This is a genomic window from Actinomadura sp. NBRC 104412 (assembly GCF_030269515.1).
Lineage (GTDB): Bacteria > Actinomycetota > Actinomycetes > Streptosporangiales > Streptosporangiaceae > Spirillospora.
Map to the genome: position 1 here is coordinate 56,593 of NZ_BSTM01000001.1, position 55,975 is coordinate 112,567.

A 55,975-nucleotide genomic window follows, 5' to 3' on the forward strand; every position below is an offset into this window, starting at 1 on the left:
CGGATACCGTGCCTGCTCGCCACCCCTACGGCCGGTAACGGCGACATAGACCCCGCCGTGCTCGTTCAGCGGCTCGACGCATACGCCAAGTCCTCCGCCGCGCCGCTTCCGTGGGACCTTGAGCAGGCATTGATCCGGGTGCCCATCGGAACGGCACGTGAGATCGTCGAAACCCATCCGGTCATCACGGGTCACCCCGGCACTACGTTCGTCGCCGGCCTCAGGCTCGGCAGCCTCAGATTTCCAACCTTCGACGGCTTCGTCGTTCGGGGCGACGGCGGCGCCGAAAAGTTCGGGGAGCATCCCAAGGCGAGCATGCCGACGCAGTGGATCCTGCCGAGTTTCACCCCCGCGTCCGAGCACGTAGGGGCGTTGCCGTACAAGGTGCTCACCGAGACACCCGACCCGTTCCAGAAGCAACCGTACGCGTGGGACTGGACAGGGCCCGGCGCGCCTTCGGCCTACTGGCCGTCACTCTTGCCGCATCACCCCGAGATCGTCGCCGCGCACGCGATTCCCGATCTCTATGAGCAAGCCACCGACACACTGCGAAACATCAATCCGGTCCTGCCCCTGCTGGCGGAGACGGCGGGCCGTCCCGGACCGGTCGTCCACCTCGCCGTGGCTTACGGGCTTGCCGCGGGGCGTCCGGAGAACCGCGTCGCCGCGGTAGACGCGATCTACACCCTGGCCGCGCGCACGCTGCTGGACACCAAGCGACTCGGCGTCCTCCTGGGAGCCCTGGGCATGGGTAACGTGATCAAGATGAACCGGCTGGTCGCCTCGCTCACCGAGGCCGCACGGGGACTGCCACGTGAGGTCCTCGGGGTGGTGGCGTCGATGCTGCCGGCTCTGGCCGACCAGCCCAGCATGAGGGGGCTGCCCGACCTGCTCGCGCTCGGATCGGAGTGCGCGGCGGCGACGGGAGGCACCCTCAGGATCCCTGAACTCGACGGGCTCGCCGCACTCCGTAGGCCCGCTCGCGTGGCCAGAGAGGCGGAGCGGCTGCGACACATCCTCAGCGGAACCGCCCAGGGCGAATAGGCACCGCACTTGGCGGACGGCGGATCGGATCGCGGATGGAGCCGGGTGGCCGGTCATCGGTGTGACGGCGTGTTAGGAGATGTGCGCTACGTGCTGCTTTGTTCATGGGACGCCGGCGGGTGGCGCTCGTTTCTCTGGGCGCGCACTTTTGGCCTGCGTACGTGTTCTACGTCCACTCCAAGCACGACCGCGCCGTTTCCGCGCTGAGGGGGAGCGAGGGGCGGTGGCGCGCGCCGGAGGGCAGGCAGGGCGAGGGACGCGTCCGTAACCTCCGCGGCGAGGGCACGAAGATCACCGTGCGGCTCACCCCGCATGGCGCGCTGTGGCCGGTCAAGAGCGACGGCCACCGGGCGCTCTGGTACTCCCTCGTTCCCGCCGGGCCGGTCGCCGTGGTCATCCTGGTGCCGTTGGTGGGCATGGTGGCGGGACGGAAGGCGAGATGGATCGCCAAGGAGATCGTGCGCTCCGCGCCGCCCGGTGCCCTCGGGTGTCCTGGACGCGTCCCTGCCGAGCCTGCCGGGGAAGAAGAGGGATCGCGCGGTCGTCCACGACGCGTCGGGCGCGCCGCCGGTGGTCATCGCACGGTGTGGCGGCACGTCGCGGGACGAGAGCGTGGTGCCGTTCCGCCCGGACGGTACGAGGCCGGGCACGCTGCGCGGGCCGGCCCCCACCCCACACCCGGATCGAGCTGGTGGACGCCGCCGGGCAGCCGATGGGCGTCCTCGACACCGACAAGCGCGTCCCGTCCCTGGCGTTCGTCCTGCTGGACGGGCGGGACGCCGAGGTGGGGGCGCTGGCCCGGTACGGCATTCGGCACTGGGTGATGCGTCTGGACAGATTCGCGGGGCGCCGGTTCGGGTGGACGCGGGTCAGGAACGGGTGCCGGTTAGGGTCTTGCCGGTTGCCGGTGCGAGTTGTTTGAGGGCTTCGAGGATGTCGGTGACCCTCTCCTTGGCGTCGCCGAAGAGCATGCGGGTGTTGTCGCGGAAGAACAGCGGGTTCTGGACGCCCGCGTAGCCGGTGGCCATGGAGCGTTTGAACACGATGACCCGTTCGCTGTTCCAGACCTCCAGGACGGGCATGCCCGCGATCGGGCTGGTGGGGTCCTCCGCCGCGGCCGGGTTGACGATGTCGTTCGCGCCGATCACCAGCACCACGTCGGTGGTGGCGAAGTCGTCGTTGATCTCGTCCATCTCCAGCACCAGGTCGTAGGGCACCTTGGCCTCGGCGAGCAGCACGTTCATGTGGCCGGGCAGGCGCCCGGCGACCGGGTGGATGCCGAACCTGACCTGGACGCCGCGTTCCCGCAGCCGCGCGGTGAGCTCGGCGACGGGGTACTGCGCCTGGGCGACGGCCATGCCGTAGCCGGGAGTGATGATCACCGAGGAGGCGGCGGCGAGCGCCTCGGCCGCCTCGACGGCGGTGATCTCCTGGTGCTCGCCCTGCCCGTCGCCCGACCCGGTGGGCGCCTCCAGCCCGAAGCCGCCCGCGATCACCGAGAGGAACGAGCGGTTCATCGCCTTGCACATGATGGCCGACAGGTAGGCACCCGAGGACCCCACCAGGGCGCCGACGATGATCAGCAGGTCGTTGCCGAGCAGGAACCCGGACGCGGCGGCCGCCCACCCGGAGTAGCTGTTCAGCATGGAGACCACGACGGGCATGTCGCCGCCGCCGATGGACGCCACCAGGTGCCAGCCCAACGCCAGCGCCAGCGCCGTGACCGCGACGAGCAGCCACGACCGCGGCTCGACGACGAAGGCGACGGTGAGCGCGGCGAACCCGGCGAGGCCCGCGAGGTTGAGGACGTTCTTGCCCGGCAGCATCAGCGGCGCGGACTTCAGCCTGCCCGACAGCTTCCCGTACGCGACGACCGAGCCGGTGAAGGTGACGGCGCCGATGAAGACGCCGATGAACACCTCGGCGCTGTGGATGCCGAGCATCCCTTCGCGGGCGAGCGCCGTGGCCTCCGTCCCCTCGGGGTGGTGCTCGACGTGCAGGTAGCCGCTCCAGCCGACCAGGACGGCCGCCAGCCCGACGAAGCTGTGCAGCAGCGCGATCAGCTCGGGCATGGCCGTCATCTCGACCGCCCGCGCCCGGTTCAGGCCGATCAGCGCGCCGACCGCGACGGCGGCGACGAGCATCGCGAACGCGGGCGGGTCGATGCCGTCGTCGAGGGTGAGCGCGACGGTCGCGACGAGCGCGACCGCCATGCCGAGCATGCCGTAGGCGTTGCCGAGGCGCGCCGACTCGTGCCGCGAGAGGCCGGCCAGCGCGCGGATGAAGAACAGCGCCGCGAGGACGTAGGCCGCGGTCGCCGCGGTTGTGATGGTCATGATGGCGGGCTCCGGTGCCTAGCTTCTGATGAACATGGCGAGCATGCGGCGGGTGACCGCGAACCCGCCGAAGACGTTGATGCTCGCGAGCAGGATGGCCACGAGCGACAGCACGGTGATCGCCGCGTTGCCCGCGCCGATCTGCAGCAGCGCGCCGACCACGATGATCCCGGAGATCGCGTTGGTGACCGACATCAGCGGGGTGTGCAGCGCGTGGTGCACGTTCCCGATGACGTAGTAGCCGATCACGATGGCCAGCGCGAACACGGTCAGGTGCACCTGTAGCGCGGCGGGCGAGGCGGCGATCAGGCCGAACGTCGCGGCGGCGGCAGCGGCGACGCCGAGCCGGCGCGGCAGCGGGCTCGCCTTCCTCTCCGGCTCCCGTTCCCGGACGGGCTCCCGCTCGGGCGGCGCGGCGGGTGCCGCCGACACGGCCACCGGGGGCGGCGGCCAGGTCAGCTCGCCGTCGCGGACGACGGTCATGGAACGTTGCACCACGTCGTCGAAGTCCAGGACGAGCGTTCCGTCCCGCTTCGGCGTCAGCAGCTTCATCAGGTTGACCAGGTTGGTCCCGTACAACTGGGACGCCTGGGCGGGGAGCCGTCCGGCGAGGTCGGTGTAGCCGAGGATGATGACGCCGTTGTCGGTGACGACCCGTTCGCCGGGCACCGACCCCTCGACGTTGCCGCCGTTGCCCGCCGCCATGTCGACGATCACCGAGCCCGGCCGCATGCTGGCCACCATCTCGGCGGTGATCAGCCTGGGCGCGGGCTTGCCGGGGATGAGCGCGGTCGTGACGATGATGTCGACCTCGCGGCACTGGGCGGCGTAGAGGGCGGCGGCGCGGGCGTTGTAGTCGTCCGACATCTCCTTGGCGTAGCCGGTGCCCGGTGAGGCGTCCGCCTCGGGCTCGGCGACGGCCAGGTACTCGCCGCCGAGCGAGCGCACCTGGTCGGCGACCTCGGGCCGCGGGTCGGTGGCGCGTACCACCGCGCCCAGGCTGCCCGCCGCGCCGATCGCCGCGAGCCCGGCCACGCCGACACCCGCGACCAGCACCTTCGCCGGCGGCACCGTGCCGGCCGCGGTCACCTGGCCGGTGAAGAACCGGCCGAACTCGTGCGCCGCCTCGATCACCGCGCGGTACCCGGCGATGTTGGCCATCGAGGACAGCACGTCGAACGACTGTGCCCGGGAGACGCGCGGCACCGCGTCCAGCGACAGCGCCGTGATCGGGCGCCCGGCGAGGTCGTCCACCAGGTCCTGCCGGAGCCGCGGGTTCAGCATGCTGATGAGCGTGGCGCCCGGACGCAGCGCGTCGAGCCGTTCCGGCGTGGGCGGGTTGATGCCGAACACCACGTCCGCCGCGTCCGCGTCGCCGATGGACGCGCCCGCGTCCTCGTACCGCTCGTCGGGGAACCCCGACGCGGCCCCGGCTCCGGGCGCGACGACCACCTCGTACCCGAGCTTCTGCAGTTGAGTGACCGTGTCCGGCGTCGCCGCCACCCGCCGTTCCCCGGGCGCGTCCTCCTTGACCACCCCGATGATCACGATTGCCACCTCACATCCGGCGCTGATCAATATCTCGGTATCAAGGTTCTCGATATCAAGTTAATTCTGCCGCGCGGATCAGCGCATCCGCTTTGTGCGGACTGCCAGCTTTCGGTGCGAGTGTTTGGGTGGTTCGGATAGTCGCCCCCACGACGCCCTCACGGACCGGAGCGAGCCTCGTGAACGATGCGGGGCGGTCGGCGCGAGGGCCGGAAGCCCATGGATGCCCAGGTCAGGCGACACGAGCAGCCCTGGCCATCGACATGGCCAGGGCTGCTCGGGGGCGGCCGGCGTCACTCCAGCGGCCTCGCCCTCGTGCCGCATCAGCCGGGTGAAGCACGTCGAGGTGATGCCGAACGGAAGCGCCGAACGTCTCGGGAGCACCTCGCGGCCGGTGTCCACCTCCGCGTCCGCCGGGTCCGCGGGACGGACCTCACCATCACATCAGCACGGCGGCGTCACATCAGCACGACGGGGCGGAGCACCTGGCCCGACAGCAGCCGCTCGTACCCGGTCTGCGCTTCGTCGAGCCTGTACGTCTCCTGGACGTACTCCCCGAGCGGAAGGTCTCCCGACAGGTACAGGTCGGCCAGCCGGGGGAGGTCTCGGGACGCGCGGCAGTCGCCCCAGATCGAGACCTGGATGGAGCCGCCGGTGAGGAACAGCGGGCGGAGCGGGACCTGCGCCACGTCCGTCGTGGCGGGAGCGCCCACGACCACCATCCGGCCGCCGGGGGCACGCAGCGTGAGCGCCTGCTGGAACGTCCTGGTGCCGCCCACGGCGTCGATGACCACGTCGGCGCCGGTCCCGTCGGTGAGTTCGCGGACCGCCTCGGTGACGTCGCCGACCGCGGTCACGTCGAGGAGGTCGGTGGCGCCGAAGCGCCGGGCCATGGGCAGCTTGCCCGCGTTGGCGTCCAGCGCGACGATGCGGCGCGCCCCGGCGAACCGGGCGCCCGCGATGGCGGCGAGGCCGACACCGCCGCATCCCACCACGACCACGTCGTCCGCCGGTCCCGTCGCCGCGGTGTTGACCGCCGCGCCGAACCCGCTGGGGACGGCGCAGCCGAGCAGGGCCGCCACCTCGGGCGGGACCTTCGGGTCGATCTTGACCACCTGGCGCTCGGGCACGACCACCTGCTCCGCGAGCCCGCCCACGCCCAGCACCCGGTTGGCGGGACCACCGTTGACGAGCTCGACCGGCGGGTTCTGGGCGAGCTTGCGCGGGCACGCCTGCGCGCGGCCGGCGAGGCACTGCTTGCATTCGCCGCACGGGACCATGGGGGCCACGACGACGGTGTCTCCCGGGACGACGCCCGACACGTCGGCGCCGATCTCGCGGACCACCCCCGTCACCTCGTGGCCGAGCAGGTAGGGGAACGCGGTTCCCGAGGTGCCCTCCATGAAGTGCACGTCGCTGTGGCACAGCCCGCAGGCGGTGACGTCGAGCAGCACCTCGTTGTTCTCGGGCGCGCGCCCGGCCACGCGTTCGAGGGAGACGTGGTGGCCGGCCTCCAGCGCCACCGCCCCGAGGTAGCCGGAGGTCATCGGCCCGCTCCGTCCGCCGGGAGCCACGCTGGGCCGCGTTCCGGTGAGCTTTCCAGGATCACGGTCTTGAGTTCGGTGTACTCCTCGTGGCCGACCCGTCCGAGCTCGCGTCCGAACCCGGAGGACTTGACGCCGCCGACGGGCGCGTCGAGCGCCAGCGCGCCGTAGGAGTTGATCCAGAAGTACCCGGTCCGGATGGCCCGCGCGGTCCCCACGGCGCGGGCGATGTCGCGAGTCCAGCAGCCGCCCGCGAGCCCGTAGTCGGAGTCGTTCGCGAGCCGTACGGCCTCTTCGTCGTCGGAGAACCGTTGCACCGCCAGGACCGGGCCGAACACCTCCTCCCGCACCAGGTCGACGCTCTCGGCCGCCTCGGGCGGCACCTCGACGATCGTCGGCCGCAGGAACGCCCCGCCGGGGTGGGCGCCGGGCGGGCGGTCACCACCCACCACGACACGGGCGCCCGCGCGCACCGCCTGGTCGATCATGCCCCGGACCCGTGTCACCTCCCGCTGCGAGATCAGCGCGCCGACGCGGTTGCGCTGGTCGAAGGGGTCGCCGACCGGGATCCGGGCGGCTCGGGCCGCCAGTTCCGCGAGGAACTCGTCGGCCACCGCGTCCTGTACGAGGAGGCGCGAGCCGGAGAAGCAGCGCTGCCCGGCGTTGCGGAAGATCCCGGCCAGCGAGCCGTCCAGGGCGGCCTCGAGGTCGGCGTCGGCGAAGACGACGTTCGCGGACTTGCCGCCGAGTTCCAGCAGCAGGCGGGTGGGGCCCGCCGCGGCGGCCGCCATCACCCGCCGTCCCACTCCCGAGCTGCCGGTGAACGAGATGAGGTCGACGCGCGGGTCCTGGAGCAGGGCCTGCCCGGCCGGGGCCTCGCCCTGCACCACTTGCAGCGCGCCCGCCGGTACGCCCGCCTCCGCCATCAGCTCGGCGAACGCGGGCGCTGCCAGGGGGCTCTGCTCGGGGGCCTTCAGCACCATCGTGTTGCCCGCCGCCAGGGCGGGTCCGGCCTTCTGCGCGGAGAACATGAGCGGCGCGTTGAACGGGATGATGGCCGCCACCACCCCGACCGGCTCGCGGAACGTCATCTTCCAGGCGGTGCCGTCCAGGGGCAGGGTCATCCCTTCCAGATTGCTCGCCCACGACGCCGAGTTGCGGAGCAGGGCGGCGGCCACCATGACGTCCGCGCGGCCCTCCATCCAGGTCTTGCCGTTGTCGAGCACGACCAGGTGCGCCAGCCGGTCGACGGACTCTTCGAGCAGGCCGGCCGCGCGCAGCAGGACGGCGGCGCGCTGAAGGGGCGGGGTGGCGGCCCAGTCGGGCTGGGCGCGGACCGCTCCGCCGACCGCCTCGTCGATCAGCGACGACGAGGTGGCGGAGACCCGCGCCAGTGCCGAACCGTCGCCCGGATACAGGGTCGTCATCGGCTCGCCGGCGCCGTCCACCAGACGCCCGTCCAGGAAGGTGTGCTCCGAAGGAAGCCGGGCCTTGGAGATCCGGGCGGCCAGGTCGGTGGAGAGGGTTGTCGCGGTCACGGCGCCTCCGGTTCATACGGCTCGCGCGGCCCGGGATCCGTCGAGGGTGGCGGAAGGCCACTGCGCGGGAGTAGCGTACCGCTCTAACGAATATAGGATCAACTGTCCGATAAACGGAAGGGCAGGATGGACTACACCCACCTCGGCCGGAGCGGCCTGCGCGTCAGCCGGATCTGTCTGGGCACCGACAACTTCGGGACGCAGACCACCGAGGACGACGCCCACCTCATCCTGGACGCCGCGCTCGACCACGGGATCAACATGGTCGACACCTCCGACGCCTACGGCTGGCGGTTCGGTGAGGGCTACACCGAGCAGATCATCGGCCGCTGGCTGAGCAAGGGCGGCGGCCGGAGGGAACGGACCGTCCTGGCCACCAAGCTGTACGGCGAGATGGCCGACTGGCCCAACAACGGGCGCCTTTCCGCGTTGCACATCAGGAGGGCCTGCGACGCGTCGTTGCGGCGGCTCCAGACCGACTACATCGACATCTACCAGATGCACCACGTCGACCGGGACACCCCAGTCGAGGAGATCTGGTCGGCCATGGATGTGCTGCGCGCACAGGGCAAGATCGTCTATGTCGGCTCGTCCAACCACGCGGGGTGGCACGTCGCGAGGCTCCAGGAGGAGGCGCGCCGCCGCCATCACCCGGGGCTGGTCAGCGAGCAGTCGATCTACAGCCTCCTCGACCGGACGATCGAGCTGGAGGTGCTTCCCGCCTGTGCCGAGTACGGCGTCGGTGTCCTGGCCTGGGCGCCGCTGAGCGCCGGGCTGCTGGGCGGCGTCCTGGAGAAGGAGCGCCGCAACCAGCTCGGGACCCCGCTCAAGGGGGAGCGCATCGCCCCCCACCGTCAGGCGCGGCTCGCCAAGCTCGAACGGCACCGGCCCGCGATCGAGGAGTACGAGAAGCTGTGCCGCGACCTGGGGGCGGACCCGGCGCACGTCGCCCTGAGCTGGGTGCTCGGCAGGCCGGGCGTGGACGGCGCGATCGTGGGCCCGCGCACCCTCGACCAGCTCACCGGCGCGCTGGGCGGGCTGTCGCTCCACCTGGACGCCGACACGCTCACCAGGCTCGACGAGATCTTCCCCGGCCCCGGTCCGGCCCCCGAAGCCTACGCCTGGTGACGCAGGTTCCCGGACCGCGGCCGCGGGGGCCGCAGGCCCCCGCTCACCACATGAACGCTCACCACATGAACGCTCACCACATGGACTGCTTGAGGTCGAGCAGCCGGCGCAGGCCGACCTTTTCCAGGTAGCCGAGCTGCCCGTCGACCTGGCGGACGTGGCTGTCGAGCCACGAGCCGGTCTGCTCCCGCGCCGCCAGGTCGCGGTACGCCACGAGCGCCTCCCGGTCGTAGTCGTAGTGCCCCGGCGAGGAGGTCGGGTGCGCGCCGTACGGAGCGTGCGCGACCGCCTCGACGATGGCGCCCGGGATGGACACGTGGCGCGGGTCCGGTGACGGCGCCGAGGGATCGAGGATCTCGTCCACGCTGACGATCACATGGTCGGACGCCTTGGCCATGAGGTCCTCGAACCGCCGCTGGCCGAAGATCTGCACGTTGCCGCGCTGGTCGGCCACCTGCCCGTGCACCAGGCACGCGTCGGCGCGCAGGGCCGGGATCGTCGTCACGGTCCCGCCGGTGTAGGGGTCGGTCGTGGACCTGATGAGCGGGTTCACCTTGGGAAGGTCGGTTCCCTCGTAGAGCGGCGGCAGCGCCACGAACGGCAGCCGCGCCGCGCCGCCGCGCAGGCCGAAGACGATCCACGCCTCGTCGGCCTCGATGATCTCGATCTCCTTGCGCTCCCCCGCCCTGCGGAAGTTGGGCGCGAAGCCGAGGAACTCCAGGCCCACATAGCTCACGTGCAGCCTGGACACGCATCCTGCCGCGACGAGGACATCGACGGCCAGCCCGGCGCTCGGCGTCGGGATCACCGTCAGGTCGCGGACGCCCTTGCGCACGAGGGCGTACACGAGCGCCATCGGGTTGTTGTGGGAGTGCGCGCCGCCCACCGCGACGGTGGCGCCGTCCTCGATGACGGCGACCGCCTCGTCGGGCGTCATCACCTTGCTCTTGATCGGCGAGGCTGGCGAAGGCACGGACATCACTGAGGCTCCTGTCGGGTGGCGCCGGGCGAAACCGGCTCGGCCTCGCTCAGCTTCTTGAGTTCCGCGCGACGGACCTTGCCGCCGTCGTCGACGGGAATGGCGGGGACGAACTCCACGAGGCGGGGGCGCTTGTAGTTGGCCAGCCGCGCGGCACAGAAGTCGATCAGCTCCTCGGCGGTCACCTCCGCGCCGTCGGCCCTCTCCACCAGGGCCTTGACCACCTCGCCGAACCGGGGATCGGGCACGCCCACGACGCCCGCCCGGTTGACGCCGGGGCAGGACTGCACGACGGCCTCCACCTCGGCGGCGTACACGTTCTGCGACCCGGACCGGATGACCCCCTGCTTGCGGTCGACGAGGTAGACGTAGCCGCGCTCGTCCTGCCAGGCGAGGTCGCCCAGGGACAGCCAGCCGTCGCGGATGGCGGCCCTGGTCTCCTCCGGCTGGCTCCAGTAGCCGGAGAAGGTGCTGGCGCTGGCCAGTTGCAGCTCGCCCGTCTCGCCGCGCGGGACCTCGTCGCCGTGCTCGTCGACGATGCGCGCCCGCGCGTACGCCGCCGGACGGCCCACCGAGACGATCGGCGACGGGTTGTCGCGGGCCAGCAGGTAGTCGTGGTCCTCGGGGGTCAGCAGGGTGGCGTAGCCTCCGGCCTCGGTGGCGCCCAGCCCCTGGTACATCCCGCAGCCGACCCCGTCGCGGACGGTCCGCACCACGTCCCATGAGATCGTGGCGCCGCCGTACCCGATGAGCGAAAGCGTCGAGGCGTCCCAGGGGCCGTGCTCCTCGATCCGCTTGGCCAGGTCGACGAGCATGGTGGGCACGAGGAACGCGTGCGTCACCCCGTACGCCTCGACGTCGGCGCGGAAGGCGGCGGCGTCGAACCTGCTGCGGATCAGCAGCGGCACGCCCAGGTAGGTGGCGGCGGTGAGGTAGAAGGCGCCGACGCCGAGCGTCATGGGAACCGACAGGAACGTCGGGCCGGTGCGCGGCACCTCCACCTCGATCAGGAAGTTGCTCACGCTGGCGAGCTGCTGCCGGTGCGTGGCCATGCAGCCCTTGGGCAGACCCGTGGTCCCGCTGGTGTAGCGCAATGAGCGCAGGTCGTCACCCGTCCCGAGCACCGGCGGGTCCGCCGTGCTGCTGTCCTCGGTCAGCTCGCGCAGCGGCCGGGCGCCCGGCAGCCCGTCCACGACGCTGAACACGTCGCGCACGGTGGGCGCGTCCGCAGCGGCCTCCACCGCGGGGCCGCTTTCGCAGATGACGGCGCTCGCGCCCGAGTGCTGGAGGATCCTGCGGATCTCGGGGGCGGTGAGCCGGGGGTTGATGGCGACGCTGACGAGGTTGCACTTCCAGAGCGCGAAGTAGGCGATCGGGATGTCGCAGCTGTTCGTCAGCACGACCGCCACCCGCTCCTGCTCGCGGTAGCCGCGTGCGCGCAGCACGTTGGCGAGCCTGTTCGCCTCCGCGTCCAGTTCCGCCCAGGTGAGCCTGCGGTGGTCCTCGATCAGCGCCGGCCGGTCGGCGAACTGGACGGCGTTGCGGCGCAGCAAGGACTCGATGCGCATCGTGCTACCTCCTCGCCCGGGCGTCCGGACCGGGCGCGCCGGGCACGTGTCGTGCCAGGACCCCCAGGATCAGCCCCGCCACGAGGTCCGGATGGGTCAGGTGTGCGTTGTGGCCGGCGCCCTTGAGCTCCTCGACCTCGCCGAGGTAGCCCATGGAGGCGGGCGTCGACATGCGGTCCTGGTCACCGCAGGCCAGGACCACGGGGGCGGCGGCGTGCGCGACCTGGTCGGCGATCCGTTCCCGCGCCAGTGGCGGGACGAGCGCCGCCGCCCGGTCGTGGGCCAGCGCGTACCCGTCGGGCACCCGGCGGATACCGGGGGCCAGCCGGTCCGGCGGGATCGGGTCGGCCGCCTCGGCGAGCCCGGACACCCGGGCGAACCGGGCCAGGGCCTCGTCGCGGTCCGCCCACGTCCGGGCCGGGCGGGAGGCCGACGCGGAGCGCCGCGCCAGCTCCTCCTCGGTCCAGTCGACCTTGATGGAGAAGCCCAGCACCGCGCGCACGTCGAGGCCGAAGATCGGGTTCGCGAGCGTGAGGGCGACCAGGCCGCCCAGCGAGTGGCCCACGAGGACGACGGGCTCGCCGGGGCCGATACGCGCGGCGACCGCCGCCGCGACGACGCCCGTTGCGTAGCTCGGCAGCCGTCCCGAGCGCCCGTGCCCCGGCAGGTCCAGGACGGTCCAGCCGATGGTCGCGGGGAGGCGCGCGAGCACGCCGTCCCAGACGGTCGCGCAGGCCCCGGACCCGTGCAGGAACACCAGGCGGGAGTCCGGCCCGCCGCCGCTTTCCGCCCAGACCACCGGCCAGTCGAGCTCAGGCATCGATCCGGTCCCCCTCATCGTCGAGCAGGAAGTCGAGCAGGACGTCGGTGAACTCCTTTGCGCGCTCGATCTGCGGGTAGTGGCCCGCGCCCTCGATCACCCGGCTCCGCGCGCCGGGGACCGTGCAAACCAGCCGTTCCCAGGACTCGCGCGGCACCAGCCGGTCCTCCGATCCCAGCAGGAACAACGAGGGCACCCGGACACGGTCGTACGAGGGTGCCCGGCGCCCGGTCCGATGGGGTGTCGCCTCGTCGCCGCCGGGCCGTGGCAGCCGGAGGCCGGCGGCGGCGCCGAACTCCCAGGCGCCGGGGAGGACACAGAACTCGTGGCGCCTGCGAAGGTACGCCTCGTCGTCCCGGAACGCCGGGTCGGCGAACAGCACGGACATGATCGGGCGCAGCCCGTCCAGCGAACCGTCGTAGCGGGTCAGCAGGTCGTGCCCCGGACCGCCGGGGGGATCCATGCCGATGCCGACCACCGCCATCGCCTCCACCGGCCACGCCATCGGCGCCGAGGCCGCGGCCGTGAGCAACAGCCGCCCGCTCAGCGAGGTGCCGACGAACCGGGCGGAGCCGATGCCGAGGCTTTCCAGCAGCACTCGCACCTGCGTCATGAGGCGGCGACGCTGCCCCCGGAAGTCCCGCACCTTGTCGCTGGCCCCGTACCCATAGAAGTCGGGGGCGATGACGCGGAAGTGCGCCGCGAGGTCGTCGATGCAGTGCTCCCACGTCAGCTCGGCGGCGGCGCCGTACTCCCCGCCGTGCAGGAGCACCAGGGGCGGGCCGTCTCCGGCGTCGAGGTAGTGCGTCCGGAAACCGCCGACCTCCAGGATCCGATGGGTGAAGCTCATCGAGAGGGCACCGGTCCGTAGCGCCGGAGGACACCGTCACGGTCCACGTGCTCGCGCAGGATGCGCAGCTCCTCCTCCGTCGGCGCGGGGGTCTCGGTGACGTCGTCGGAGACCAGCAGCTCGAAGCCGGTGGCCTCGCGGACCGCGTCGACGCTGGATCCAGGGTGGACGCTCATCAGGCGCATGTGCTTGGTCTCGGGCTCGAAGTCGAAGACCCCCAGCGGCGTGAAGAGGAACTCGGGGCCCTCCGTCCCCTTCCGGTACACCTTGCTCCGCGAGTCTCCCCCGTCGAGCCAGCCACCGCCCGAGCGGAAGTCCACCTTGTCCACGAGAACCCGTGGCGAGTGATGCTCGGTGTAGAGGAAGCTGCGGCGGAAGGCGCCAAGGAAGATGAGGCCGACCGTCCCCGGCCCGCGGACCTTGGGCGCGTCCCACGGGCCGATCACCGACATGTTGACGTTGCCGAACTTGTCGATCTGCATGCCGCCGACGAAGGCGAAGTCGAACCGCATGGCCAGTTCCAGGTCGACGACGTCCTCAAGGCTGTACCGGAAGTCGCTGTTCACCAGGTTCCGGAAGTCGCTGGAGGACTCGGTCAGCCGCTCGAAGCCGGGGTTCAGCCCGCCGCTGCCTCCGCACATGAAGGACAGGTTCGGTGCGTGCGTGAGCTGGGCCAGGCGGAGCCCCGCCATGGGGATGTGGGCGGCGGCGCCGACCGCGCCGAAGTACCCGTCCCGCATCAGCCGGGACATCGACACCGCCATCAGCTCGGCCCAGCTCCAACGCTCGTCCATCCCTGCTCCTGTTCGTCTCGATCTCTACCGGCCGTGCGGCGCGGACCACCGTCCGCGCCCGCTAGCCGAGGGCCCAGCGGCCCGTTCTCGGCGGCAGCCGGTGCCGGCGCACGTTGCTGATCATCGAGGCGTCCAGCATCCACTGCCGGGCGCGCTCGGGCTCCGCGGCCGTCTCCGCCATCATCCGCTGGTAGGACTCGGCCTTCACCGGGTTCTTCTGCGCGAGCGCCTGTGTCGTCTCCCGCGTCAGGCGCTGGATCTCCTCAAGGGCCACCGCCCGCCGCCGTTCCGCCCACGCGTCGAGACAGCTCGCGTCCTGCTCGCCGCGGATGACGCCGAGAAGCTGGACGGCGGCGTCGTACGCGTCGTGGATGCCGCTGTTCAGCCCCATGCCCCCCATCGGGCTGTTGATGTGGGCGGCGTCGCCGGCGAGCAGGATCCGTCCGACGCGAAGCCGCTCCGCCACGCGCTCGTGGACGGCGTAGATCTTCGCCTCCTTGACCGGCAGCTCCAGGGACGTGCCCACGATGAGGGTGAGGCGTTTCCGGATGAAAGGGGCCGACGTCGCCTCCTCGTCGCTGACCCCCGGCGGGATCGAGATCACCACGCGCCAGAGGTCCGGGATCCGGAGCAGGAGGAGATGCTCCTTCGGGTCCGAGATGTAGTTGACCTCGCAGATGTCCGGGAGCAGTTCCTCAAGGGGGTACTCCAGGCTCAGCACGAGGTAGCGGTGCTCGTACGTCGAACCGTCGAAGGACAGGCCGAGACACTTGCGGACGGTGCTGCGGGCGCCGTCCGCGGCGATCACCCACGACGCCTTCTGGATCAGGCCGTCCGCCCCGTGCACCTCCGCGTGCGTGTCGAAGGTGTCGACCCGTTCGACCTCGACGCCGTACCGCACCTCGGCGGTCGGCGTCCTGGCCAGGCGCTCGTTGAGGATGTCGACGTACTTGTACTGCTCGAGCTGGAGGCGGAACGGGTACGGCGTCTCCGACGACAGCCCCGAGAGGTCGAACTCGGCGATCAGGCCGTCGGTCCGGCTGCGGTACTGGGCCTTGGGGGCGATGAGACCCTGCCGGAGCATCTCGCCGGCGATGCCGAGCTCAAGCGCGATCTCCAGGGTGGGCGAGTGGAACGTGGACGCCCGCCACTCGACGCTGGGCTGCATCAAGCGCTCGAACACCCGCACGGTGACGCCGCGGCGCGCCAGGGCGAGCGCCGCGGTCAGCCCGACCGGCCCGCCCCCGACGATCGCCACATCGACCGGTGGACGGGGCGGCTGCTGGGCGGCGTTCACCGGGCGGCCCATTCGACGAGGTGGTCGCACATCCGCTCGGCCAGGTCGGGGCGGCCCTGGAAGTAGTGGTCGGCCCCGGCGATCTCCACCCATTCCCGCCGGTCGTGCGCGACCGCGTCGTACATCGACCGGGCATGGCTGGGGAACGCCGCGACGTCGGCGCTCCCGGAGATCACCATCACCGGGACGGAGACCCGCGGCAGGTGCTTGGGCGCGTTCGCGCGGCTGAGGTCATGGCTCCACTGGCTCAGCCACGAGCGGAGGCTGGTGTGGTGGCCCAGGCTCGCCGGGCGGAAGTTCGCCACCCACGGATCGCCCCAGAGCGTGCCGCTCCGGCGGTCGGACGGGTCGAGCGAGAGGTCGAGGAAGCGCAGGTCGGCGGCGGTGCCGTGCACGACGAAGGGCAGGTCGTCGGGCGTGGGGCCGTCGCCGCGGCACATCGGGTGGGAGCCGTCCGCCAGCGCCGTGAGCTGCTCCTGGACCCACCGGGTGATGCGCCGGTTCCGGTCGAGCTGGCCCTGGCGGTAGGCGCGGACGAAGTCGTCCGGGTAGGGGACGGTCCGGCCGGGCGCGAACATGTCGAGCTCCGGGTCGCGCCGGTCCGGCCGGGCCTCGTCGGTGATCGCCGGGTCGAGCCCTTCGGTGTACACGATGGCCCGTCCCGGGTGCGCCATGGCCATCACGAGCAGGTCGGCGGGGGGCAGGTCCGCGTCGGTGAGGTCCGGCGGGTCGCCCGCCGGAGTCGCCTTGATGTCGGGCGCCTCGGCCTGGGACTGGTACAGCGCCGCGAGACCGCCGCCGCCCGAGTTCCCGACGAGCACCACCTTCCCGAAGCCCATGGAGCGCAGGTGCGCGATCGCGGCGGCGATGTCCAGCACGCAGTTCTCCATGATCAGGGTCGAGTCGTTGCCGACGTACCGGGTCGCGAGGCCGGCGGCGGCGACTCCCCGGCGCGCCAAGGGTTCCAGCGCGTAGTGGCCCAGGAAGTTCGAGGCCGGGTGGACGAACAGGAAGACGGTGTCGGTGGGCGCGGCGTCGTCTCGCCACAGAACGCCCCAGATCGTCTTGCTGAGGCGGGCCACCCCCGAGTTGATGTCGATCCGTCCGTCCGCGGACATCGGGATGGCGAGCAGTTCACGTGTGAGCAAACGGGCCCCCAAAAAGGAGAAGCGCACGAGGTTCGGGTCGGGAGGTCAGCCGCGGCGGCGGGCGTTCCATGCCTCCAGGGTCTTCAGCCCCTCGGCGGCGTCCTGGTCGTCGAGGTCGCGGCTCTGCATGGTCAGCTCGATACGCACTCCGTTGGGGTCGAACAGGTACAGCGACTCCCAGGTGCCGTCGTGGTCCACGAGGCCGGTCGTCTCGACGCCCATCTCGTTGAGGTGCCGCTGCCAGGCGAGCAGGTCCTCGCGGGTGCCGACGTTCACCGCGATGTGCCGGATCCACGAGGGGATCGGGTCGGACTCGGGCCGTTCGAGGCCCTCGACCTCGAAGAACGCGATCGCCTCACCGGAGGTCATTCCGTAGAAGGTGTGCAGGAAAGGAGTGGGCTCGCCCACCGACGGCACCCTGTCGAGCTGGATGGCGGCGAGGAACTCGCAGCGCATCACCCGTGTGTAGAAGTCGTAGGTCGCCTGGGAGTCCCAGGTCGGATAGGCGATGTGGTTGAGGCTGATCGGTGCCGACGGGATCGTCATGGTCCCTTCCTCGTCCGTTTATCGGACAGTACGTCCGTAATATGCATTAGTGTTGCTCTTGGCCGAGCGGCTGTCAACCACGGCGGCCGGGCCGTACGGAGTGCCCGGGGGCCGGTGGGATCCGGCACTCAACCGCTCCGAGTCGTGTCACCATCCATATGAACTCGACTTCACAGAGAGAGGCCACATGTCCACTGACAGGCAGTCCGGTGCCGGCGGCGCGGCGAACGGCGGGGCGCTGACCCTGGATCGCGGTCTGCGGGTCCTGGAACTCCTCGCCGCCGAGGACCGCGATTTCGCGGTCGCCGAGATCGCCTCGGAGCTGTCCATGCACCGGCAGGCGGTGTACCGGCTCCTGAACACCCTCACCGCGCACCACCTCGCCGCCCGGACCGATTCGGGGCGCTACTGCCTGGGGCTCGGCGTGCTGCGCCTTTCCCATCTGGCCAACTCGCAGTTGCGCCGGCTGGTGCTCCCGCAGTTGCGCCGGCTCGCCGAGTCGCTGGAGTCCACCGCCCAGTGCGTGGTCGCCGAGGGGAACGAGGCCGTCGCCCTCAGCGTCGTCGAGCCCGAGAACGCCGCGTTCCACCTCTCCCAGCACCCGGGCGCGCGGCACCCGCTGGAGCAGGGCGCGAGCGGCATCGCGATCCTGTCGAGCAGGCCGCCCACGCCGGGCGAGCCACAGGAGGTCACCAAGGCGCGGGAGCTCGGATACGTCGTCACCAGCGGGCAGCTCACCGCCGGGGCCGTCGGCATCGCCACGCCGTTGCGCGACCGCACGGGGCAGCCCCTGAACGCGAGCATCGGCATCGTCTCGCTGCGCGAGCTGGACATCGAGGAGGCGGCGGCCGCCGTCATGGCCGCCGCCGCGAACATCTCCGAGTTCGGCGCCTGAGCCCCGGCCGGCCGCCGGAGGCGATGGGCGGCCGATGTGACCCTTGACACCGGCGAGCGCGATGCCGACCATGAGATGGCCAATATCTGAGCGTTTCTTTTCAAATATAGGACATCCATGACGTCATCGTTCGCCCGGAACCAGTGGTACGTCGCCGCCTACGGCTCCGAGATCAGCAATGAGCTGCTGGCTCGCACCATCTGCGGCGAGCCGATCGTCTTCTACCGGACCTCGGCGGGGGAGGTCATCGGGCTCTCGGACAACTGCGTGCACCGGCGCTTCCCGCTGTCCGAGGGAAGGCTCGTCGACGACAAGATCGTCTGCGGGTATCACGGCTTCACCTACGACCAGCGCGGCACCTGCGTGTACGTGCCCGGCCAGCAGCGGATACCGCGCACGGCCCGGGTGCCCCGCTACCCCGTCGTCGAGCAGGACGGCTTCATCTGGGTCTGGATCGGCGACCCGGACCGGGCCGACGCCGGCGCGATCCCGCGGACGCCGTGGTTCGAGGCCGAGGGCTGGTCGACCGTGCGCGGCATGGAACGGCTGGAGGCGCGCTACGGGCTGCTCGTCGACAACCTGATGGACCTCTCGCACGAGACGTACCTGCACAGCACCTCCATCGGATCGCCCGAGGTGGCCGAGGCGCCCATCACGACCGAGGTGGACGACGTCAACCAGGTCGTCTACGTCAGCCGGCGGATGGACGACGCCGAGTGCCCGCCGTTCTACGCGCGGGCCACCGGGATCACCGGCCGCATCACGCGGTGGCAGGACATCGAGTACCACCCGCCGTGCCTGTACCAACTGCACACGCGGATCGCGCCCCAGGGCGTCTACCCGCCCGACGACGGCCCCGACGACCAGGCGTTCCATGTGGAGATCGCCAACCCGATCACTCCGGAGACCGAGACCACCACGCTCGACTTCTGGGTGGTCGCCCGCGACTTCGCGATCGACGACCCGGAGATCTCCGGATCGCTGACCGAGATCACCCGCTCGATCATCCTTGAGGACGTCGCCGCGCTGACCCGGCTGGAGCGGCACCTGGCCGCCGATCCCGGCGGCTACCAGGAGCTCAGCATCAACATCGACACCGGGGGCCTGGCCGCCCGGCGCATGCTGCGCCGGCAGATCGAGGAAGCCGACCTCGCACAGGCGCGCTCGTGACCGGTGCTGCGCACGAGGGACCTCCCGCCCGCCGGGCGGGGGGCTTCCGGATCACCTGGGTGCCCGGGAGCGACCGGCTCCACGGCATCTGCCACTGCGGCGCCGACCGCGTGAGCGAGGACCCCGCCGAACTCTGGACCTGGCTCTACGACCATCCCGTCGACCACCGGCCGACGCCGGAACCGGCGGGTGACGCCTCACCGGAGCGCTCGCGCGCGCTGGTGCCCACCCCGGTGGGGATCGCGCCGTGACCTCCCCGGCCGCCCGGACCGTGGCCGAGTGGGAGGACGATCTCCTGGTCGCGCGCAAGGAGGCCGTCGCCGCCGGTGTCGTCGCGCTGCACCTGGTCAGCCCCTCCGGCGCGGACCTGCCCGCATGGCGGCCCGGCGCCCACATCGACCTGCTGCTGCCCTCCGGCCTGGTGCGGCAGTACTCCCTGTGCGGCCGCCCCGGCGACCTCTCCACGTGGCGGGTCGCGGTGCTGCGGGAACCGGACGGCGCGGGCGGCTCCGCCTACGTGCACGACCGGCTGGCCGCGGGACAGCGGCTGCGGGTGCGCGGGCCGCGCAACCACTTCGAGCTCGAACCGGCCGACCGCTACCTGTTCATCGCGGGCGGCATCGGCATCACGCCGCTGCTGCCGATGGTCGAGTCCGTGCAGCGGTCCGGTGCGCCGTGGCGGCTCGTGTACGGCGGCCGGAGCCGCGCGTCCATGGCGTTCACCGACGAGCTCGCCCGCTACGGCACGAAGGTCGAGCTGCGGCCGCAGGACGAGACCGGGCTGCTCGACCTCGACACGCTCCTCGGGGAGCCGCGGCCCGGCACCAAGGTCTACTGCTGCGGCCCGGAGGCCCTGCTCACCGCCGTCGAGGAGCGCTGCTCGCGGTGGCCCGGGGACGCGCTGCGGGTGGAGCGGTTCCGCCCCCGCCGGCCCGGCCCCTCCGCCGCGGAGGACTCGGCGTTCCTCGTCGAGCTGGCCTCCAGCGGACGCGTCATCGAGGTGCCGCCGCACGTCTCCATCCTCGCCGCCCTTGAAGAGGCCGGTGTCCCGGTGCTCAACTCCTGCCGCGAAGGCACGTGCGGGACGTGCGAGACGACGGTCCTGGACGGGGAGCCGGACCATCGGGACTCGGTGCTCACCCCGGAGGAACGGGCCTCGGGCGAGTTCATGATGATCTGTGTCTCCCGTGCCCGCGGGGACCGGCTGGTGCTCGACCTCTGACCCGGATCCGCGGGCGGGTGCGGCCCGCCCGCGGTGCACCGGCTCTCCTTCGGTCCCTACGGTCCTGGCGCGGGTCAGCCCTGTTCCGGCTGGGGCTCCGCCACGTCCGGCCGGCGCGGGCCGGAACCGGCGGCGACCCGCCGGGCCTGCGTGAACAGGCGCTTGGCGATGTCGATGAGCCCTCCCCGGCCGAGCAGCACGAGAAGCACGATGATCGCGCCATAGGCGATGTCCGGCTTCCCCTGGTAGATCTCACCGGAGACGAGCGGCAGGTAGACGATGATGATTCCGCCGATGAGGGGGGTGGCCGGCGACCGTACCCCCGTCACGCCCAGCCCGATGAACAGCGTCAGGGACAGGGTGAAGGCGAAGGGGTCCGGGCTCACATAGGCCGAGAACAGCGCGAGCAGGGCGCCCGCCAGCCCGGCCAGCAGCGAGCTGACGAAGAACGCGGCGATCTTGACCCGGCTGACGTTGATACCGCAGACCGTCGCGGCGAGCTCGCTGTCCCGGACCGAACCGAGTGCCCGGCCGACCCTGCCGCCCAGGAAGAGCCGGGTGAGGCCGAAGGCGAGCGTCGCGGCCACCAGGATCACGTAGTAGGTCCAGACACCGGTGTCCATGCTGCTGGAGGGCGCGGACCAGCCGGAGACGGTCATGCCCTGGGTGCCCCCGGTCAGGTCCTCGAAGTGCTTGGCGAACTGGGGGACGGTGAGCGCGAGCGCGAACGTGGCCAGGGCCAGGTACATGCCGCTCAGCCGCAGCGCCGACACCGCGAACACCAGGCCGAGCACGGCGGCGGCCAGCGGCGCCAGGAGGATGGCGAGGTACGGGTTGACTCCCGCGTTCGTGACGAGCAGGGCGGTCGAGTAGGCGCCGACGCCCATCAGCCCGCCGTGCCCCAGCGAGATCTGGCCCGCGTAGCCGGTCACCACGTCCAGGCTCAGGATCGCCAGCCCGTAGATGAGCACCATGCTGAAGTTGGAGATCGTGAAGTCGCCGCTGAACTGGGGCAGCAGCGCGAGCGCGACGAGCACCAGCACGGTCGCCACCCGGCTCGGCGTCACCAGCGTGGTGACCGGCCGCGGTGCGTCGGGGTGCCCGCTGGCAGGACGTGCAGCGGCTCCGGTGAGGGTCGTCATGGTGGTTCTCCGCTCAGGCCCGGTGCGCGACCGGTCGGCCGAACAGGCCGTTGGGCTTCACGTACAGGACGGCGACGATCACACCGAAGGCGATGACGGCGTTGAGCGTCTGCAGGTCCGGCATGAGGTAGTTCGAGAAGTTGACGATCAGGCCCACGATCAGACCGCCGATGACGCTGCCCACCATGCTGTCGGTGCCGCCGAGCACGACCGCCGCGAAGGCGAACAGCAGCGGTGGCTGCAACATGTTCGGTTCGAGGGTCTGGACCGGGGCGACGAGGATCCCGGCCACCGCGCCGACCGAGGCCGCGATCCCCCACCCGACGGTCTGGACCCTGAGCACGGAGATGCCGAGAAGCTCGCTCTCGGTGGGCTGGAGGGCGGCGGCGCGCATGGCGAGCCCGAAGGTGGTGAGCCGGAAGAACGCGGCGCACATCACCACCAAAGCGACGGCGATCACGAGGATGGCGATCTGCCGCTGGGGCAGGTAGACGCCGAGCACGCTCACCGGGCGGTTGTCGAACGGCGAGGGGAAGCTCTTCGTTGAGTATCCCCAGATCATCCCGGTCACCCCGTTGACCAGGTAGAACAGCCCGATCGTGAGCAGGATGAGCCCGAAGCCGCCGCGCTTGGCCACCGGGCGCACCAGGCCGGCCTGCAACCCGGAGCCCAGCACGAACGAGACGACGAGCGCGAAGGCGAAGGCGAGCGCGTAGGGCCAGCCGAACTTGGCCGACATCGTCCACGCCACGAACGCGCTCAGGGTGGCCATCTCGCCCTGGGCGAAGTTGATCGTGCCGGTCACGCGGTTCACGACCACGAGCGCGAGGCCGAGGACCGCGAAGATCGTCCCGTCGCTGAGGCCGATGACTAGCTGCTGGATGAACTGCGTCATGGTGCTGGCCGGATCCTTAGGCGAGGTACTGGTTCACGAGGCTGACCTGGAGGTCCTCGGTGGGACCGACGTCCTGGACGTAGCCGGCCTGGAGCACGTAGGCACGGTCGGCGACCTCCATCGCGTAGCCCACGTCCTGCTCGGCGAGGACGACGGTCATGTCGCGTTCCCGGATCGTCCGCTGGATCAGCTCGTAGACGTCCGAGGTGGTGCGTGGCGAGAGGCCGAGCGAGGGCTCGTCCAGGAGCAGCAGCCGCGGCTCGGACATCAGGGCCCGGCCGATCGCGAGCATCTGCTGCTCACCGCCGCTGAGCGTGCCGGCCCGCTGGTCCTGCCGCTCGGCGAGGCGGGGCAGGGTGTCGAAGACCTCGCTCATCCGGCGCCGGATCTCCTTGCGGCGCGCGCCGTAGCCGCCCAGCACCAGGTTCTCCTTCACGGTCAGCTCGACCAGGGTGCCGCGGCCCTCGGGCACGTGCGCGACACCGGCCCGCGCCACGTCGGAGGTGCTCAGCCTGGACAGGTCCCGGCCGTCGAGGACGATGCGCCCGGAGGTCCTGACCATCCGCGAGATCGACCGGAGCGTCGTCGTCTTGCCGGCGCCGTTGGCCCCGAGCAGCGCGATGGTCTCGCCCCGTTCGACGGACAGGCTCGCGTCGAAGAGGGCCGGGATGTTGCCGTAGCGGGCCGACACGTGGTCCATCACCAGGAAGCTCATCCGCGCACCTTCCCCAGGAACGCCTCGCGCACGATCGGGATCTCGCGGACCTCCGCGAGGGTTCCCTCGGCGACCACATGGCCGTCGACGAGCACCGTCACCGTGTCCGCCAGCCGGCCGACGAACGTGAGGTTGTGCTCGATGACGAGGATCGTGATCCCCTGCTCCCGGTTGAGGCGCAGCAGGGTGTCGCCGAACCTCTCGACGTCCTCGGTGGTCAGCCCGGCCGCGGGCTCGTCGAGCAGCAGCAGCCTGGGCCGTCCCATGAGGGCTCGCGCCAGCTCCACGCGCTTGAGGGCCGCGTAGGGCAGCCGGTCGGCCTCGTGCTCGGCGAGGTCGGCGAGGTCGAGCGCCCTGAGGATCTCGTATCCCTCCTCCGTGGCCGCCCGTTCCTCGCGGCGGGCCCCCGGCGAGCGGGTGATCCAGGGCAGCCAGCCGACCTCGGTCCTGCTGTGGTGGCCCAGGAGCACGTTCTCGATGACGGTGAGGCTGGGGCACAGCTGCGGGTGCTGGAAGGTCCGCATGATGCCGAGCTTGGGCAGCCTGGCGGGCGGGACGCGCAGCAGGCTGAGGTCGCGGTAGCGGATCTGGCCGGACTGCGGGCGCTGCGTGCGGGTGATGCAGTTGAACGCCGTGGTCTTGCCGGCGCCGTTCGGCCCGATCAGCGCGTGGACGGTGCCTTCGGCGACCGAGAACGACAGGTCGCGCAGCGCGGTGACGCCACCGAAGCCGACGCCGATCCCCTCGACCACGAGCAGGTCCGCCCGCTCCTCGGCCGGTGGCCCCGGCGCCGTTCCGGACTCTTCCAACGACTCAGACACATGGCTCAACGTGGGCGCGCCTTTCGGAGGGTGACGAGTCTGCCGCTGATCGAGTGTCCGTATATAGGACTCTTCGTTTCGTGTATGTGTCACTGTGCCGCGTATCACTCACGGCGTCAACCGTCCGGATGTGGCACGCGCACCGCCGGTGACCTCCGCTGTCATCCCCAGTTGACCTGGCCGCCCGACACGTTGAGGTTCTGGCCGGTGATGTAGGAGGCGTCCTCGGAGAGCAGGAACCAGATCGCGGCCGCACACTCGCGCGGCTCGCCCTCGCGGCCCATGGGCACGCCCGACGCCCGCGCGGCCCGGAGCCGCTCGGGGTCCTCCCCCCACCGCGTGGCGAGCTCGCGTACCACGCTGTCGCCCATGGACGTGTCGATGATGCCGGGGCAGACGGCGTTGACCCGTACCCCGCGTGGCGCGAGGTGCGTGGCGAAGCTGCGCGTGATGGACAGGACGGCCGCCTTCGACGCGGCGTACACCGCGGCCTCGGCGATCGCGCCGGTCTTGGCGGCGGTCGAGGAGATGTTGACGATGGCCGAGCCGGCGCCCATGCGCTCGGCGAAGCCCTGGCACAGGAAGAACAGCGCTTCGGCGTTCACGCGCATGACACGGTCCCATTCCTCGACGGTGACGTCCGCGACGGGCACGAGGGAGACGACTCCGGCGGCGTTGACCAGATAGTCGAGGCGGTCCACCTCGGCCACGAGCCGCGTCCTGGCGTGGCGGTCGCCGAGGTCCACGGCCCGGGTGGTGACCCCCGGCCGCCGGCCCGCCTCGGCGAGCAGGCCCTCGTCCCGGTCCACCGCCACCACGGCCACACCCTCCGCGACCAGCCGGTCCACGACGGCGAGCCCGATGCCGCCGGCCGCCCCCGTGACCACTGCCGTTCTGTCCGCGCCCATCAACCTCACCGCTTGTCCGTTATTAGAGAAATCTGTACGTATAACGGTCATATGCTCGGACCCGGCCGGAACCGCTGTCAACAGCCATGGCCGGGCGGATCGCGCCTGACCGCACCCGGCTTCCTTGACGCTCGCTCGCGGCGGTTGCAGAATCGATGTACGTATTTACGACAATTTGTCCGATAAATGGAGTCCACGAGCGTGCCCTGGGCATGCCGTGAACCCGGGACGCGAGGGAGCCGTGCACGTGGAGACCGACGACTGGGAGAACACGACCGTTGTCGTGACGGGCGCGGCCCGCGGGCAGGGGGCCGCCGAGGCGGCGTTGTTCGCCGAGGCGGGCGCGAACGTCGTCGCGGCCGACATCGACGCCGAGGCGGTGTCGGCGACCGCGGCGGGCATCGGCGGCCGGGTCACGGCCGTGGGCCTGGACGTGACCAGCGACGAGGGCTGGCGGCGGCTGGCCGGCGACCTCGCGGACGGACCGCCCGTGCGCGTGCTCGTCAACAACGCGGGCATCCACTGGTTCCGGCCACTGCACGACGAGCCGGCGGAGAACCTGGAACGCATGCTGCGGGTCAACCTGATCGGACCCCACCTGGGCATGCGCCACCTGGCGCCGCTGATGCGCCGCGCCGGCGGCGGCTCGATCGTCAACATCTGCTCGGTGGTCGCCGACCGCGGGGCGTGGAACGCGTCCTCGTACGTCGTGTCGAAATGGGCACTGCGCGGCCTGACCAAGGCGGCCGCCCTCGAACTCGGGCCCTGGGGCATCCGGGTCAACGCGGTCCTCCCCGGCTACGTCGACACGCCCATGCTCAGCGAGATCGCCGGAGGCGGCCGGCCGGCGGACTACTACGACTTCCTTCCGCTCGGCCGGCCGTCCACGCCCGGCGAGGTCGCCGAGGCCGTGCTGTTCCTGGCCTCCCGGCGCAGCTCCTCCCTGACCGGGACGGACCTGGTGGTCGACGGTGGCCTCCTGGCCCTTCCCGGCATGCCACCGCCCCAGCGCGTGACGGAGGCGTGAGGGAGAACGGGCTCAGCCGCCCGTCCCGGCGTCGCGGGCCGCCGCCTGGCGGCCCGCGATCCGGCCGAAGGCCAGGCACTCGGCCAGGCTGGCGCCGCCGTTCGGGTAGAGGAGGCCGTGCATGGACCCCAGCTCTCCGGCCGAGTAGAGCCCGGGGATCGGGCCGCCCCGCACCGAGAGGACCCGCGCCCGAGCGTCCCGGCGCGGCCCGCCCACCGTGTGCGACCCGCCCGGATAGAGCGGCATGGCGTACAGGCGCTCACCGGTCAGCGGCGCGAGCGTCTCCACGGGCCGGCCGAACGGGTCCCGGCCGGTCGCGCACGCCTCGTTGTACGTCTCGACGGTGCCGGAGAACACCGCCTCGTCGAACCCGCACTCGCGGGCGAGCCCCGCGACACCGTCACCGCTGCGCACCCAGCCACGCGAGAGCTCGGCGGTGTTGTCCTTGCTCCACGCGTAGTCCCCGACGGGACCGGCCGGGCCGGTACGGGTCGAGACCAGAGGCCCGGCCTGCATCCGGTCCTCGCCGAAGACCCACCACACGGGGATCCGCGGGAAGGTCAGGCGCCCGGCGTCCATGGAGAGCACTTCGAGATTCGCCGCGTGCTGGACGCCGGGCTCACAGGTGAAGCGCGCACCGCTCCCGTCGACCAGGATCGTCCCGTACGGCCGGTTGCCCTCGGCCAGGGCGAAGCGTCCCGTGGCCCAGTAGTCCGGATGGAAGCCGCCGGTGTAGTCGCAGTCCTCGAAATGGGCGACCAGGTGGCCGGGCCAGCCGTTCATGTGCCACAGCTCGGCGCCGACCTCCATGGCCATCGTGATGCCGTCGCCGGTGTTGCGCTCGGTGCCGTAGAAGTAGGCGTGCGGCACGGGGAAGTACCGCCGCTTCAGCTCCTCGCTCGCCTCGTAGCCCCCGGTGGCCAGGACGACGCCGCGCCTGGCGCCGATGCGCCGGACGCGGCCGTCCTGCTCGACCTCGACACCGATGACCGCGCCATCGGCATCGGTGAGGAGCCACCGCGCCCGGGTCGAGTACCGGCGCTCGATGCCCCGGCGGGCCACCTCCGCGTCCAGGAAGCCGAACAGCGGGCATCCGGGGAGCGAGCCGCCGGCCTCGGGCGCGCCGAGCACGCGCCGGAAGCCGACGGTCTCCCACCCGGGAAGGGACCGGTGCTCGCCGCCCTGACCGCCCTCGGCGTGCGAGCACCCCAGCTCGTCGAGCCACCGCGGGTTCAGGGCGACCTCCTCGGCCCACGTGCGGATCAGCTCGGCGTCGAACCGCGCGGGGTCGTCCGTCACCTCGTAGAGGGCGGTCAGGTAGGTGATCGCCGCCTCCGGGTCGTCGAGCACCATGAGGAAGCCACCGGAGTAGCGGCTGTTGGGCCTGCGGTCGTCGGCGGGCTGCTTGTCCAGCACCACGACCTCCGCGCCCTGCTCCTGCGCCGTGAGGGCGACGGTGGCCCCGGCGACACCGAAGCCGACCACCACGACGTCGGCGCTCTCGTCGAAGTCTCCCGAGTGATACATCGTCTCGCTTCCGCTGCGTGGGGATGGGTCGAGCCGCTTGAGCCTCTGCTCCGGGTCCTACGAGGAGGAGGGGTCCTACGAGGAGGAGACGAGGTCGCCGATGAGCACGTACCGCCCGTTCTTGAACTCCGCCATGCCCTGCTGGTTCAGCGGCTCCCTGTCGTCGGCGGACGTGGAGATCACCATTCCGTCCAGGAGGAACGGGTCGTTGGCCTGGTTGAGCGACCGGCTGGCCTTGAGGATGGACTCGGAGGTGATGTCGCCCTCGATGCTCTTCAGCAGCTCGGCGAAGCTCCAGGCGGTGGCCATCCCCTGGAGGTAGTACTGCGAGGTCACGTCGCAGCCCTTGCAGTACTTGGCCATGATCTGCTTGTAGAGCTTGATGCCCTCGTCGGACGCCAGGGCGGGATCGTTCGGGTCCTTGTAGAAGGTGCCCGACCGGACGCCCTCCACGGCCGCGGGCGAGCCGGCCTGCTGGGCGACGGACTTGAGCACCGCCGCGTTGCTCCCCGACCCGGGGTCGATGTACTTCACCGGCGACCAGCCCTGGCTGTAGACCGCCGCGAGGATCTTCGGCGTGAAGCCGGGGACGGCGAAGCTGACCAGGATGTCCGCGTTGCTCTGCTTGAGCGCCGAGATCTGCCCGGTCACGCTGGTGGCGGTCGGGTCGTAGCCCTGCTTGGCGACGATGGTGACGCCGACCTTCCTGGCCTCGTTCTCGAACCCGGACAGGTAGCTCTTGCCGGCGTCGTCGTCCTGGTAGATGACGGCCACCGTCTTGCCGCGGAAGTTGGCCGCGATGTCCTTGGCGTAGAGCGCCCCCGAGATCACGGCCGGCACGTCCCACGCCATCGTGTAGGGGTACTCCTTGTACTGGGCCGAGAACGGGGTGGCGGCCGAGGCGACGAAGAGCTGCGGGATCTTCTTCTGGTTGAAGTAGTCGCGCACCGCGAGCTGGGTCGCCGTGCCGATGGAGTCGACGGTGGCGAGCACGCGGTCCCGCTCGACGAGCTGGCGGCTGACCTGGAGCGTCGTGGAGGGGTTGTAGGCGTCGTCGCGCAGCACGTACTCGACGTCGCGGCCGTTGATGCCGCCCTGGTCGTTGAGGTGGTCGAAGTACGCCTTGACGGCGGTGCACCGCTGCCCGGCCACGGCGACCGGCCCGCTCAGCGGGCAGATGCCGCCGATCTTGATCGGCCCGTCGGAGCCCCCGGAGCCGCCGGCGCCGCCGCAGGCGGCCGTGAAGGCCAGCATGGCCAGGCAGGCCAGTGTGACCCACCCTGAGCGAAGTGAGCGTCGGATGAGCATCGGATGCCGTTCCTTCCAGAGTTGTGGACGAGCCCCGGAGCCAGGACACGTGACTGCCGCGTTCCCTTGGTGTCCATTTATCGGACTATCCGTAACGAAATTGGGACAACCGGATTGTGTCCCGCGCCACAGCGCACGTCAAGCACCGATGCCGGTCAGGAACCGGTCCGCACCGGGCCGGTCCCACGAACGCGACGACCCCGGCCGGCGAAGCCCGCGCCAGGGCGGACTCCTCGACCGGGGCCGGGGACGGTGCGGGACGGGGGATCAGCCTCGGCTGTCCCGGTACGGGTACTCGCCGGACTCCGGAAGCGGTGGAACGTCCAGGTCCGCGATGGCCGGCTCATAGCCGTAGGCGATGTGCACGCGGCGGTCGTAGAAGGTCGTGACCCGGCGGTGGATGCGCCACCCCTCATCGGTGCGGCGATAGGAGACGTCGTAATACCCGACCGCCTGCGTCTGGACGGGCCGGCCGTACTCGTCGATCGACTTGCCGCGGTGCTGGAGATGGATGCGCGCGGTGGCCGTGTCACCGTCGATCGAGAAGTGCGGCAGGTTCAGCATGTGCACACAGCTCACCCGATCGGTCTCGCAGAACTTGGCCAGGTTCGCGCGCCCTTGGATGAAGTTCGGCTCGCCCATGCCGGCGAGCCGACGGCCCGAATAGACCCCGTCCTCGGTGAACAGGTCGGCCCACGCCTTCCCGTCGCCGCTGTCGTAGAGGAACGCGTACGCGCCCTCCAAGCGGAGGAGTTCGAGCTGGTCCTCGGCTCGCCGTACCCGCCGCTCCAGGTCTTCCAGGTCTGGCATGGTCGCCTCGCTTCCGGTCGCGTCGCCGGCCCTACTGCGTCCGTTATCTGGTCAGCATGTCCTAAATATGTAGCTGACTATGGCAACATGCGCTGACGCCGTCAAGGGGCCTCCCCGGCCGCCCGGACCCGCCCGGCCGGGCGCGTCGCGGTAACCCGATCACTCCATGCCCTTTTGCGGGCGGCGGGACAAGGGAGTGCAGAGAGCATGAACCGCCCCGAGGACCGGGCCTCGGCGGCTATTGGGACTTCGCCGTCGCGCCGTTCTCAACAAGATTCTTCTATTGCGTCATAAGCGTTGCTTGGCGGGAGCGCATCGCATGCGCCGGAGTTTTCGGGAGACGGAAACCCCACTGGCGATAATTTCGCGCTGCACTAAGCTGATGCGGGTGGCGAGGGTGACGGTTCGACGGCCGATCCTGCGGGTTTCCGCCGCCGGTGAGCGGCGGCGGGTCGACGCCGTGGCCGGTGAGGAGCCGCTGGAGATCCGGGTCGGCGGGCGGGCCCTGGCCGTGACGATGCGCACGCCCGGCCATGATGTGGAATTGGCGCACGGGTTCCTGCTCACCGAAGGCGTGATCGGCGGCCGTGAAGACGTGTCGTCCGCGCGCTACTGCGACAGCGTGGACGCCGACGGCCGCAATACCTACAACGTGCTGGATGTGACGCTGAGCGCCGGCGTGCCGCCCCCGGATGTGGGGGTGGAGCGGAATTTCTACACCACCTCATCGTGCGGAGTGTGCGGTAAGGCGGCCTTGGACGCGGTCCGGTTGCGGACGCGGTTCTCCCCGTCCGAGGACCCGTCCCAGTTCGCGGTGGAGACGCTGCTGTCGCTGCCCGACCGGCTGCGGGAGCGGCAGAAGGTCTTCGCCTCCACCGGAGGGCTGCACGCGGCGGGCGTGTTCACCGCGGACGGAGACCTGCTGGTGGTCCGGGAGGACGTGGGCCGCCACAACGCGGTGGACAAGGCACTGGGCGAGCTCCTGATGAAGCGCCGCGTGCCCGCGACGGGCACGGTGCTGATGGTCTCGGGACGGGCGTCGTTCGAGCTGGTCCAGAAGGCGGTGATGGCGGGGGTGCCGGCGCTGGCCGCGGTGTCCGCGCCTTCGTCGCTGGCGGTGGAGCTGGCCGAGGAACAGGGCATGACATTGATCGGATTCCTACGCGGGCCGGACATGAACGTCTACACCGGCGCCCACCGCGTCAAGGGTTGAGAGGCAGGTGATGACGGTGGTGCCGGGTGAGGGGTCGTCCGCGGAGCGGGTGCGCGCGGTCGTGGACGTGCATCGCGGCGATCGCGGGGCGTTGCTGCCGATCCTGCACGGGCTACAGGCGGAGTTCGGCTATATCGGCCCGGAGATGGTGCCGGTGATCGCCGAGGAGCTGAACCTGTCCAAGGCCGAGGTGCACGGAGTGATCAGCTTCTACGCCGACTTCCGTGACAGGCCCGCGGGCCGGACGGTGGTGCGCCTGTGCCGGGCCGAGGCGTGCCAGTCGGTGGGTGCCGAGCGGCTGGTCGCGCACGCGCGGCAGGTGTACGGGGTCGAGCTCGGGGAGACGACGCGGGACGGCTCGGTGACCCTGGAGCAGGTGTTCTGCCTGGGCAACTGCGCGCTCGGTCCCGCGGCGCAGATCAATGGGCGGCTGCACGGCAGGCTCGACGAGAACCGGCTGGACACGCTCGTGATGGAAGCGGAGGCGGGCGACCGGTGACGACCACGATCTATGTGCCGTGCGACTCGGCGGCCCGTTCGGTCGGGGCCGACGAGGTGGCCGCCGCGGTCGTCCGTGAGGCGGCGGGCCGGGACGTCCGGCTGGTGCGCACCGGATCCCGCGGGATGCTGTGGCTGGAGCCGCTGGTCGAGGTCGAGACGCCGGAGGGACGTGTCGGCTTCGGCCCGATGAGCCCGGCCGAGGTGCCGGAACTGCTCGCGCGCCTCGGTGACGACCGTTCCCTGCGCGGCCATGAGCGCCATCTGGGTCTGGTGGAGGAGCTGCCGTGGATGGCGGCGCAGCAGCGGTTGTGCATGCGGCGCGTCGGCGTCACCGACCCGCTGTCCGCCGATGACTACCTGGCCCACGGCGGGCTGGAAGGGCTGCGGCGGGCGCTGGAGATGTCCCCGGCCGCCGTGGTCGACGAGGTCACCGGGTCGGGACTGCGCGGACGCGGCGGAGCGGGGTTCCCGGCCGGGATCAAGTGGAGGACCGTCCTGGACACGCCGGCGGACATGAAATTCGTGTGCTGCAACGCCGACGAGGGCGACAGCGGGACGTTCGCCGACCGGATGCTGATGGAGGGCGACCCGTTCTGCCTGATCGAGGGCATGACGATCGCCGCGCACGCGACCGGCGCCACCGAGGGCTACGTGTACGTGCGCTCGGAGTACCCGGACGCGGTCCGCACGCTGCGGCAGGCGATCGAGGTCGCCTACGCCCGCGGCTGGCTCGGCGAGGACGTGCTCGGCTCCGGCCTGTCGTTCGACCTGTTCGTCCGGGTGGGGGCCGGTGCCTACATCTGTGGCGAGGAGACCTCCATGCTGGACAGCCTGGAGGGCAAGCGCGGGATGGTGCGGGCCAAGCCGCCGATCCCGGCGATCAGCGGGCTGTTCGGCAAGCCGACGCTGGTGCACAACGTGCTCACCCTGGCCTCCGTCCCCGCGATCCTGGACGGCGGTGCCGCCGCCTACCAGGCGCTCGGCTCGAAGGACTCCCGAGGCACCCAGGTCTTCCAGCTCGCCGGCAACATCGCCCGGGGCGGGGTGTTCGAGACCGCGTTCGGCATGACGCTCCACGAGCTGATCCACGAGTTCGGCGGCGGCACCCGTTCCGGCCGTCCGGTACGGGCGGTGCAGGTCGGCGGGCCGCTCGGCGCCTACCTCCCCGCCGACGGGCTCGACATCCCGCTGGACTACGAGTCGTTCACCGCCGCCAAGGCCATGCTCGGGCACGGCGGCATCGTGGTCTTCGACGACACGGTCGACATGGCGAGGATGGCCCGGTTCGCCCTGGAGTTCTGCGCCGAGGAGTCCTGCGGCAAGTGCACGCCCTGCCGGGTCGGGTCGGTGCGCGGCGTGGAGACCATCGACAAGATCGTCGCTGGCCGGGACCCGGACGCGAACCTGGCGCTGCTGAGCGACCTGTGCGAGCTGATGACCGACGGGTCGCTGTGCGCGATGGGCGGGCTGACGCCCAACCCCGTGCTCAGCGCCCTCCGCCACTTCCCCGACGACTTCACCCCACGCCGGTTCACCTCGCTCCACGAGGAAGGAACGACACCGTGACGCTGTTCAAGGAACCCGACCTCGGCACGCCCGCCAGGCCCGGAGAGGCCACCGTCGCCGTCGAGGTGGACGGGCACCCCGTGACCGTCCCGGCCGGCACGTCGATCATGCGGGCGGCGGCGCTGACCGGCATCGACATCCCCAAACTGTGCGCGACCGACAGCCTGGAGGCGTTCGGCTCCTGCCGGCTGTGCCTGGTGGAGATCGACGGTAGGCCCGGCACGCCCGCCTCGTGCACCACGCCGGTGGCCGACGGGATGTCGGTGCGCACCCAGACGCCCCGGCTGGAGAAGCTGCGTCAGGGGATCATGGAGCTCTATATCTCCGACCACCCCCTGGACTGCCTGACCTGCTCGGCCAACGGCGACTGCGAGCTACAGGACATGTCCGGTGTGGTCGGCCTGCGGCAGGTCCGCTACGGCTACGAAGGGGCGAACCACCTCGACGCGCCGACCGACCACAGCAACCCCTACTTCGACTTCGACGAGTCCAAGTGCATCGTCTGCTCGCGCTGCGTGCGGGCCTGCGACGAGATCCAGGGCACGTTCGCGCTGACCATCGAGGGACGCGGGTTCGACTCCAAGGTCTCCCCCGGAGGCACGTCCTTCATGGACTCGGAGTGCGTGTCGTGCGGTGCGTGCGTGCAGGCATGCCCGACCGCGACCCTCCAGGAGAAGACCGTCGTCGACCTGGGCATGCCGACCCGCAGCGTGATCACCACCTGCGCCTACTGCGGGGTCGGCTGCTCGTTCAAGGCCGAGCTGCGCGGCGACCAGCTCGTGCGGATGGTGCCGTACAAGGACGGCGGCGCCAACGAGGGCCACTCCTGTGTGAAGGGCCGCTTCGCGTTCGGGTACGCCACCCACCCCGACCGCAAGCTGTCCCCGATGATCCGTGAGTCGATCACCGACGAGTGGCGCGAGGTCGACTGGGACACCGCGATCTCCTACACCGCCACGAAGCTCCGCGAGGTGCAGCAGGCCCACGGGGTCGGCGCGATCGGCGGGATCACCTCCTCCCGCACCACCAACGAAGAGGTCTACGTGGTGCAGAAGATGGTCCGCGCCGCGTTCGGGAACAACAACGTGGACACCTGCGCCCGGGTCTGCCACTCCCCCACCGGCTACGGCCTCAAGCAGACGTTCGGGACGTCCGCCGGCACCCAGGACTTCAAGTCCGTCGCGCAGGCCGACGTGATCATGGTCATCGGCGCCAACCCCACCGACGGGCACCCGGTCTTCGCCTCGCGGATGAAGCGCAGGCTGCGCGAGGGCGCCAAGCTGATCGTCGTCGATCCCCGGCGCATCGACCTGGTCCGTTCCCCGCACATCCAGGCCGAGCACCATCTGCAGCTCGCCCCCGGCACGAACGTGGCCGTGATCAACGCCATGGCCCATGTCGCCGTCACCGAGGGTCTGGTCGACCGGTCCTTCGTCGAGGAGCGCTGCGAGGGCTACGCCGAGTGGGCCGACTTCATCGCCCGCGAGGAGAACAGCCCCGAGGCCGTCGAGCAGGTCACCGGGGTGCCGGCCGCCGAGCTGCGGGCCGCGGCCCGGCTGTACGCGACCGCCCGCAACGCGGCGATCTACTACGGTCTGGGCGTCACCGAGCACAGCCAGGGCTCCACGATGGTGATGGGCATGGCGAACCTGGCCATGGCCACCGGCAACATCGGCCGCGACGGCGTGGGCGTGAACCCGCTGCGCGGCCAGAACAACGTGCAGGGCTCCTGCGACATGGGGTCGTTCCCGCACGAGCTGGCCGGCTACCGGCACGTCTCCGACGACGCCGTCCGCTCCGTCTTCGAGAACCTGTGGGGACGCACCATCCAGCCCGAACCGGGCCTGCGCATCCCCAACATGTTCAACGCCGCCATCGACGGCTCCTTCCGCGCCCTGTTCATCCAGGGGGAGGACCTCGCGCAGTCCGACCCGAACACCCAGCACGTGGTCGCGGCGCTGACCGCGATGGACCTGGTCGTCGTCCAGGACCTGTTCCTGAACGAGACCGCCAAGTACGCCCACGTGTTCCTGCCCGGCACCTCCTTCCTGGAGAAGGACGGGACGTTTACCAACGCCGAACGCCGCATCAACCGCGTGCGCCCCGTCATGCCGCCCCAGTGCGGCAAGCACGAATGGCAGGTCGCGTGCGAGCTGGCCACCGCCATGGGCTACCCCATGCACTACGACCACCCCGGTCAGATCATGGACGAGATCGCCGCGACCACGCCCACCTTCGCCGGGGTCTCGTTCGCCAAGCTCGACAAGCTCGGCAGCGTCCAGTGGCCCTGCAACGACGCGGCCCCCGAAGGCACCCCGATCATGCACGTCGACGGGTTCGTGCGCGGCAAGGGGCGCTTCGTCGAGACCGCCTTCGTCCCCACCAGCGAACGCAGCACCCGCAAGTACCCGCTCATCCTGACCACCGGCCGGATCCTCACCCAGTACAACGTCGGCGCCCAGACCCGCCGCACCGCCAACGTGGCCTGGCATCCGGAGGACGTCCTGGAGATCCACCCGCACGACGCCGAGGTCCGCGGCATCGGCGACGGAGACGAGGTGTCGCTGTCCAGCCGGGTCGGCCGGACCACGCTCAAGGCGATGATCACCGACCGGATGCCCGTCGGCGTCGTGTACACCACCTTCCACCATCCCGTCACCGGCGCCAACGTCGTCACGACCGAGAACTCCGACTGGGCGACCAACTGCCCGGAGTACAAGGTCACGGCCGTCCAGGTCGAGCTCCGCAACCCCGCGGATCCCACGGCCGCACCGGAGGAGCGGGCCGTGCCGACCACGGTGTCCGACCGGTGAACACCGGCGCCGCGCAGGAACCGCCCGTCCGTACGATGAACGACGTGCTGCCATCTCAGATCCGACTCGCCAACGACATCGCCGTCCAGTTCGAGCGGCGGCCGCCCGACGAGGCGGCCGCCGCCATCGCCGAGCACATCCGCATGTTCTGGGAGCCGAGCATGCGGGCGGACCTCATCGCCCGTGCCACCGACCACGCCGACGACCTGCATCCGCTCGCCCTCGCCGCCGTCCGCGTCCTCACGGCCTCGCAGAAGGCGGGGTCCAGCGGATGATCCGGGTCACGGCCGGATCTTCGGGTCAGGGCCGTACGTAACGCCGGAACGTGATCCCCGAGGCGAGGGAGCGGTGCTCGGCCAGGCGTAGCCGCAGCTCCGTCGTCACGGGGAGGTACGGCTTGCCGCCCCCGACGATCACGGGCTGGGCGTACACCCAGAACTCGTCGATCAGGTCCAGCAGGGAGACGGCCAGCTCGGGGCCGCCGAGCTGGAGGGTGCCGTCGGTCTCCCGCTTGAGGCGCGTCACCGTGGACCGGGCGTCCTCGCGGCGGACGAGCGTGACCCCGTCGGGGACGGTCTGGAGGGTGTCGGAGAAGACGTAGCGCGGTGTCTCCTTGTACAGCCGGGCGAACTCCCGCTCAAGGGGCGGGGCGCCCTCCTTGCCGAGGTCCTGCGTCCAGGGCTTCTCCATCGTCTCGTACAGCCGCCGCCCGAACAGGAACGCCGCGATCCGGCGCACATGGTCGTTCGCGGCCTCCTGGAAGTCCTCCGCCGGTTCGCCGAAGCCCGGGCCACCGTTTCGATCCTCGATGTAGCCGTCGATCGAGGTGTTCATCCAGTAGACGATCCTGCCCATGGCCTTTCTCCTCCGTCCTGGCGCCGCCCGGAGTGAAGACCCGGGGTGACGCCGGAACTCATCGCGTGCCGTCGCGCGGAGCCGATCCGTGAAGCGCGTGGTCGACCAGGCTCTCGACGATCGACTCGTCGAAGGGCACCTTGAGGACGAGCAACCGGTGGTAGCAGGCGCCCCATAGCTGGTCCACGATGACGTCGAGGTCGGCGTCCTCGCGCACCTGGCCCTGCCGCTGGGCGATGCGGAGACGTTCGCGCGCCAGCTCACGGCGGGGCTGCGCGTAGCTCTCCGACCAGGCCCGGCCCAGATCGGGATCGAGCTGGGCCGCGCCGACCAGCTCGGACACGGGCTTCTCCGCGCCCTCCTCCTTCAGCCAGCGGACGAACGCGCCGAGCTGGCTGATCAGGTCGGCGCGCACGTCGCCGGTGTCGGGGAACTCCAGTGTCCGCCGGCTCTGGGCGAAGTACGCCTCGGCCGCGAGCGCGCCGGGCGACGGCCACCACTTGTAGAGGGTCGTCTTGCTCGCGCCGGCTTCGGCCGCCACCCGGTCGAAGGTGACCGCCGGCAAGCCGTCCCGCAGCAGGATGCGCCCCGCGGCGGCGAGCACGGCGGCGCGCACCTGTGCGGCCGGTCGCCGGCCTCGGCCGGGCCGGCGGGCCGCGACCTGCTCGCCGGAAACGTTCTCCACCATCGTCACCTCATTTTTATGGACGGTTCGTTCATTTCGAGCTATGGTCATATATGAACAGACTGTCCATATCCTAGGGAGCCACGGCCATGAAGCTCAAGCATGTGGCCTCACCAGCGGGTACAGGCCCGAACTCCCAGCGCGCGGACGCGGCGACGGCCCGCCCGCGCCCGTCGCGTCCGTCGCGTCCGTCGCGCGCGGCGATCGTCATCGCGGTCATCGCGATGGCGCTGACCGGATGCGCGGGCCAGGGCGGCGAGGCCGCCCCGGCCGCCGCCTCCCGGACCGCAAGCCCCGGCGGCACGCAGACCGGCCCGGTCGCGTCCTTGGGCAGGCCGGTCGAGCTGACGACCGGACTGGAGGCGCCCTGGGGGCTGACCTTCCTGCCCGACCGGTCGGCGCTCGTCTCCGAACGGATCTCCGGTGAGATCCTGCGCATCCCCGCGAACGGCGGCACGCCACAAAGGGTCGGCGTCGTCCCCGGCGTCCACGTCAGCTCGGAAGGCGGGCTGCTCGGCATCGTCGCCTCCCCCAGGTTCGCGACCGACCGCACCGTCTTCGCCGTCGTCTCCGGGCGGGACGAGAACCGCGTCGTCGCGCTCACCATCGCCCGCGACCACCGTTCCCTCACCGTCGACCGGGTCCTGCTCGACGGCATCCGGACCGCCGACCGGCACCACGGCGGGCGCATCGCCATCGGACCGGACGGGCACCTGTGGATCGGCACGGGCGACGCCTTCGACCCCGGGAACGCGGCCGACGACGACTCCCTCAACGGCAAGATCCTGCGGATCGCGGTCGACGGCTCCGTCCCCGACGGCAACCCGGGCTCGTCCCCGATCTACTCCAAGGGCCACCGCAACGTCCAGGGGATCGCGTTCGGCCCCGATGGCACCGCCTACGCCTCCGAACTCGGGCACCGCACGTGGGACGAGGTCAACGTCCTCCGCGCGGGCGCCGACTACGGGTGGCCGGAGACCGAGGGGACGGCCGGGTCCACGGGCGTGGCGCCGATCGCCACGATCCACCCCGACGAGGCGAGCCCGTCCGGCGTCGCCTACGCCAAGGGATCGCTGTGGATCGGGGCTCTGGGCGGGCAGCGGCTCTGGCAGCTTCCCGTCCGGGGCCGTGCCGCCACCGGCGGCCCCATCGCCCACTTCACCGGCGACCACGGCCGGATCCGCACCGTCGAGGTCGCCCCGGACGGGGCCCTGTGGCTCGTCACCTCCAACACCGACCGCGCCACCTGGGGCGGAACCGACCCGCGTCCCGGAGACGACCGCATCCTCCGGGTCGAGGTGAACGAGCCCCGGCCCGGCACAGACCCGACCCAATGAAAGGAGAACCCATGAGCACGAACACGAGCAGGAACATCGACACCACGCGCCGGGTCGCTCTCGTCACCGGTGGTTCGGGTGGCATCGGCCGAGCCGTGGTCCGGCGGCTCGCCGCCGACGGCTTCGCCGTCGCGGTGCACTACGCCGGTAACGAGGGCGCCGCCAAGTCGCTCGTGGCCGAGGTCGAGCAGGCCGGCGGGCAGGCGATCGCCGTGAACGGGGACGTCGCCGACGAGGCCGCGATGACCGCCGCGTTCGACGCGACGGAGGCCGCGTTCGGCGGTGTCGACGTCGTGGTGAACACGGCGGGCATCATGCTGCTGAGCCCGATCGCCACCCTCGACCTGGCGGACCTCGACCGCATGTACCGGACCAACGTCCGGGGCACGTTCGTCGTCTCGAAGCTCGCGGCCAACCGGCTGCGCCGCGGCGGCGCGCTGATCAACTTCTCGACCAGCGTCACCCGCACCCAGATCCCCACCTACGGCGCCTATGCCGCGGGCAAGGCGGCCGTGGAGGGCATGACCCTGATCCTCGCGCGCGAGCTACGCGGCAGGGACATCACCGTCAACGTCGTCGCCCCCGGCCCGACCGCGACACCGCTCTTCCTGGACGGCAAGAGCGACGAGGTGATCGCCAACCTCGCCCAGGCCAACCCGCTGGGCCGCCTGGGCGAGCCCGAGGACGCCGCCGAGACCGTGGCCTTCCTCGCCGGCCCGGCCCGCTGGGTCAACGGCCAGGTCATCTTCTCCAACGGCGGCATGGCCTGAGACGCCGGCCCCGCCGGCCTGCCGGCCCCGCCGACGGGCGGCGGGGCCGGCAGGCCGGACGCTCCGATCGGATAGTGGATTTGTGTCCACTATCATGGAAATGCGGCCATCGGCCGTATGGGGCGTACGGGAGCGGTGACGCGGGAGTCGGATGATGTTGCGCTTCGAGCTCGGTGGTCTGGCCCGGCCCGAGGTCCGCCGGCTGCTGGAGGAGCACCTGGCCGACATGCACGCCACCTCGCCGCCGGAGTCGGTGCACGCGCTGGATCTGGACGAGCTGCGCAATCCGGCGGTCACGTTCTGGTCCGTCTGGGAGGGCGGGGAGCTCCGCGGCTGCGGCGCGCTCAAGGACCTCGGCGGCGGCGATGTCGAGCTGAAGTCGATGCGCACCGCGCGGGACGCGCGCGGCCGGGGCGTCGGGGCCGCCATGCTCCGGCACCTGCTGCGGGCCGCCGCCGAGCGCGGACACCGCCGGGTGCTGCTGGAGACCGGGAGCCAGGAGTTCTTCGCCCCGGCCCGGCGGCTCTACGCCCGGCACGGTTTCGCCTTCTGCAAGCCGTTCGCGGATTACGTCGACGATCCCAACAGCGTCTACATGGAGCTGCGCCTCGACGGCGAGGACGCTTCCAAGGTGGAGGCATGTCCGCCTTGATGGACGGCGCGAACGACCTCGGACGGCGAGTACGGGAGGAACGTGGCCGGCGCGGATGGTCACTGGCCCGGCTCGCCGAGGTCTCCGGCGTGTCCCGGGCGATGATCAGCAGGATCGAGCGCGGTGAGAGCAGCCCCACCGCCGTCATCCTCGGCAGGCTCTCCGCGGCGCTGGAGCTGAGCATGACCGAGCTGCTGGCACCGGCGGACCGCGCCGCTCCCGACCGGGTGCGGCGGGCCGCCGACACCCCCTCCTGGACGGACCCCGGCACCGGCTACCTGCGGCGCCAGATATCGACGCCGGGGTTTCCCGCCGATGTCACCGAGATCCTGCTGCCCGCGGGCACCCGCGTGCCGATGCCGGCGGCGTCGTTCGCGTTCCTTGCCCAGCTCATCTGGGTCCTGGACGGCGAGCTGACCCTCCTGGAGGGAACGACCGCGCACCGCCTCACCGCAGGGGACACCTTCGAGCTCGGAAGGCCCCAGGCGCGCGAGTTCGTCAACGACACCACCGGCACCTGCCGTTACGTCGTGGTCGCCATTCGCAAGGCCACGGCCTGACCGCGGCCGTGCCCCGCGAAGACGCCGTTCCGGCTACAGGTCGGCGGCGATGATGTGCTCGATGTTGCGTTCGGCGAGGGCCGTGATGGTGACGAACGGGTTGACCGTGACGTTGCCCGGGATGAGCGCGCCGTCGATGACGTACAGGCCCTGGTAGCCGTGCAGCCTCCCGTAGTTGTCGGTGGCCCTGTTCAGCACCGCGCCGCCGAGCGGGTGGTAGGTGAGATGGTCGCCCCAGATCTTGTAGACGCCGAACAGGTCGGTCCGGTAGATCGTGCCCTCCTTGGCGTTGATCTTGTCGAAGATGGTCTTCGCGGCGTCGATCGAGGGCTGCTTCCAGGCGGTCTGCCAGTTCAGCTCGACCCGTCCGGCCGCCGCGTTCCAGGTGAACTGGGCGCGGTTGGGGTTCCGCGTGATCGACAGGTAGAACGAGGCGAAGGTCTCGATGCCTGTGGGGAGCGGGGCCACCTCGGCGAACGCACCGCCCGCGTCCCAGTTGTCGATGCCTCCGGTCGGCATGGACGACTGGAGCCGCCCGGTCGGGTCCCACAGGTGGTTGGCGCGGCCGCACATGACGTTGCCGTTCTCGCCCCAGCCCTTGCCGATCTCGTTGTTCAGGTTGGGCAGCACACCGGTCGCCTTGAGCTTCACCAGCAGCTTCGACGTGCCGACACTGCCCGCCGCGAAGAAGACCCGGTCAGCGGTGACCGCCTTGGTGGCGATGACGCCGCCCGTGGTGTTCAGTTGCTCGATCGTGACCAGATAACGGCCGCCGGACGCGGGCGCGACGGACGTGACCTTGTGCAGCGGTGAGATGGCGACGCGCCCGGTGGCCTTGGCCTGTGCCAGGTAGGTCTTCTGCAGCGACTTCTTGCCGTGGTTGTTGCCGTACAGGACCTCGGCGTTCAGCGCCGACTTCGGGACCGCTCCAGTGGCCTCCTGCTTCATGTACTCGAAGTCGTACACGTTGGGGACGAAGACGAAGGGGAAGCCGGAGCGCTGCGCGTGCTTACGGCCGACCCGCGCGTACTGGTAGCACTCGGCGGTCTCGAACCAGGCCGGGTCGATGTGGTTGACCCCGAGGCCCGCGTTGGCCCGCGGGTAGTAGACGTCGTACATCTCGTTCACGTCCACCGAGGGCAGGATGCCGCTGAACCTCTGCCGCAGCGGGGTGACCGCCATGCCCCCGTTGACGAGAGAGCCGCCGCCGACGCCCCGGCCCTGGTAGACGGTGATCCCGCCGAACTCCTCGGCGTCCAGGATCCCGGTGTACAGGGGGACGTCCTTGTCGAGGGGGAAGCCGAGGAAGTTGCTGAGCGGCTGCTTGGTCCTGGTCCGGAGCCAGTACGAGCGGACGTCCGGTGTCCGGGTGTTGGCGAAGATCTTCCCGTCCGATCCGGGGGTGTCCCAGGCCATGCCCATCTCGACCATGTGGACGTCCACGCCCGCCTGGGCCAGGCGCAGGGCGGTGACCGAGCCGCCGTAGCCGGTGCCGATGACCAGAACGGGGACCTGGGCGCCGTCGGCGATGGGGGCGGGGGCGGGCGCCGAGGACGCGGCGGCGGGGGTGCCGTACCCGGCCTGGGCCGCCAGGCCCAGGCCCAGGATAGAACCGGTTCCAGCAATGAATCCGCGACGCGAGATACCGTCAGAACTCTTACCTCTTCGGGTCGGATCGGCCATGCCAGCCTCCTCGGCTCGGGATGCAACTAGAACGAGTTCTACACAGCAATGTGAACTGCGTCACTACCTACCGGCCAGTAATGATTCGGCGAAACCGCAGGTCACGGAACAGGCACCGAAAGCGACCAAATGCTTGCTAGGGAGAGCTCTAGGCAGCGCCCCCGGCGGTTGTTAGCCTCCAGCGCATGATCCCCACGATCGTCTGGGGCACCGGCAACATCGGCCGGCTCGCCATCCGCGCCGTCGAGTCCCACCCGGGGCTGGACCTGACCGCCGTGCTCGTCCACGATCCGGCCAAGGCCGGCCGGGACGCCGGCGACCTCGGCGGGCTCGGCCGCGTGCTGGGCGTCGCCGCGACCACCGACGTGGACACGGCCCTGGCCGCCGGGCCGCGCGCCGTGGTGTACGCCGCGTCCGGCGACATCCGTCCCGACGAGGCCCTCGCGGACGTCCTCAAGGCCGTGCGCGCGGGTGCGGTCGTGGTCACCCCCGCCCTCTACGCGCTCTACGACCCGCGCAGCGCCCCCGCCGAGGTCCGCGAACCGGTGCTCTCCGCGATCAAGGAGGGCGGCGGCTCGCTGTTCGTCTCGGGCGTCGACCCGGGCTGGGGCAACGACGTGCTGCCGCTGCTGATCAGCGGCCTGGGCACCGACGTGGACGCGATCCGCTGCCAGGAGATCTTCGACTACTCCACCTACGACCAGCCCGACTCCGTCCGGTACCTGGTCGGCATGGGCCAGCCCATGGACTACGAGCCGCCGATGCTCGCCCCGTCCGTCCCCACCATGGTGTGGGGCGGCCAGGTGCGCCTCATGGCCCGCGCCCTCGGCGTCGAACTGGACGGGATCCGCGAAACCCTCGACCGCCGTCCGCTGGACGCCACGGTGACCACCCGGTCGATGGGCGAGTTCGAGGCCGGCACCCAGGGCGCGGTGCGGTTCGAGGTGCAGGGCGTCGTCGAGGGCGAGCCCCGCATCGTGATCGAGCATGTCACCCGCATCCACCCGTCCTGCGCGCCCGACTGGCCCACGCCGCCCAGCGGCGACGGCGCCCACCGCGTGATCGTCGAGGGCCGCCCGCGCATCGAGGTCACCGTCGAGGCCGACGACGAGGACGGGAACCGCGCCGCGGGCGGGAACGCCACCGCGGTGGGCCGGCTCGTCGGTGCCATCGACTGGCTCGCGGACGCCCCACCCGGCCTCTACGACGCCCTCGACGTCCCGCTGCGGCCCGCGACCGGCAGGCTCGGAAGGAAACGCCCATGAACATCGACATCCCCGAGGGCAAGGACCCGATCGAGTACGTGTGGGGCGAGATGGTGCCCGGCATCGGTCCCGCCGCCGCGAACTTCTCCCTGGCGGTGTACGCCCACACCACCCTCGGCCTCCGCGAGTTCGAGGCGGCCCGCCTCCGGATCGCCCAGATCAACGGCTGCGTGTTCTGCCTCGACTGGCGTACCGAACGCGACGGCCAGAAGGTCGAGGACGGCTTCGCCGACGCCGTGACCGACTGGCGCACCACCGACGCCTTCGACGACCGCACCCGCCTGGCGGCCGAGTACGCCGAACGCTACGCCCTCGACCACCACGGGCTCGACGACGAGTTCTGGACCCGGATGACCGCCCACTACAGCCAGCTCGAGATCGTCGAGCTGAGCATGTGCATCGGCTCCTGGCTGGCCTTCGGCCGCCTCAACCACGTCCTGGGCCTCGACACCATGTGCCTCGTCCCCAAGACCTGACCGGCGCGGCACCCTCCACATGCGAAAGAGGGCGCCCCGCCACCGGTGGTGGTGGCGGGGCGCCCTGGGGGTTGGTGGTGCTGTGTGGTTGTCGGGTGGTTTCCCGGGTTGTGGTTACTTGCGGTATTCGGGGTAGCCGTAGCCGACGATGGTGGACTTGTCGCGGACGCGGTCCTGGACGGAGTCGGCGGTGTTGCCCTCGATGGTGCGGACGGTGCCGTCGCCGTTGTCCTTGACGACCAGGCCGACGTGCTCGATGGAGCCGATGTTCTTGTCGCCGTCGAAGTTGAAGAACACCACGGCGCCGGGGCGGGCCTTGGTGCCCCACCGGTCGTGGTCCTTGAACCACTGGGCGTGGGAGACGGTGTAGGCGTCGCCGCCCATGCCGCGGGCGCCGGCCTTGTCACCGACCCAGGTGACGAACATGTCGCACCAGGACGCGCCGTTGTAGTCGGCGACGGTGCCGCCGTCGCGCTCGGCGGTGCGCTTGGCGTGGTCGCTGTGGATGTACCAGCGGTGGAACTTGGTGTTGCCGTCGGCGTCCTCGGTGATGCCGACCTGCTGTTCGGCCAGCTTGATCACATCACGCGCGGTCGCGCCGGTCTTCTTCTCCGCTCCCTGGCCGGCGAAGGTCTTGCCGGCCGGGCCGGGCCGGGCCTGCTCGGCCAGGTCCTTGACGGCGGCCTTACCGCGCTGCAAGCCGGACAGGTCCTGCGCCGGGCCCGCAAGGCCCGCACCCGCGCCCGCGCCCGCACCGCCAGCGGTGGTGCCAGCGGTGGTGCCGGTGGGCTGGGTGGCGATGGCGGCGGTGGTGGTGGCCTGCTGGGGGGTGGTGTCGGCCAGTGCGGTGGCGGCCGAGCCGAAGGTCAGCGCGCCCAGGGCGGCCGCGCCCAGCGCGCCGGCGGCGGCGCGGCCGCGCAGCGAGGTCACCTGCGCGAACGTCTGCGCGAACGTCTGCGAGAACGTCTGCGAGAACGTCTTGGCAACGGTGGGCTTGGTGGGCTTGATGGGCTTGATGGGGTTGGTGGTGCGGAACTGCACTGGGATCTCCTGATTCCTTCCAGTCCGCCTACCGGGTTAGCTGTCGGGTTCGGGCGTGGAAGTCGCCCTACGGCGTGCATGTGGGTGCGTGCCGATTCACCCCTGTGGGGGGAGGTGGGTCCCCGGCTCCTGCGCGCCCCCTGTGGCCGGTGCGGCCGGTGCGGCCGGTGCGGCCGGTGCGGCCGTTGTGGCCGGTGTGGCTGGCGGGGGTGCGGTAGGACTCGGCGGTCCGGCGGCCGGTGGCCGCCGGGTGCGATCAGATGGTCTGTGGGCCACGCGCGGATGGTGCTGGGTGGTGCTGGGTGGTGCTGGTGGCGTGGCCGGTGGGGGCGTCCCGTGATGGGGGGTGGGCCCCGGGTGGGTGACGTGTCTGGGTGTCACCGGTTGCGGACAGACGGTATCAAAGTTCTGGGCCTGGGCAAATCCAGGGCAAGCATGCTGTCCAGGGGATAAAAACCCGTCCTAGGGTGCATCTATTCCAGACATCCACCGCCAGGCCCTGCCCATGCCGCACCCAATCGCACGCAATGGCATCATCGGCCTCAGAAATCCCAAATGTCACACGAGGCCGGATTTGACGGCCTTGAAGTACGCGTCGTCGATGTGCACGACAGCCTGGCCAGGGTGAGACCGCCCGAGACGTAGTCGTTGTGGACGTGGGTCTCGGCCACATGCGTGATCCGCACGCCTGCCCGTCCGGCGAGGGCCAGTATCCGGTCGATATCGCGCTGCGGATCCACCACGAGCCCGACCCGGCCATCGTGCGCCAGGTAACTGCGATCACCCAGCGAGGACGTCTCCACCACATCGACCTTGACGGCCGTCATCGGCGTTGCACCTTCCGCGTCACGGGACGATTGTTTCCCGTATCGCGGAACCCCTCACCGGGCCGCCGGGACGAACAGGAGCTCCCCCGCGTCGTGCGGAGGAGCTCGTACGGGTTCCGTTGGCTAGGCGATCTCCTTGGTCCGCGGCTGCGGGCGGCCGGGGGTCAGGAAGGCGGCGGCGATGCCGACCGCCGATGCGATCGCGGCCGTGGTGAATCCCCGGGTGAAACCGGTCAGGGTGGTCCCGGTCAGGCTGGCGGCGGCGACGCTGGAGACGACCGCGGCGCCGAAGGACGCGCCGAACTCGTGGAAGGTGCTCACGATCCCGGACGCGATCCCCGCCTCGTGCGGGGCGACCTGGCCGAGCGCGGTGGCGGAGGCGACGACGAACATCGCGCCCGTGCCGGCCGCGGCGACGGCCACGCCGATGACGACGCCGACCGGGTCCATGGTGATCGCGGGGACGGCCATGCCGAGCGCCGCCAGGACCAGGCCGGCGGTGGCCGGTGGCCGCCCGCCCATCCGGCCGATCACGCGTCCGGTCAGGTTGGCCCCCACCATCGTGGCCAGGGCCACCGGCAGGAACAGCAGGCCCGTCCGCAGGGCGCCGTACCCGCGGGCGTGCTGGAAGTAGAAGGTGCCCAGGAAGAACACCGCGATCATCAGCGCCGTCGCCATCCAGACGAGGAACGCGCCGGTGGCCACGGGTCGGCGGACCAGCAGCCGGACGTCCATCAGCGGTGACCGGGCGCGCCGCTGCCACACCGCGAACAGCACGTACCCCGCGGCCGCCGCGAGGACGAGCCATCCGATGAGCGCGGTGAGCCAGCCGCGCTCGCCGGCCGCGATGAGGGCATAGATCAGCGAGGCGGTCGAGGAGGTCACCAGGATCGCGCCCAGGACGTCGAGCCGGGGCCGTTCGGAGGGCGCGGGACGGGCGGGCAGCATGACGGCGAGCGCCGCGACGATGACCAGGCCGATGGGCACGTTGACCAGGAAGACCCACGGCCAGCCGGGTCCGGCGGTCAGCAACCCGCCCAGCAGGACGCCCAGGGCGGCGCCGCCACCGCCGAGCGCCGACCAGATGCCCAGTGCCTTGTTCCGCTCGTCGCCCTCGAACAGGGCCACCACGAGCGACAGCGCAGCGGGAGACAGCATCGCCGCGCCGATTCCTTGCGCGATACGCCCGCCCACCAGCATCTCCGCGGACGTGGCCAGCCCGGTGGCCAGCGAGGCGGCGGTGAAGACCAGCAGCCCGGCGAGCAGCACCCGCTTGCCTCCGACGAGGTCGGTGATGCGCCCGCCCAGCAGCATCAGCCCGCCGAAGGTGAGCGTGTAGGCGCTGACGGTCCAGGTCAGGGCCTCGCGGCTGAGGCTCAGAGCGGTCTCCATGTGCGGGAGCGCGATCGCCACGACGGTGACGTCCAAGATCAACATGAGCTGTGCCACGCCGAGGAAGCCCAGGATGCGCCATCGCGCGGGGTTCGGTTCGGGTGGCGTGACCTTCGCTTTGCGGGGTTCATGCGGCAGAGCCATCGAAACTCCTCCAACTCGTACAACTACATACGAGTTAGACGGTAACCCATAACTCGTACATTCGCCTCCGAGTTACGATGGGGATCATGACCGCACCCTCCGCGCGTCCCCGGCGCCGCGCCGACGCCGAGCGCAGCATCGCGCGCATCGTGTCCGCCGCCCGCGCACGGCTGAGCTCGGATCCGAACGCCACCACCGACGAGATCGCGCAGGCCGCGGGCGTGGGACGCATGACGCTGTACGGGCACTTCCGCACCCGGGCCGACCTGGTCGAGGCCGCGCTCACCGACGCTCTGCGCGCCGGCGAGGAGACCCTGTCGGCCATCGATCTGACCGGGGACGCGCGCGAGGCCCTGACGCGGCTGCTGCTGTCGAGCTGGCAACTGGTGGCGGAGTCGTCGGCGCTGCTGGCCGCCGCCGAGGACGTCCTCCCGGAGGGACGGATCCGCGAACTGCACGATCCGGCCGTCCAGCGCATGACCGAACTCATCGAACGGGGCAGGCGGCAGGGCGTCTTCCGCACCGACCTGTCCGTGACCTGGCTGGTCAGCGTGACGCACTACATCCTGCACGGCGCCGCCGCCGAGGTACGCGCCGGGCGCCTCCCCGCGGACGAGGCCGCCGACACGGTCACCACGTCCATCCGGTCGGTGCTGTCCGGCTGACACCCCGGCCTCCGGGCGATGCCCTCGGCTGCGACCGTCCGGATATCTCGCTGTGACGGGGGTTCGTGGTTGGATGTGCCGGGACGTGACGTTCGTGCGGCGGACGGGAGGTCCTCTTGCGACCGGCAATCGACCGCGCGACGCTCACCCGTCACATCGCCTACGATGTCGACCGGGTGGCGCCGCTGCTCGCGCGGATCCTCGTCATCCGGGCGATCCGGAGTATCCGATACCGCTACGGCGAGCACGCCCTCTGGGTGGCGCAGGACATGGCCTCCGACTGCCGGGACGAACTCGGGACGGCAAGAGCGGCCACACGCGACCTGGCCCGCGCCCTCGTCCCCGACCACGATGCCGATCGCGACCTCACCCCCGCGGCCGACGCCGCCGCCCGGCTGAGCGCGGCCATCAGGATCGAGGGGAACTCCTACTCCAGCTACCACCAGGCCACCGACCCCGACATCTACATCGACAAGGAGCGGGCCGGTGAGCTGTGGGAGGAGTGGCAGAAGCAGAAGAGCCACGTCAACGAGGCCATGCGAGACCTGCCCCAGGACCTCGGCAGTGGCGAGACCGGGTCCCTCCTGCTGGACCGCGCGCTCGACCGGGTCTTCAAACGGGGCCTGTACTACGAGATCCGCCACCACCTGTTCAGCCGGGAGCCGGAACGCGCGTGGCGCCGCAGGGTCGCCGGCGTCCTGAACGACGCGGCCTGCGCCGGGCTGTCCCGCGGCGGCACGGCGCCCACCGGTGATGGGCTGGCCGATCAGCTCCAGGCCGGGCGTCGGGCACTGGACGGCACGGAGCCGAGCGCGTGGGCACGGAACGCCGCGAGCCGTCTTGAGGAGATCGCGATCCCGCTGTTCACCGGGCGGGAACCGTACACGGCCGTTCGGGGCACCGCGATCAGGCTGCTGGCGCTGTGCCTGGCCTGCGAGTCGGAAGCCGCCCGGATCCCCGTGGCCGACGACCCGTACCGCAGCGTCGTCATCGGGATCACCGTGATGGAGCAGGACGCCCCTGAGGACGACCCGTGACGGGCGATCAGGTCAGGAGGCGGGCCAGGTCCACGATGTCGTCGGCGACGAGGTCCACGTCGGGCGGCGCCGGGACGGGGGTGGCCTCGGAACCCCACTCCAGCGGGCGCGGGACGAAGGCGGTGCGCAGGCCGGCCCGAGCCGCCGCGGCGAGATCGTCCGGGTGGCAGGCCACCATCAGGAGCCGTCGCGGTTCGACCTGCAGAAGCTCGGCGGCGGTGAGGTAGACGCGCGGGTCCGGCTTGTAGGAGCGGACCAGCTCGGCCGACAGGACGCAGTCGAACCGGAGCCCGGCCTGTTTGGCGAGCCGGGTGAGCAACCCGACCCCGCCGTTGGACAACGTCGCGCTGATCACCTTGGACGCGTGCAGCAGCTCCAGACCGGGCGGGGCGTCGGGCCAGGCGCGCAGGCGGTGCCAGGCCCGCACGAGTTCCCGTCGCTCCTCCTCGCCGAACGCGTCGAGCCCGAATTCGGCCAGCACCTCGTCCAGCATCGTCCTGTGCAGCTCGTCCAGCGGCCGGTACGGCGTCTCACCGGACAGGACGGCCCGCAGCGCGGGCCGGTAGCGCCGGCGCCAGGCGTCGGCCACGGCGGGCCAGTCGGCGTCCAGCCCGGCCCGGCGGCCGGCGGAGGCCAGCTCGCCGGTCACGCTGGACCGCCAGTCGGTCATCGTCCCGAAGACGTCGAACACCGCGGCCTCGATGCCCAGCGACATGCCCCGCCCTCCGTTCCGTCCCTGCGCGAACACTTATCACGCGGGCACCTTGTCCCGGAGGGGTTGCCTTGGACCGATCCCCGATGAATCGTGGAGATCGACTCGAGGCGAGGAGGATCCATGACGGAGTTCTGGCGGGGGATCAAGCCGGTACCGCAGGTCTTCAAGCCGGACGCGGTGCCGGAGTCCTACATCTCCAACGCGCCGACCGACGACGAGCGCTACTTCGCCCCGCTGTCGGAGACGGTGGGCACCCGGCCGCTGTGGATCTCCCCCAGCCAGAACCGCTGGTGCGACGTGCTGATGGCGCGCGGCGCCGGGATGGTGAACCGGCACTACCACCCGCAGCAGGTCTTCGCGTACACGATCTCCGGCAAATGGGGATACCTCGAACACGACTGGGTGGCCACCGCCGGGGACTTCGTCTACGAGGCCCCCGGCGAGGCGCACACGCTGGTGGCGTACGAGAGCGACGAGCCGATGCGGGTGACCTTCAACGTCACCGGCCCGCTGCTGTGGCTCGACGAGGAGGGCGAGGTCGTCGGCACCTTCGACGTGTTCGACTACATCGCGCTCTGCAAGGAGCACTACGAGAAGGTCGGACTGGGCGCCGGGCTGATCGAGAGCCTGTACCGCTAGCCGCCGGACCGGCGGCTCAGGTGCGCCGGACGGTCTCGCGATACTGCGCGGCGGTGAGCCCGATCTGCCATGCGGCGGCCTCCAGCGGGTCCCGCCCGCGCGGCGGGCCACCTGACGCCGGCCGGCCCGTCCCGCCAGGATCTCCACGGCGCAGCGCCGCTGCTCCCGAGCTCGAGCGCCTCCCGGCCTACATGCTGCCGCGCACCATCACCGTCCTGGACGAGCTGCCGCTCGACCACAACGGCAAGGTCGACCGCCGGTCACGGCTGCGCGTGCTCACCGCCACGCGCCGATTCGAGGCACCCCCATGTACGACGCCATCGTGGTCGGCGGGCGGTGCGCGGGCCCGCCCACCGCCATGCTGCCGGCCGCGCGGGACACCGGGTGCTGCTGCTCGACCGGGCCGCGTTCCCGTCCGACACGCTGTCCACCCACTACGTCCACCAGCCCGGGGTCGCGGCGCTGGCCCGCTGGGGCCTGCCGGACGCCGTCCGCGACTCGGGATGCCCGTCCCTGAGCCGCGTGCGGTACCGCGGCCGCCCTCCTCACATATGAGCCCTGGCCGCCCTCTGACCTGCGGCGAGCCTTCGGGGCGCGCAGCGTTCCGGCGTACAGGGCGCCGCTGGACGGTGTGGGCGGCGACGCGATCGTGCCTCCGGTGGTCAGAACTCGGACGCGGGTGTTCACGCCACTCCCTCCGCCTGGTGCCGCCGCGTCGGGACGGTGGCCCTGGCGCGGCGGGTGAGCAGGTAGTACAGGCCACCGGCCACCAGCGAGCCGGACAGCCAGGAGAAGTCGGTGTTGCCCAGGGCGCGGGCGATGGGTCCCTGCATGACCGGCACCAGCCCGTACTGCCAGGCCCATCCGGCGGCCACGCCGACCGCGAGGCTGGCCAGGGCGCGGCGGTTGACCTGCCCGTACGGGGAGTCGTCGAGGTACAGCGAGGCCACGTCCGGGCGTCCGCCGCGCAGGACGAAGAAGTCGACGAGCACGATGCCCGCCCAGGGAGCGATCCAGACCAGGATCGACACCATCCACTGGTCGAACGCGTGCGCGAAGTCGTCCGACCCTATGAACACGGCCAGCACCGCCGAGGCGACCGCGCCCGCCACCAGGGTGATCTTCCACCGGGCGACGCGCACGCCCATGGTGAGCGCAGCCAGCGAGCACGAGTACAGGTTGAGGATGTTGGTGGCGACCGGCCCGTGCAGGACCAGGAACAGCACGGGCAGGGCCATCCCGCCGAACGCGGTGACGATCAGGTCGGCGGGGTCGGACTCGCCGCCGGAGCTGGCCAGCAGCGCGCCGAGCGCGGCGAGCCACACGGTCGGCACGTAGATGCCGAGCGCGGTCGCCCAGAACACGGCCCGTCCGGTGGCGCGGGTGCGCACGAAACGGCTGTAGTCGGCGCTGTACGGCAGCCAGGACAGCCCCCAGCCGATGCCGATCGCGGTGAGCAGCTGGGTGACGGCGGTGAACTTCTCCCCGGGCGTGGCGGCGGTGCCGCCGGTCCAGTCCGGGTTCACGCGCGTCACCGCCAGCACGGTCATCACCGCCATGATCGCGACGGTGACCGGCACGGTCCATTTCTCGAAATTGCGGATGGCGTAGAACCCGTACAGGGCGAGCAACATCTGGGTGGCCATGATGCCGGCGGCGACCACGTACTTCAGGCCGGTGCCGCCGTGCACGCCGAACCGGGCGAGGATTTCCAGCACCAGGTCCAGCACGACCCAGGTGTTGACGCCGACCCAGCCCATCGAGAGCAACCCCTGGATGACGGCGGGCACGACCGCGCCGCGGCGGCCGAATGGGGCGCGGCCGAGCAGCATCTGGGCGCAGCCGGTCCGGTGTCCCATGAGGTTGAACACCCCGAAGACCGCGCATCCAACGAGGTTGCCCGCGGCGATCACGATCAGAGTCTCGATCAGGGAAAGCCCCAGCACGGGGCCCAGCGCCCCGAGCACCCAGTTGATCGGGGCGATGTTCGCGCCCACCCAGATCCACCACTGCTCGGTCGGGGTGGAGTCACGGTGCGCGTCCGGGATCGGCTCGATCCCGTGGGCGTCGAACCCGCTCTCGCGTCGTCGGACGGCGGCGTCGGCGGTCATGCGTACCTCCCGCTGTTTCTGTGGGGGTCCTCACACAACCACCGAGCCGGGACGCCAGGGACTGGCGAAAGCTCTAGCCTCTACGCTCTGCATCTGGTTAGACTCACAGTGATGACGATGACGATCCGGTCCTTGGTGGCCAAGCCCGAACTGGAGCTGAAGGTTCTGGTGGACGGCCGGCCCGGCGCTCAGGACGCCGAGGTGTCCTGGGTGCACAACACCGAGCTGCCCGACCCGTCCCCCTACCTGCGCGACGGGGAATTGGTGCTGACCAACGGGCTGTGGCACACCGGCCCGGTGTCGTCGCGAGTATTCGTCGAGAAGGCACGCGGAGCGGGCGCCGCCGGGATCGTGTTCGGACTCCGCGAGGAACAGACCACCACGCCGCCGGATCTCGTCGAGGCATGCCGGACGGCCGGGCTGCCGCTGATGGAGATCAGCGTGCGCGTGCCGTTCACCAAGGTCTCGCAAGCCGCCGCGGCGCAGCGCGAGGAGGTACGGCAACGGGAACTGGTGAGCCGGCTGCGGCTGGGCAACACCCTGGCCGCCGCGATCTCGCGCGCGGGGGCGTCGGGCGTGCTGGACGTGCTGCGCCGCGATCACGATCTGCCGTTGGCGGTCGTCGACCGCATGGCCCGGCCGCTGGCCGCCGCGGGCGCCGACCTGGACGACGAGCAGCTCCAGTCGGTGGCGCGGGCGCTGACCCGCCATCCCCCGCCGCTGGAGATCGACCTGGGCGCCGCCGGGCGCGCCACGGTGTTCATCGTCAGCGCGATCGGGAACGTGGACGCCGCGCTGGTGTGCCTGCGCCCGGCGCACCTGATCGGCCGCGCCGAGCAGGCCGCCCTGCAAGACGCCGCCCGCCTGCTCGGACTGGAGGTCGCCAAGCAGCAGGCGCTGGCGGCGTTGCAGACCCGGTTCGCCTCCGAGCTGCTGGAAATGATCCTGTCCGGGCCGCAACGCGCCGGAGAGGTGGCCGGACGGCTACAGGCGTTCGGCATCGGGCCGGGCCCGCTGGCCGTGGCGGCGGTCGCGTTCGCCGACGGCGACACCGCCACGCTGCCCGGCCTGGCGGAAGCGATCAACGAGGTGTTCGTCGCCGAGGCCACGCCCGCCATCGTGACCGCGGGCACCCAGGACGCGGTGGCTTTCTGGCCGTGGCGCCATGCCGACCGGCACCTGGCGCGGATGGGACGGCGGCTGGTCGACGTCGTCGACCGCCGGTTCCCAGGCCGACGGCCGGTCGTCGGCCTGGGGGAGATCGCGGCGGACGCGGTGGCGCTCCGGCAGCCGCTGCTCCAGGCGCGCGAGGCGTGCCGGGCGCTGCTCCGCAGGCCGGACGGCCCGCGGGTGGCCGCGTTCGGCGAGCTGGGCATCGACGTGCTCATGGGCGCGGTCGACCCCGGGACGCTGCGCCGCCTCGCCGACACCGTGCTGAAGCCGATCCGCGAGCACGACCGGGCCCACGGCGGCGACCTGGAGCGGACGCTGCGGGTGTTCTTCGACAACGACGGCCACCGGGCCCGCACCGCGGCCGAGCTGCACGTCCACGTCAACACGGTCACGCTGCGCTTCGCCAAGATCCGCAAGCTGACGGATCTCGACGTCGGCACGACCGCGGGCTTCGTCGAGCTGTCCCTGGCGCTGGAGGCGGACGTGCGCGCCCCGTGAACCGGCCTCGGCCGCTACGGGAGCGGGTAGACCTCCGGGTCCACGGTGGGCGGTTCCAGGACGCGTCGTGTGAGGGTCTGGTCGTCGCGTGCGGCCTTGGCCACGTCGCGGCAGCGCGCGAACCGCACGTCACCGCTTTGCTGGGCGTACTCGATCAGGCGGCGCAACGCCTCGACGCGTCCGGGGCGGCCGGTGAGGAACGGATGGTTGCACAGGTTGAACAGACCGCCGTACCGGCGCATGCCGTCCAGCTCCCACCGCCACATCTCCAGCGCCTTGGCCGGTGACTCGATGACGGCGCCGACGTGGGGCTCGGGGAGGAAGGCGTACTGCTCCCAGTCGTCCAGGCTCCAGTGGACAGGAAGCTCGACGATCTCACCCCGGCCCGTGGTGATGAGGTACGGGCGGTCCTCGTGCATCAGCGAGGAGTCGTACCGCAGCCCGTGCTCGGCGAGCAGCTCCGGCGTGCGGTAGGTGGCCTCCCACAGCGCCGCACGGAAACCGACGATCTCGACGCCCTGGTCGGCGAAGACGGCGAGGGCGCGCTCGAAGTCGGCGCGCTCCTCCTCCGGCGTCATGGACGCGGCGGGGCGGTGGCTGTAGGAGTGGTGGGCGACCTCGTGGCCCCGCTCGGCGATCCGCGCCGCCAGCCCGGGACGCCGCTCGGCGACCCAGCCGGGCACGAAGAACGTGGCTGGCACCTGGAGCTCGTCGAGCAGGTCCAGCAGGCGGGGCACCCCGATCTCCGGGCCGTAGGACTGGTGCGACATGATCATCGCGTGGCCGGTGAAGCGACGTCCCCGCGCGAGGATCGGGGTCTCCGCGTCCACGTCGAAGGTCAGGCAGAACACCGCGGCGGCGTCGCCGCGCCACCCGCTCACCGCCCGCGCTCCCCATCGGCGCGCCGGCGACGGGCGTTGGCCAGGGTGGCGAACGGCTCCAGCATCCCGTGGTCGAAGGCGGCGAGCGGCTCCCCGGACGCCAGCCGGCGCGGGTAGTCGGGGTTGGCCAGCGCTCCCCGGCCGAGGGACAGCAGGTCGGCGTGCCCGTCGTCGAGCACCCGGGCGGCCTGGCCGGGATCGTGCATGCCACCGTTCGCGATCACCGGCAGCCCGGTCACCCGGCGGGCCAGCCCCGTGACGGTCGCCCCGCCGTCCAGCCGGGCCGACTCGATCCAGTCGCGCCCCTCGCTGGCCACGTGCAGGTGGCTCGCGCCGACGCCGGCGACCGCCGTGAAAATCGCCTCCGCGGTGCGGGCGCCGTCCGGCCAGCGGTAGGCGGAGTCGTTGACCTTCCCCTGCGACAGCCGGACCCCGAGCGGGAACTCGTCGCCCACCTGCTTGCGGATACGGGCCACGGCCTCGGCGACGATCCGCACCCGGTTGGTGACGGGACCGCCGTATTCGTCGTCGCGGTGATTGGTGTAGTCGGTGAGGAACTGGTCGAGCAGATAGCCGTTGGCCGCGTGCACCTCCACGCCGTCGAAGCCGGCGTCACGGGCCGCGAGTGCGGCGTCGGCGAAGCCCTGGACCGCGCTCTCGATGTCCTCGGCGGTCATCTCCCTGGGCGTCGGCCACGGCCCCGACCCGCCGTACTCGGGCATCATCTCGCCCCGCGGCCGTACCGCGGACGGCGCCACGGTCTCGGCCTTGTACGGGTTGCCCTGGGACAGGGCACCGGCGTGCATGAGCTGGGCGAATATCCGGCCACCGGCCGAGTGTACGGCCTGGGTGACCCTCCTCCAGCCCTCGGTGTGGTCCGGTACCGCCAGTCCGGG

The 55,975-nt window shown here is 71.3% G+C and carries 54 protein-coding genes and 1 riboswitch (2 of these 55 running past the window's edge); of the genes, 24 read left to right on the plus strand and 30 right to left on the minus strand.

Going from position 1 to position 55,975, the window contains the following annotated elements:
* A protein-coding gene (locus QSK21_RS00255; protein WP_285692562.1) for a DUF7824 domain-containing protein crosses the window boundary here: on the plus strand, positions 1-1,044 show its 3' end. The gene continues 1,755 nt to the left of window position 1, outside the view; only the last 1,044 of its 2,799 coding nucleotides appear in the window; its start codon lies off the left edge, out of view; it ends in the stop codon at positions 1,042-1,044.
* A gap of 119 nt (positions 1,045-1,163) precedes the next feature.
* Positions 1,164-1,868 carry a hypothetical protein gene (locus QSK21_RS00260; protein WP_285692564.1) on the plus strand — a complete coding sequence of 235 codons (705 nt, stop codon included), beginning with the start codon at positions 1,164-1,166 and terminating at the stop codon, positions 1,866-1,868.
* 45 nt (positions 1,869-1,913) lie between these two features.
* On the opposite strand, the gene pntB is transcribed toward QSK21_RS00260, so the two are convergent.
* From pntB to QSK21_RS00280, 4 genes are all read right to left on the minus strand, one after another.
* The gene (pntB, locus tag QSK21_RS00265) at positions 1,914-3,380 is read right to left on the minus strand and encodes a Re/Si-specific NAD(P)(+) transhydrogenase subunit beta (protein ID WP_285692566.1); all 1,467 of its coding nucleotides are present in this window, start codon (positions 3,378-3,380) and stop codon (positions 1,914-1,916) included.
* 18 nt (positions 3,381-3,398) lie between these two features.
* Positions 3,399-4,928, minus strand: a complete 1,530-nt coding sequence (locus tag QSK21_RS00270; RefSeq protein WP_285692568.1) for a Re/Si-specific NAD(P)(+) transhydrogenase subunit alpha — start codon at positions 4,926-4,928, stop codon at positions 3,399-3,401.
* Between the two features lie 458 nt (positions 4,929-5,386).
* Positions 5,387-6,475, minus strand: coding sequence for a zinc-binding dehydrogenase (locus QSK21_RS00275; protein ID WP_285692570.1), 1,089 nt, complete (start codon positions 6,473-6,475; stop codon positions 5,387-5,389).
* Entirely contained in the window at positions 6,472-8,010 is a 1,539-nt protein-coding gene (locus QSK21_RS00280; protein WP_285692573.1) for an aldehyde dehydrogenase family protein, read from the minus strand. The genes QSK21_RS00275 and QSK21_RS00280 overlap by 4 nt, the downstream gene beginning before the upstream one ends.
* Before the next feature lie 126 nt (positions 8,011-8,136).
* On the opposite strand from QSK21_RS00280, the gene QSK21_RS00285 reads away from it, so the two are divergent.
* Positions 8,137-9,138: an aldo/keto reductase gene (locus QSK21_RS00285; protein WP_285692575.1), complete on the plus strand. Its 1,002-nt coding sequence runs from the start codon at positions 8,137-8,139 to the stop codon at positions 9,136-9,138.
* 73 nt (positions 9,139-9,211) lie between these two features.
* Here QSK21_RS00285 and QSK21_RS00290 read toward each other — a convergent pair whose 3' ends face one another.
* The 8 genes from QSK21_RS00290 to QSK21_RS00325 all read right to left on the minus strand — a co-directional run bounded on the left by QSK21_RS00290 (position 9,212) and on the right by QSK21_RS00325 (position 17,140).
* Positions 9,212-10,117, minus strand: a complete 906-nt coding sequence (locus QSK21_RS00290) for a CoA transferase subunit A (RefSeq protein ID WP_285692577.1) — start codon at positions 10,115-10,117, stop codon at positions 9,212-9,214.
* On the minus strand, positions 10,117-11,685 hold the full coding sequence (locus QSK21_RS00295) for a class I adenylate-forming enzyme family protein (protein ID WP_285692581.1): 1,569 nt from the start codon (positions 11,683-11,685) through the stop codon (positions 10,117-10,119). Before QSK21_RS00295 ends, QSK21_RS00290 begins: the two co-directional genes overlap by 1 nt.
* A gap of 4 nt (positions 11,686-11,689) precedes the next feature.
* Positions 11,690-12,505, minus strand: coding sequence for an alpha/beta fold hydrolase (locus tag QSK21_RS00300; RefSeq protein ID WP_285692583.1), 816 nt, complete (start codon positions 12,503-12,505; stop codon positions 11,690-11,692).
* Positions 12,498-13,355 carry an alpha/beta fold hydrolase gene (locus QSK21_RS00305; protein ID WP_285692585.1) on the minus strand — a complete coding sequence of 286 codons (858 nt, stop codon included), beginning with the start codon at positions 13,353-13,355 and terminating at the stop codon, positions 12,498-12,500. Before QSK21_RS00305 ends, QSK21_RS00300 begins: the two co-directional genes overlap by 8 nt.
* Positions 13,352-14,149, minus strand: coding sequence for a CoA-transferase subunit beta (locus QSK21_RS00310; RefSeq protein ID WP_285692587.1), 798 nt, complete (start codon positions 14,147-14,149; stop codon positions 13,352-13,354). Before QSK21_RS00310 ends, QSK21_RS00305 begins: the two co-directional genes overlap by 4 nt.
* Positions 14,150-14,210: 61 nt before the next feature.
* A complete protein-coding gene (locus QSK21_RS00315) occupies positions 14,211-15,458 on the minus strand; it encodes an FAD-dependent oxidoreductase (protein ID WP_285692588.1) in 1,248 nt (415 codons plus the stop codon).
* Positions 15,443-16,594 carry an alpha/beta hydrolase gene (locus tag QSK21_RS00320; RefSeq protein WP_285692590.1) on the minus strand — a complete coding sequence of 384 codons (1,152 nt, stop codon included), beginning with the start codon at positions 16,592-16,594 and terminating at the stop codon, positions 15,443-15,445. Before QSK21_RS00320 ends, QSK21_RS00315 begins: the two co-directional genes overlap by 16 nt.
* Before the next feature lie 45 nt (positions 16,595-16,639).
* A complete protein-coding gene (locus QSK21_RS00325; RefSeq protein WP_285692592.1) occupies positions 16,640-17,140 on the minus strand; it encodes a VOC family protein in 501 nt (166 codons plus the stop codon).
* Positions 17,141-17,327: 187 nt separating this feature from the next.
* On the opposite strand from QSK21_RS00325, the gene QSK21_RS00330 reads away from it, so the two are divergent.
* From QSK21_RS00330 to QSK21_RS00345, 4 genes are all read left to right on the plus strand, one after another.
* Positions 17,328-18,035 (plus strand): IclR family transcriptional regulator, encoded by a 708-nt coding sequence (locus QSK21_RS00330; protein WP_285692595.1) that lies wholly within the window; start codon positions 17,328-17,330, stop codon positions 18,033-18,035.
* Between the two features lie 117 nt (positions 18,036-18,152).
* Positions 18,153-19,205 (plus strand): Rieske 2Fe-2S domain-containing protein, encoded by a 1,053-nt coding sequence (locus QSK21_RS00335; protein ID WP_285692596.1) that lies wholly within the window; start codon positions 18,153-18,155, stop codon positions 19,203-19,205.
* Positions 19,202-19,456: a hypothetical protein gene (locus QSK21_RS00340; protein WP_285692597.1), complete on the plus strand. Its 255-nt coding sequence runs from the start codon at positions 19,202-19,204 to the stop codon at positions 19,454-19,456. The genes QSK21_RS00335 and QSK21_RS00340 overlap by 4 nt, the downstream gene beginning before the upstream one ends.
* Complete coding sequence (locus tag QSK21_RS00345) at positions 19,453-20,427, plus strand: PDR/VanB family oxidoreductase (protein WP_285692599.1); 975 nt, start codon at positions 19,453-19,455, stop codon at positions 20,425-20,427. The genes QSK21_RS00340 and QSK21_RS00345 overlap by 4 nt, the downstream gene beginning before the upstream one ends.
* A gap of 74 nt (positions 20,428-20,501) precedes the next feature.
* On the opposite strand, the gene QSK21_RS00350 is transcribed toward QSK21_RS00345, so the two are convergent.
* The 5 genes from QSK21_RS00350 to QSK21_RS00370 form a co-directional block, all read right to left on the minus strand.
* Positions 20,502-21,569, minus strand: coding sequence for a branched-chain amino acid ABC transporter permease (locus QSK21_RS00350; RefSeq protein WP_285692600.1), 1,068 nt, complete (start codon positions 21,567-21,569; stop codon positions 20,502-20,504).
* Between the two features lie 13 nt (positions 21,570-21,582).
* The gene (locus QSK21_RS00355; RefSeq protein ID WP_285692601.1) at positions 21,583-22,464 is read right to left on the minus strand and encodes a branched-chain amino acid ABC transporter permease; all 882 of its coding nucleotides are present in this window, start codon (positions 22,462-22,464) and stop codon (positions 21,583-21,585) included.
* A 16-nt stretch (positions 22,465-22,480) separates the two neighbouring features.
* Positions 22,481-23,179: an ABC transporter ATP-binding protein gene (locus QSK21_RS00360; protein ID WP_285692603.1), complete on the minus strand. Its 699-nt coding sequence runs from the start codon at positions 23,177-23,179 to the stop codon at positions 22,481-22,483.
* Positions 23,176-24,000, minus strand: coding sequence for an ABC transporter ATP-binding protein (locus QSK21_RS00365; RefSeq protein ID WP_285692604.1), 825 nt, complete (start codon positions 23,998-24,000; stop codon positions 23,176-23,178). Before QSK21_RS00365 ends, QSK21_RS00360 begins: the two co-directional genes overlap by 4 nt.
* A 161-nt stretch (positions 24,001-24,161) precedes the next feature.
* Entirely contained in the window at positions 24,162-24,908 is a 747-nt protein-coding gene (locus QSK21_RS00370) for an SDR family NAD(P)-dependent oxidoreductase (protein WP_285692606.1), read from the minus strand.
* A gap of 247 nt (positions 24,909-25,155) precedes the next feature.
* Between QSK21_RS00370 and QSK21_RS00375 the strand changes: the two genes are divergently transcribed.
* Positions 25,156-25,935, plus strand: a complete 780-nt coding sequence (locus QSK21_RS00375; RefSeq protein WP_285692608.1) for an SDR family NAD(P)-dependent oxidoreductase — start codon at positions 25,156-25,158, stop codon at positions 25,933-25,935.
* Between the two features lie 12 nt (positions 25,936-25,947).
* Here QSK21_RS00375 and QSK21_RS00380 read toward each other — a convergent pair whose 3' ends face one another.
* The 3 genes from QSK21_RS00380 to QSK21_RS00390 all read right to left on the minus strand — a co-directional run bounded on the left by QSK21_RS00380 (position 25,948) and on the right by QSK21_RS00390 (position 29,580).
* On the minus strand, positions 25,948-27,462 hold the full coding sequence (locus tag QSK21_RS00380; RefSeq protein WP_285692610.1) for an FAD-dependent oxidoreductase: 1,515 nt from the start codon (positions 27,460-27,462) through the stop codon (positions 25,948-25,950).
* 75 nt (positions 27,463-27,537) lie between these two features.
* Positions 27,538-28,770, minus strand: a complete 1,233-nt coding sequence (locus tag QSK21_RS00385) for an ABC transporter substrate-binding protein (protein ID WP_285692612.1) — start codon at positions 28,768-28,770, stop codon at positions 27,538-27,540.
* A gap of 267 nt (positions 28,771-29,037) precedes the next feature.
* Complete coding sequence (locus QSK21_RS00390) at positions 29,038-29,580, minus strand: nuclear transport factor 2 family protein (protein WP_285692614.1); 543 nt, start codon at positions 29,578-29,580, stop codon at positions 29,038-29,040.
* Positions 29,581-29,968: 388 nt separating this feature from the next.
* Between QSK21_RS00390 and fdhD the strand changes: the two genes are divergently transcribed.
* The 5 genes from fdhD to QSK21_RS00415 are packed head-to-tail and all read left to right on the plus strand — an operon-like array spanning position 29,969 to position 35,948.
* Positions 29,969-30,793, plus strand: coding sequence for a formate dehydrogenase accessory sulfurtransferase FdhD (gene fdhD / locus QSK21_RS00395; protein ID WP_285692615.1), 825 nt, complete (start codon positions 29,969-29,971; stop codon positions 30,791-30,793).
* A 10-nt stretch (positions 30,794-30,803) separates the two neighbouring features.
* Positions 30,804-31,292, plus strand: coding sequence for a formate dehydrogenase subunit gamma (locus QSK21_RS00400; RefSeq protein ID WP_285692616.1), 489 nt, complete (start codon positions 30,804-30,806; stop codon positions 31,290-31,292).
* Positions 31,289-32,860 (plus strand): formate dehydrogenase beta subunit, encoded by a 1,572-nt coding sequence (locus QSK21_RS00405; RefSeq protein ID WP_285692618.1) that lies wholly within the window; start codon positions 31,289-31,291, stop codon positions 32,858-32,860. The genes QSK21_RS00400 and QSK21_RS00405 overlap by 4 nt, the downstream gene beginning before the upstream one ends.
* On the plus strand, positions 32,857-35,673 hold the full coding sequence (fdhF, locus tag QSK21_RS00410) for a formate dehydrogenase subunit alpha (protein WP_285692619.1): 2,817 nt from the start codon (positions 32,857-32,859) through the stop codon (positions 35,671-35,673). Before QSK21_RS00405 ends, fdhF begins: the two co-directional genes overlap by 4 nt.
* Positions 35,670-35,948, plus strand: coding sequence for a formate dehydrogenase subunit delta (locus QSK21_RS00415; RefSeq protein WP_285692620.1), 279 nt, complete (start codon positions 35,670-35,672; stop codon positions 35,946-35,948). The genes fdhF and QSK21_RS00415 overlap by 4 nt, the downstream gene beginning before the upstream one ends.
* A 25-nt stretch (positions 35,949-35,973) precedes the next feature.
* Here QSK21_RS00415 and QSK21_RS00420 read toward each other — a convergent pair whose 3' ends face one another.
* Both QSK21_RS00420 and QSK21_RS00425 read right to left on the minus strand, forming a co-directional pair.
* Complete coding sequence (locus tag QSK21_RS00420) at positions 35,974-36,528, minus strand: dihydrofolate reductase family protein (protein WP_285692621.1); 555 nt, start codon at positions 36,526-36,528, stop codon at positions 35,974-35,976.
* A gap of 58 nt (positions 36,529-36,586) precedes the next feature.
* A complete protein-coding gene (locus QSK21_RS00425; protein WP_285692623.1) occupies positions 36,587-37,216 on the minus strand; it encodes a TetR/AcrR family transcriptional regulator in 630 nt (209 codons plus the stop codon).
* Between the two features lie 86 nt (positions 37,217-37,302).
* Between QSK21_RS00425 and QSK21_RS00430 the strand changes: the two genes are divergently transcribed.
* The 4 genes from QSK21_RS00430 (at position 37,303) to QSK21_RS00445 (ending at position 40,532) form a co-directional block, all read left to right on the plus strand.
* On the plus strand, positions 37,303-38,550 hold the full coding sequence (locus QSK21_RS00430) for a PQQ-dependent sugar dehydrogenase (RefSeq protein WP_285692624.1): 1,248 nt from the start codon (positions 37,303-37,305) through the stop codon (positions 38,548-38,550).
* A gap of 11 nt (positions 38,551-38,561) precedes the next feature.
* Positions 38,562-39,320, plus strand: coding sequence for an SDR family oxidoreductase (locus QSK21_RS00435; RefSeq protein WP_285692626.1), 759 nt, complete (start codon positions 38,562-38,564; stop codon positions 39,318-39,320).
* Positions 39,321-39,471: 151 nt separating this feature from the next.
* A complete protein-coding gene (locus QSK21_RS00440) occupies positions 39,472-39,972 on the plus strand; it encodes a GNAT family N-acetyltransferase (protein WP_285692628.1) in 501 nt (166 codons plus the stop codon).
* Positions 39,960-40,532: a helix-turn-helix domain-containing protein gene (locus QSK21_RS00445; protein WP_285692630.1), complete on the plus strand. Its 573-nt coding sequence runs from the start codon at positions 39,960-39,962 to the stop codon at positions 40,530-40,532. Before QSK21_RS00440 ends, QSK21_RS00445 begins: the two co-directional genes overlap by 13 nt.
* A gap of 33 nt (positions 40,533-40,565) precedes the next feature.
* Here the strand turns inward: QSK21_RS00445 and QSK21_RS00450 are convergent, their stop codons facing one another.
* Entirely contained in the window at positions 40,566-42,215 is a 1,650-nt protein-coding gene (locus tag QSK21_RS00450; protein WP_285692631.1) for a GMC oxidoreductase, read from the minus strand.
* A 185-nt stretch (positions 42,216-42,400) separates the two neighbouring features.
* On the opposite strand from QSK21_RS00450, the gene QSK21_RS00455 reads away from it, so the two are divergent.
* Together QSK21_RS00455 and QSK21_RS00460 are read left to right on the plus strand one after the other, a co-directional pair.
* Positions 42,401-43,480, plus strand: a complete 1,080-nt coding sequence (locus tag QSK21_RS00455) for an NAD(P)H-dependent amine dehydrogenase family protein (RefSeq protein ID WP_285692632.1) — start codon at positions 42,401-42,403, stop codon at positions 43,478-43,480.
* Entirely contained in the window at positions 43,477-43,956 is a 480-nt protein-coding gene (locus tag QSK21_RS00460; protein ID WP_285692634.1) for a carboxymuconolactone decarboxylase family protein, read from the plus strand. The genes QSK21_RS00455 and QSK21_RS00460 overlap by 4 nt, the downstream gene beginning before the upstream one ends.
* Positions 43,957-44,070: 114 nt before the next feature.
* Here QSK21_RS00460 and QSK21_RS00465 read toward each other — a convergent pair whose 3' ends face one another.
* From QSK21_RS00465 to QSK21_RS00475, 3 genes are all read right to left on the minus strand, one after another.
* Entirely contained in the window at positions 44,071-44,997 is a 927-nt protein-coding gene (locus QSK21_RS00465; protein WP_285692635.1) for a CHAP domain-containing protein, read from the minus strand.
* Between the two features lie 10 nt (positions 44,998-45,007).
* Positions 45,008-45,141: riboswitch (cyclic di-AMP (ydaO/yuaA leader) on the minus strand.
* A 398-nt stretch (positions 45,142-45,539) separates the two neighbouring features.
* Positions 45,540-45,824, minus strand: coding sequence for an MBL fold metallo-hydrolase (locus QSK21_RS00470; protein ID WP_502871496.1), 285 nt, complete (start codon positions 45,822-45,824; stop codon positions 45,540-45,542).
* Positions 45,825-45,947: 123 nt separating this feature from the next.
* Positions 45,948-47,360, minus strand: coding sequence for an MFS transporter (locus QSK21_RS00475; protein WP_285692636.1), 1,413 nt, complete (start codon positions 47,358-47,360; stop codon positions 45,948-45,950).
* 86 nt (positions 47,361-47,446) lie between these two features.
* Between QSK21_RS00475 and QSK21_RS00480 the strand changes: the two genes are divergently transcribed.
* Together QSK21_RS00480 and QSK21_RS00485 are read left to right on the plus strand one after the other, a co-directional pair.
* Positions 47,447-48,025 carry a TetR/AcrR family transcriptional regulator gene (locus QSK21_RS00480; RefSeq protein ID WP_285692638.1) on the plus strand — a complete coding sequence of 193 codons (579 nt, stop codon included), beginning with the start codon at positions 47,447-47,449 and terminating at the stop codon, positions 48,023-48,025.
* A gap of 116 nt (positions 48,026-48,141) precedes the next feature.
* A complete protein-coding gene (locus QSK21_RS00485) occupies positions 48,142-49,062 on the plus strand; it encodes a hypothetical protein (RefSeq protein WP_285692640.1) in 921 nt (306 codons plus the stop codon).
* Between the two features lie 7 nt (positions 49,063-49,069).
* On the opposite strand, the gene QSK21_RS00490 is transcribed toward QSK21_RS00485, so the two are convergent.
* Positions 49,070-49,777, minus strand: coding sequence for a haloacid dehalogenase type II (locus QSK21_RS00490; protein ID WP_285692643.1), 708 nt, complete (start codon positions 49,775-49,777; stop codon positions 49,070-49,072).
* A 120-nt stretch (positions 49,778-49,897) separates the two neighbouring features.
* On the opposite strand from QSK21_RS00490, the gene QSK21_RS00495 reads away from it, so the two are divergent.
* Together QSK21_RS00495 and QSK21_RS00500 are read left to right on the plus strand one after the other, a co-directional pair.
* Entirely contained in the window at positions 49,898-50,416 is a 519-nt protein-coding gene (locus QSK21_RS00495) for a 2,4'-dihydroxyacetophenone dioxygenase family protein (protein WP_285692645.1), read from the plus strand.
* A 384-nt stretch (positions 50,417-50,800) separates the two neighbouring features.
* Positions 50,801-50,971: a hypothetical protein gene (locus tag QSK21_RS00500; RefSeq protein ID WP_285692647.1), complete on the plus strand. Its 171-nt coding sequence runs from the start codon at positions 50,801-50,803 to the stop codon at positions 50,969-50,971.
* A gap of 128 nt (positions 50,972-51,099) precedes the next feature.
* On the opposite strand, the gene QSK21_RS00505 is transcribed toward QSK21_RS00500, so the two are convergent.
* Positions 51,100-52,527: a purine-cytosine permease family protein gene (locus QSK21_RS00505; protein WP_285692648.1), complete on the minus strand. Its 1,428-nt coding sequence runs from the start codon at positions 52,525-52,527 to the stop codon at positions 51,100-51,102.
* Between the two features lie 111 nt (positions 52,528-52,638).
* Here QSK21_RS00505 and QSK21_RS00510 point away from each other — a divergent pair, with 111 nt between their 5' ends.
* On the plus strand, positions 52,639-54,198 hold the full coding sequence (locus QSK21_RS00510) for a PucR family transcriptional regulator (RefSeq protein WP_285692650.1): 1,560 nt from the start codon (positions 52,639-52,641) through the stop codon (positions 54,196-54,198).
* A gap of 14 nt (positions 54,199-54,212) precedes the next feature.
* On the opposite strand, the gene QSK21_RS00515 is transcribed toward QSK21_RS00510, so the two are convergent.
* A complete protein-coding gene (locus QSK21_RS00515; RefSeq protein ID WP_285692652.1) occupies positions 54,213-55,079 on the minus strand; it encodes a polysaccharide deacetylase family protein in 867 nt (288 codons plus the stop codon).
* Positions 55,076-55,975, minus strand: partial view of an oxidoreductase gene (locus QSK21_RS00520; protein ID WP_285692654.1) — the 3' portion only. 225 nt of this gene lie beyond the right edge of the window; the window shows 900 of its 1,125 coding nt (coding positions 226-1,125); its start codon lies beyond the right edge, outside the window; the stop codon is at positions 55,076-55,078. Before QSK21_RS00520 ends, QSK21_RS00515 begins: the two co-directional genes overlap by 4 nt.

Excerpts from the sequence above, each read along its gene's own strand:
- pntB (WP_285692566.1), bottom strand. The coding sequence starts at position 3,380 with ATGACCATCACAACCGCGGCGACCGCGGCCTACGTCCTCGCGGCGCTG.
- QSK21_RS00275 (WP_285692570.1), bottom strand. The coding sequence starts at position 6,475 with ATGACCTCCGGCTACCTCGGGGCGGTGGCGCTGGAGGCCGGCCACCAC.
- QSK21_RS00285 (WP_285692575.1), top strand. The coding sequence starts at position 8,137 with ATGGACTACACCCACCTCGGCCGGAGCGGCCTGCGCGTCAGCCGGATC.
- QSK21_RS00290 (WP_285692577.1), bottom strand. The coding sequence starts at position 10,117 with ATGTCCGTGCCTTCGCCAGCCTCGCCGATCAAGAGCAAGGTGATGACG.
- QSK21_RS00295 (WP_285692581.1), bottom strand. The coding sequence starts at position 11,685 with ATGCGCATCGAGTCCTTGCTGCGCCGCAACGCCGTCCAGTTCGCCGAC.
- QSK21_RS00300 (WP_285692583.1), bottom strand. The coding sequence starts at position 12,505 with ATGCCTGAGCTCGACTGGCCGGTGGTCTGGGCGGAAAGCGGCGGCGGG.
- QSK21_RS00305 (WP_285692585.1), bottom strand. The coding sequence starts at position 13,355 with ATGAGCTTCACCCATCGGATCCTGGAGGTCGGCGGTTTCCGGACGCAC.
- QSK21_RS00310 (WP_285692587.1), bottom strand. The coding sequence starts at position 14,149 with ATGGACGAGCGTTGGAGCTGGGCCGAGCTGATGGCGGTGTCGATGTCC.
- QSK21_RS00315 (WP_285692588.1), bottom strand. The coding sequence starts at position 15,458 with ATGGGCCGCCCGGTGAACGCCGCCCAGCAGCCGCCCCGTCCACCGGTC.
- QSK21_RS00325 (WP_285692592.1), bottom strand. The coding sequence starts at position 17,140 with ATGACGATCCCGTCGGCACCGATCAGCCTCAACCACATCGCCTATCCG.
- QSK21_RS00330 (WP_285692595.1), top strand. The coding sequence starts at position 17,328 with ATGTCCACTGACAGGCAGTCCGGTGCCGGCGGCGCGGCGAACGGCGGG.
- QSK21_RS00335 (WP_285692596.1), top strand. The coding sequence starts at position 18,153 with ATGACGTCATCGTTCGCCCGGAACCAGTGGTACGTCGCCGCCTACGGC.
- QSK21_RS00350 (WP_285692600.1), bottom strand. The coding sequence starts at position 21,569 with ATGACGACCCTCACCGGAGCCGCTGCACGTCCTGCCAGCGGGCACCCC.
- QSK21_RS00355 (WP_285692601.1), bottom strand. The coding sequence starts at position 22,464 with ATGACGCAGTTCATCCAGCAGCTAGTCATCGGCCTCAGCGACGGGACG.
- QSK21_RS00360 (WP_285692603.1), bottom strand. The coding sequence starts at position 23,179 with ATGAGCTTCCTGGTGATGGACCACGTGTCGGCCCGCTACGGCAACATC.
- QSK21_RS00370 (WP_285692606.1), bottom strand. The coding sequence starts at position 24,908 with ATGGGCGCGGACAGAACGGCAGTGGTCACGGGGGCGGCCGGCGGCATC.
- QSK21_RS00380 (WP_285692610.1), bottom strand. The coding sequence starts at position 27,462 with ATGTATCACTCGGGAGACTTCGACGAGAGCGCCGACGTCGTGGTGGTC.
- QSK21_RS00385 (WP_285692612.1), bottom strand. The coding sequence starts at position 28,770 with ATGCTCATCCGACGCTCACTTCGCTCAGGGTGGGTCACACTGGCCTGC.
- QSK21_RS00390 (WP_285692614.1), bottom strand. The coding sequence starts at position 29,580 with ATGCCAGACCTGGAAGACCTGGAGCGGCGGGTACGGCGAGCCGAGGAC.
- QSK21_RS00400 (WP_285692616.1), top strand. The coding sequence starts at position 30,804 with ATGACGGTGGTGCCGGGTGAGGGGTCGTCCGCGGAGCGGGTGCGCGCG.
- QSK21_RS00420 (WP_285692621.1), bottom strand. The coding sequence starts at position 36,528 with ATGGGCAGGATCGTCTACTGGATGAACACCTCGATCGACGGCTACATC.
- QSK21_RS00425 (WP_285692623.1), bottom strand. The coding sequence starts at position 37,216 with ATGGTGGAGAACGTTTCCGGCGAGCAGGTCGCGGCCCGCCGGCCCGGC.
- QSK21_RS00430 (WP_285692624.1), top strand. The coding sequence starts at position 37,303 with ATGAAGCTCAAGCATGTGGCCTCACCAGCGGGTACAGGCCCGAACTCC.
- QSK21_RS00435 (WP_285692626.1), top strand. The coding sequence starts at position 38,562 with ATGAGCACGAACACGAGCAGGAACATCGACACCACGCGCCGGGTCGCT.
- QSK21_RS00440 (WP_285692628.1), top strand. The coding sequence starts at position 39,472 with ATGATGTTGCGCTTCGAGCTCGGTGGTCTGGCCCGGCCCGAGGTCCGC.
- QSK21_RS00445 (WP_285692630.1), top strand. The coding sequence starts at position 39,960 with ATGTCCGCCTTGATGGACGGCGCGAACGACCTCGGACGGCGAGTACGG.
- QSK21_RS00450 (WP_285692631.1), bottom strand. The coding sequence starts at position 42,215 with ATGGCCGATCCGACCCGAAGAGGTAAGAGTTCTGACGGTATCTCGCGT.
- QSK21_RS00455 (WP_285692632.1), top strand. The coding sequence starts at position 42,401 with ATGATCCCCACGATCGTCTGGGGCACCGGCAACATCGGCCGGCTCGCC.
- QSK21_RS00460 (WP_285692634.1), top strand. The coding sequence starts at position 43,477 with ATGAACATCGACATCCCCGAGGGCAAGGACCCGATCGAGTACGTGTGG.
- QSK21_RS00470 (WP_502871496.1), bottom strand. The coding sequence starts at position 45,824 with ATGACGGCCGTCAAGGTCGATGTGGTGGAGACGTCCTCGCTGGGTGAT.
- QSK21_RS00475 (WP_285692636.1), bottom strand. The coding sequence starts at position 47,360 with ATGGCTCTGCCGCATGAACCCCGCAAAGCGAAGGTCACGCCACCCGAA.
- QSK21_RS00480 (WP_285692638.1), top strand. The coding sequence starts at position 47,447 with ATGACCGCACCCTCCGCGCGTCCCCGGCGCCGCGCCGACGCCGAGCGC.
- QSK21_RS00490 (WP_285692643.1), bottom strand. The coding sequence starts at position 49,777 with ATGTCGCTGGGCATCGAGGCCGCGGTGTTCGACGTCTTCGGGACGATG.
- QSK21_RS00495 (WP_285692645.1), top strand. The coding sequence starts at position 49,898 with ATGACGGAGTTCTGGCGGGGGATCAAGCCGGTACCGCAGGTCTTCAAG.
- QSK21_RS00505 (WP_285692648.1), bottom strand. The coding sequence starts at position 52,527 with ATGACCGCCGACGCCGCCGTCCGACGACGCGAGAGCGGGTTCGACGCC.
- QSK21_RS00510 (WP_285692650.1), top strand. The coding sequence starts at position 52,639 with ATGACGATGACGATCCGGTCCTTGGTGGCCAAGCCCGAACTGGAGCTG.